Genomic DNA, 57303 nt, shown 5'->3' with positions numbered 1-57303 from the left:
AAGCTACCCGGTAAGCCGGAAACCGAAACCGCCCCGCGTCGCGAAGCCGCTCAGCTGCCCCGGTTCTCGCCCAGTTCGTCGACGATCGGATGCCCGGAGACGTCCTTTTCCTGCTGTGCGAGGCCGGGTTTGTCGTGCTCCTGCCGCCGGGCCGCCTCCTCGGCCGGGCTCTGCCCCTGGTCGAGCGGCACCGACTGCAGCACCTCGGCGAGGTTGGCGTACTCGACGGGCGGCATGGCGCCCAGCGCCTTGATGGTGTCCGGGTCGGCCTCGGCGTTCTCGGCACAGCGCACAAGATCGGCCTTCTCCGCGGGGAAGTCCGCATCGGACAGCACGGCGCGCACGCGCTCGGCGGTGGTCGTTGTCGCCATGTGTGTCACCTCCGGGCGCGAGATACCCCCGTCGCTTTCCACCGAAACGGCTCAGCTGATCGCCGTCTCGTCTTCCGGCGCCGCACCGGCGAGCGCGGCGAGGGCGCCGAGAGCCGAGGCCAGCACCGGCTCGGGTGGGGAGGCGAGCGCGAGCCGCACGGCGCTGGGCGCGTGTCCGGAGCCCACGGTGAACGCGCCCGCCGGGCTCACGGCGATGCCCCTGCGCGCGGCGGCCGCCACGAACGTCTCCGCCCTCCACTGCGCGGGCAGCTCCCACCAGCAGTGGTAGGCGGCGGGATCGGCCCGCACGGCGAATCCCGCCAGGTGCTCGCGCACGAGCTGCTGCCTGCGCGCTGCGTCGGCGCGTTTGGCGTTCTGGACGGCGTCCGCGGTACCGTCGCCGATCCAGCGGGTCGCCGCGTCGATCGCGAATCCCTGCGCTGTCCAGGCTCCCGACCGCAACGCCGAGGCGACGCGGTCAGCGAACCGGGCGGGCGGGACGACGAAGCCGAGGGTCAGCTCGGGCGCCAGGCGTTTGGAGAGGCTGTCGGTCACCACCGTGTGCTCCGGCACTTCGGTGGCGAGTGGCGGCTCGTCGCGCAGGAAAGCGTAGATGGTGTCCTCCACGACGGGCAGATCGAGTTCCCGCACGACCGAACCGAACTCGGCGCGGCGCCTGGCGGACATCGTGACGCCGAGCGGGTTGTGCAGCACCGGCTGGACATAGACGGCGTGCACGTTCACCGACCGCAGCGCGCCCGGCACCATCCCTTCCTCGTCGGTGGGGAGCGGGACGAGCGTGCATCCGAGGCGCGGGGCGATCCCCTTCACCACGGGGTACGTCAGTGCCTCGACACCGAGCCTGCCGCCGACGGGGACCAGCGCGGAGACGGCGGCCGCGATGGCCTGCCTTCCGTTGCCGGAGAACAGGATCCGCTCGGGCTCCGGTGACCAGCCCGCACGCGACAGCAGTCGCACTGCCGCCGTGCGGGCGGTCCGCGTGCCCGACACGCCGACCGGACGCAGTGCCGCGCCGAGCGCGTCGGAACGCAGCAGGCCGGTGAGTGAGGCCGCGAGCTGTTCGGCCTGGCCCGGCAGCACCGGGAAATTCCGCTCGAGGTCCACGCGTGCGGTGGCGGGCTCGACCAGCGCGGGCTCGACGAGCGGCAGGCCGGCCCGCACGAACGTGCCCCTGCCGACCTCGCCCGCCACGAGCCCGCGCCGGGTCAGCTCCGTGTAGACCCGCGCGGCCGTGGAGGCGGCGATGCCCCGGGTGCGGGCGAAGCGGCGCTGGGGCGGCAGCCGTTGGCCCGGCTGGAGCCTGCCCGCCGCGATGTCGGCGGCGACGGCGTCGGCGATGGCGCGGTAGTCGTCCATGGCGGCATTATTGCACCGAGGTCAATGTTTTCATTGCACCGAGATATTGCACTGGATAGCGTCAGACGCGTGAGCACACTTGCCGTCAACGACATCACGGTCGGCTACGACGACACGGGCAGCGGGGCGCCGCTCGTCCTCGTGCACGGCCATCCGTTCGATCGCTCGATGTGGCGCCCGCAGGCCGAGCGCTTCGCGCGCGAGGGCTGGCGCGTGATCACCCCGGACCTGCGCGGATACGGGGAGAGCACCGTCGTCCCCGGCAGCACCCGGTTGGAGACGTTCGCGCGGGACATCGGGGCGCTGCTCGACGCGCTCGGCGTCGAGCGGTTCGTCCTCGGTGGACTGTCGATGGGCGGGCAGATCGTCTTGGAGTGCCTGCGCCACTTCCCCCACCGCGTCCTCGGCCTGCTACTGGCCGACACCACACCGCACGCCGAGCCACCCAGGAGCAAGGCGGCCCGGCGGGAGCTGGCGGAACGACTGCTGCGCGAGGGACTCGCCCCTTACGCGCACGAGGTGTTGCCGAAGATGCTGGCGCCGCACAACATCCGCGCGCTGCCCGCCACGGCGAAGCACGTGCTGCGGATGATGAAGGGCACCTCCGCCGAGGGCGCGGCGGCGGCGCTGCGCGGGCGAGCGGAGCGCCCCGACTACGTGCCGGTTCTGACCGACATCGCGGTGCCCACCCTCGTCGTGGTCGGCGACGAGGACGAGTACACGCCGGTGGAGGTCGCGAAGTTCCTGTACGAGCGCATTCCCGGGGCCGAGCTGACCGTGATCGAGGGTGCGGCGCACCTGCCGAACCTGGAACGCGAGGTGGCGTTCAACGACGCGGTGCTGGACTTCCTCACCAGGTCGGCCCCACTGCAGTGAAGGCCACCTTGCCTGCGTTGGACCAACGCAGCGGCGCGCAGCGTCTCCGTTTGGGTGGCGGCGGGAGACGGGTGGGCGCAGTGAAGGTGGCCTTCACTGCGGACGGGGGCAGGGTGGTGATCGCGGTGCGTTAGGTCTGTGTGACAAAAGGCAGTGATTTTGCCACAGCGTATCGATTCCGTGGAACAATCCCCCCGATGTCGCCCCATCGGGTGCCGTTCTAGGGTAAAAAAGCTCCGCTGGACCACTGCGAGTCACAACTTGCCGGTCCACAGCTGCCTTCCCCGCCCGAAAGGCTTGCCCGGTGTACGACGACGCGTCGGTGACTCGGCTGTCCGACGAAGACCGCTGGAACGACCGGGTTCCACCGGGCCCGCGGTCCCGGCTGCGGGTCCTCGCCGTGATGGGCGCCGTCGTGATTGGCTGCGGGGTCGCGGCGTTCTTCGTGACCACCGAGGGCGGCGACGACGAGCCCACCCCCGATCCGGACGACGCCGTGGTGATCGCCCTGCCAACGCGCACCTCGGGGATCGCCGGCCCGGACACCGCGCCCACGCGGGAGATCACCCGCTCTCCCACCACCGTGGACCCGGGCGAGCCGGAGACGTCGGAGGCGACCACGACCACCGACGAGACCACCACGACGACCGAGGCGACCACCACGACCACGGAGCCCGAGCCGGAGCCGACCGGGGAGGAGCCCCCGGATCCGTCCGCACCGGAGGAGCCCCCGCCGTCGCCGACGTCGTCGTCCTCCTCGCAGGCGCCCACCACGACCACGACGCCGCCCGAGGACGACGACTGCTGGTTCTGGATCTTCTGCTGACAGTTCAGTGGCCGCGGAACGCCTCCGCCAGCCACCAGGATCCGCCGTCGTCGGCGATCTTCGCGTCGATCAGCAGCGGGCGGTCCCTCGGACCGGCGAGCCAGCCGGAAACCACACCGAGCTCCGCTTCACCCCGCACCGTGACGGCGTCGCAGCCGAAGCCGAGGGCGATGGCCGCGACGTCGGTGTCGGGGAACCGCACGGCGTCCAGATCCACGCAGGGGCCGGCGAAGTGGTGCACCTCAACGCCGTAGCCGGCGTCGTTGTAGACCACGATCACCATCGGCAGGCCCAGCCTCGCCACGGTCTCCAACTCCGCCACGCTCATCAGCGCACCGCCGTCGCCGAGTGCGGCCACCGGTAGCCGGCCGGGCCTGGCGAGCGCGGCGCCGATCCCACTCGCCAGGCCGAGCCCGATCGACTGCAACGCCTGCGTGAAGCAGAATCCGTACTCGTCGGGTACCGAGAGGTACGCGCTCGGGTAGCCCATGAAGTTGTCCGAGCCCACCGCGACCACGCGCTCGGCGGGCAGCAGGTCGTCGAGGCCGGCGCTGAGCGCGCGCGGGTCGATGCGCCCGCCGGGCGAGGAGTCCACACCGGTGCGGTAGCACCTCAGCCAAGTACAGGGCGGCGCCGGGCGAAGGAATAGGGGCCCGATCTCGCCGTGACGAACAGTGCGCCGCGCACGATGGCCTCCTTGTAGCGGGCGGCGATCCTCCCGGCGAGAATCGTCCGATGTGGATTGTCGTCGGCGTCGACGTACTGGATCAGACCGTCGCGGCGGCCGAGGCTCACGCACTGGTTGACGTAACGGAACCGCAGCGGCCTCGCCTCCCCGCCGGTGAGCCGTGCCGCGATCGCGTCGGCCGCGCAGTACGCCGCCGGGATCCCGGTCGCGCACGCCATGCGCAGCTCGCGCCCGTTGCTCCGCGCGGCCGCCGCGCTGTCGCCCACGGCGTAGACGTCGGGATGCGACAGCGAGCGCAGCGTGGGGTCGACCCTGATCCGCCCGTGCGCGTCCACCGCGAGCCCCGACCGTGCGGCGAGCGCGGGCACTCCGAAGCCTGTGGACCAGACCGTCAGGCCCGCACCGACGGCGCGGCGGTCCCGCAGTACCACGGCGTCCTCGCGGACCTCCTCCACCTCGGCGTCGGTCAGCACCTCGATCCCGAGCCGGTCGAACACGCGCCGCACGTGGGCCTTGCCGCGCGCGGACAGGAAGTCGCCCGGCTCGCCCGCGGTGAGCATCCGCACGCGCAGGCCGGGATGGCTCTCGGCGAGCTCGGCCGCGGCCTCGATGCCGGTCAGCCCACCGCCGACCACGGCGAGCATTCCGTTCTCCGCCGCCAGGTCCGCGATCCGCTTGCGCGCCTCCTCGGCGCTCTCGGCACCGGCGACCGTGACCGCGCCGGCCGCGGACTCCGGAACCACGGCCCCGCTGCCGAGCGCGTAGACGAGGGTGTCGTAGCCGAGCACGGTGTCACCGACGCGCACCTCGCGCCGGTCGGCGTCGAACGCCGTGACTCGCCCGATGGTGAGCCCGACGCCGGGCCGGACGCGGTCGGCGAGCAGGTGCTCCGGGAGCCGCTGCCCGGCCGCGACCTGGTGCAGGCGCACGCGTTCCACGAACCTCGGCCGCTCGTTGACCAGCATGATGTCGGCTCCGTTCAGCCTGCGGGCGATCCGGTTCGCCGCGATCAGCCCCGAGTAGCCGCCGCCGAGTACCACGATGCGGTGTGTCACGGGATTCTCCTTTCAGGATGGTGAGATCACCTCCTGAACCACGTGACCCCGCGGTTGCTGACAACCCGGTGGCGTGCCGTCGGTCACACCAGCTGCGCGGTGAGGAACCCGAGCTTGTCAGGGTTGGCGACGATTCGGATCGTCGCGATCCCGCCCTCAGCGATGTCGAGGGCCACCGCGAGCAGCACCACGCCGTCGACGGTCGCGACGACGCCGGGCTGGCCGTTCAGCTCGGTGAGCACGAAGCCGACGCCCGCCGCCTCGCGGCTCAGCCGGCCCAGGTACTGCGCGACGCGCTCGGCGCCTCGGATCGGCTTGCGGGCCGCGTGGATCTTGCCGCCGCCGTCGGCCCACGACACGACGTCGTCGGCGAGCAGGCTCCTCAGCCTTTCGAGATCGCCCCCGCGGGCCGCGTCGAGGAACAGCTGGGTGATGCGCACGCGCTCCTCCGTCGAGGGGTGGAAGCGTGGGCGTTCGCTCGCGACGTGCTGCCGGGCGCGGTGGTACAGCTGCTGGCAGTTCGACTCGGTCAGGTCGAGAACCTCCGCGATCTCCGCGTGGCCGTAGCCGAACGCCTCGCGCAGCACGAACACCGCGCGCTCGGGCGGGGTCAGGCGTTCCAGCAGGAGCAGCAGGGCGAGCGACACCGACTCACGCAGCTCGGCGGTGTCGAGCGGGCCGAGCGCGGAACCGGTGGTGTCGACGGGCTCGGGCAGCCACGGCCCGACGTAGGTCTCCCTGCGGGCGCGCGCCGAGGTGAGGCGGGTGAGGCAGAGGTTGGTGAGCACCTTGGTCAGCCAGGCGCCGGGCGTCCGGACGGCTCCGTGGTCGGCGGCAATCCAGCGCAGGTAGGTGTCCTGCACGGCGTCCTCGGCCTCGCTCGCGGAGCCGAGCAGGCGGTAGGCGATCGCGAACAGCCGCGGCCGCTGCCGCTCGAACTCCCGAACCTCCTCGGCCGCGATCGACATGCCGAGAGCGTAACCGCCCCCAAGGCCACCTTTGTTGCGTTGAGCGCAACAAAGGTGGCCTTGGGGGGCGTGAACAGGTGTGAACCCCTCCGCATCGGGTAATCGGCGACCGTGCAGACGACGACACGCGACGTGGCAGTGCTCCCGCGCCCACGGGGTCCGTTCTCCGAGGTGATCGCCAGGGCGCTGCACGACGACCCGCACCAGCCGCAGGGACTGCCCCATCACGCGGGCAAGGCCGAGCCATACGGCGAGGACCTCCAGCTGGCGCTGCAGGTCTGCTACGAGCTGCACTACCGGGGCTTCGAGGGCGTGGACCCCGAGTGGGAATGGCAGCCCGACCTGATCCAGACCCGCAACGCGCTCGAACGGCAGTTCCTCGCCGGGCTGCGGCGGGACGTCGCGGGCGGTGACGACGTGCGGGGCGCGCTCGACGAGCTGCTCGTGGAGCCCGTCGACGGCACCGGGGTCTCGCACTGGCTGCGTGACAACGGCACGTGGGAGCACCTGCGTGAGTACTTCGTCCTGCGTTCGATCTACCACCTCAAGGAGGCCGACCCGCACGCCTTCGCCATCCCGAGGCTGCGCGGGCAGGCCAAGGCGGCACTCGTGGCGGTGGAGTCTCTCGGTGCGGATCAGCCCAGGGGCTGCCGCAGCGCGGAGCGACCCGCCTCCCACGCGCCGAGCACGTGCTGGGTGAGGCGGTCCTCAAGCAGTCCGGTCGCCTGGATGCCGAAGACGACGTCAGGCGCCAGCTCGGGCTCGCGTTCGAGCAGGTCGCCGATCACCTCGCGGCGCATCACCTGCTCGTGCACGGCGTCGGCCTCGACGTGCTCGTCGAAGAACCGCACGCACGCGTCCAGACCTGTCACAACTCGCCGGGCTGTGTTGTCGAAAGGGTGTAGCCACCCACGACAACGGCAAGGAGTACACGATGGACGCCCGCGTGAACCTCTTCGGAAACCCGGTCACCGCCAAGTTCCTGAAGCACCTCGTCTCGGCGGGCAAGGTGGTCGCCGACTCGACGCTGCCCGCCGCGACGCAGGAGCTGGTGAAGATCCGGGCCAGCCAGATCAACGGCTGCGCCTTCTGCATCGACATGCACACCAAGGATGCCGCGGAGGCCGGGGAGAGCGCGACGCGCCTGCACCTCGTCGCGGGCTGGCGGGAGGCCACCGTGTTCACCGAGGCCGAGCGCGCCGCGCTGGAGCTGGCGGAGGAGGGCACCCGCATCGCGGACGCGGCGGGCGGGGTGAGCGACGAGGTCTGGGCCAATGCCGCCAAGCACTACGACGAGGAGCAGCTCGGCGCGCTGGTGTCGATCATCGCCCTCATCAACACCTACAACCGCGTGAACGTCCTCGTCCAGCAGCCCGCGGGCGACTACCAGCCCGGCCAGTTCGGCTGACGACGGTTGCAGTGAAGGCCACCTTGCCTGCGTTGAACGCAGGCAAGGTGGCCTTCACTGCGGTTGGTCAACTCCGGGTGCGCCTGCGGTGGCTGGCATCGCAGAAGGGGTAGGCCTTGCTGCGACGGCAGGCGCACACGGCGACCTGGAACCGGTCGGAGGTGACGGTCTCGCCGTCGTCGAGCGTCAGCTCCACCGGGCCCTCCACGAGGATCGGTCCGCCCGGCACCACCGTCACCCTGCGCGGCTCACGCCGCGGTTCGCTCTGCCCGATCGGCACGGATCACCACCAGCTCCTCATCGCGCCGGCCCGGTTCGATCAGGCCGCGCTCCTCCAGAAAACGGGCCCGGCCACGCAGGACCGGGCCGAACGGAATCCGCCGTCGCGCGACGATGGAGGTCTTGAGCCCCGCCGTCCGCAGGGCGCCCACCGTCTCGTCCACCCCGCTCAACTCCGACTGCACCAGCAGCAGGAATCCCTGCCAGTTCAGCAGATCGGGCGCGAGCGTACACAGTGGATCGAGAACGGCCCGGCCGTCGGCTCCGGCGTCCCATTTCGCGACGGACGTGCGCTCGCACGGCACGTACGGCGGGTTGGCGAGCACGACGTCGAAGCGCCCGAGCCCGGCCAGCGCCGTCACGTCACCACGGCGCACGCTGAGCGGGACCCGACGCAGGCGCGCGTTGCACCACGCCGCCGCGAGCGCCCGCCGCGACACGTCCACCGCGGCCACCTCGCCGGCGCCCGCGCGGGCGGCCGCGAGCGCGAGCGCACCCGTGCCCGTGCACGCGTCGAGCACGCGCGCGCCGACGGGCATCGAAGCGGTGCGCAGGGCGCCGGCGAGCAGGTTCGTGTCCTCCTGCGGGCGGTACACCCCGGGAGGCCGCAACAGCCACATGACGGCTACTCGTCGCCGGGCCAGGCGCCGGTGGCCTTCTCGTACCCGGCGGCTCCCGCCCGGTCGACGGCGGCCTTCACCGCTCCGAAGATCGCACCCTGCACGGCGGCGGCGGTGACCACCTGCCACAGCGCGTACTTGCGATCCCTGGCGTCCGGCGCGTCGGGCTCACCGCTCACGCGTTGCCACACCTGCTTGAAAACCGTGCTCGCGAGCAACGCCCCGCCGGTGCTCACCACCAGGCTCAGCGGCTTGTAGAGCGCCTTCATCAATGCCTGACCTTCCACGTGATCACACCTCCGACCGCGACCGCCGCGACGGCACCGGAGACGATGAAGGGCACCGGGTTGCCCCGCACGGTCTCGGTCGCCTTGGCCGTGCCGTGCTTGAGCTGTCCCTTCACCTGCGTGGCGCGCTGCTGGGCCTGGCCCTTGAACCGGGCCGCGCGCTGCTGCGCCTGCTCCTTCGCCCGCGCGGGAACGTTCAGCTTGTGCGCGAGCGCGTGCGCCGTGTCACCCAGCTCCTGCCGGGTGAGTTCGATGTCGAGCCGGGCCTCCTCCGGATTCCGGGGGAACTCCTCGCTCTCCTCAGTACGTTCCTTCGGGCTCTCCTTCGGAGTGCTCATCGGCGCATCTTCTCCCTCACCGTCTCGACGTCCTGCCGGACGCTCTCGCTCGCCTCACTCGGCACCGGCGGCGTCGCGCGCTGGACCTGGTTCTTGCCGAAGAGCCCCAGCAGGCCGGCGAGCAGCAGCAGCGCACCACCGACGATCAGCGCCGACGCCCAGCCCGGCAGTACCAGCGCTAGCGCCAGCACGGCGGCCGCGACCAGCGCCCCCGCGCCGAACCAGGCGACCACGGCGGCACCGCCCGCGAGACCGGCACCCATCCCGAACCGCTTGCCCTTGTCCTGCATCTCCGCGACGGCGAGCTTCATCTCGTCCCTGACGAGCCTGCTGGTCTGCTCGGAAAGATCGCTGACCAGCTGTGCCACGGAACGGTCCTCCACCACGACGTCGCGGTGTTCGTCGTAGACCATGATTCCTCCATCTCGGCGCTGGTCACCGGTTTGCCCTCAGCGCTCGTCCCACAAACATCGAGGCCGGTCCGAAAAGCCGTACCGCCGCAGGTATGCCCGTGATCTCGCCGGGTATTCGGGAGGATCATGCACAGAGAGGAACTCGCCGAATGGGCCGGACCGGGGGCGGCCGGCCCGGTGGAGCTGCGGGTGCCCGCACACGCACGGCACCTCGCGACGCTTCGGATGGTGGCCCGCGACTTCGGCGGTCGCGAGGGGTTCACCGACAACGAGCTGACCGACCTGACGGTGGCCGTGGACGCGGCGTGCACCTGCCTCATCCGCTGGTCGGCGCCCGGCGCGATGCTGACGTGCCGACTCGTGTTCGCCTTCGGCAGACTCACCGTGAGCGTTTCCACAACGACGCTGGAGGGCCGCGTGCCGAGCCCTCACGCGCTCGGCTGGCGCGTTCTCGACACGATGACCGACACGTTGTCGGCCTGGCGGTACGAGCACGATCCCCAGCGCAGCGTCGACCGGGTGGTGCACATCCGGTTCGCGAAGCGGTTTGCCGCACGTGCGGGCGGGTAGCCGGTGAACAGGCCTGGCATATCCGTGACGGAGGTGTCCTCAGTGACCCGATCCGCACCATTGCCCGAGCAGACCGACCGGCCGAGGACCGCCGTCGTGACGGGCTCGGACTCCGGCATCGGCAGGGCGATCGCGGTGGCGCTCGCGGGCGGCGGCCTCGACGTCGGTGTCACATACCACGCCGACGAGCAGGGGGCCGCGAACACCGCCGACGAGGTCAAGGCGCAGGGCGTCACGGCCGCCGTGCGGCGGCTGGACCTGCGTGACCTGCCGACCGAGGCCGCAGTGATCGATGACCTCGCCGAGGAACTCGGCGGGCTCGACGTACTGGTCAACTGCGCCGGCACCGGCGAGGCGACACCGGTGATGGACCTGGACTTCGACGCGTGGCGCGAGGTCGTCTCCGTGGATCTCGACGGCGCGTTCGCCTGCGCGCAGCGTGCGGCGCGGCACATGATCGACGCGGGCCGTGGCGGCCGGATCATCAACATCACCAGCGTGCACGAGCATTACCCGAAGGTCGGCGCCGCGCCGTACTGCGCCGCCAAAGCCGGTCTCGGCGCGCTCACCAAGGTGCTCGCGCTGGAGCTCGCCGAGCACGGCATCACCGTGAACTCCGTGGCACCCGGCGAGATCTCGACGCCGATGACCGGACAGGACAACGCCGATCCCGCGAAGCAGCACCGGCCGGGCGTCCCGCTTGGCAGGCCGGGCCACGCCAAGGAAGTGGCGTCCGTGGTGGCCTTCCTGGCCACGCCGGCCGCCGGTTACGTCACCGGCGCCTCATGGCTCGTGGACGGCGGCATGGCGCAGATGGGACCGCAGGCGAGCGCCGCGCTGACCGACGACGGCTGGAGGCGGGTATGAGCACGGCGTCCTCCGCGACCGGGCGGGGCCTGACGGCGCGGCTGTCGTGGCCGCAGATCGTGGTGGGGATCGTCGGCCTCTGGTATCTGGTCGTGGGCGTCACCGGATTCGCGCTGCACGACGGCATGGGGCCGGAATCGTCGCGCACCGTCTGGCTGTTCGGCGTCAGCACGCTGCTCAACATCGTGCACACCGTGGTGGGGGTGCTCGCGTTGATCGCCACCCGCAAGTCCGTGACCGCTCGCCTGTTCGGATGGGCGAGCTTCTTCGCCTTCGCGGGGCTCACGGCGTACAGCATTCTCGCGACCGTCCTCGACGAGTGGGGCGACCTCGTCAACGTCACGGCGGCCAACGCGTGGCTGTACGGCGCGACCTGCCTCATCGGCCTCGTGCTCGCGCTGGGCGGTGTGCGCACGCGGCGTCCATAGTGTTTAGCCGTCCGCGCGTGCGGGCAACTACCCGTTATGCAGTTGCTCGTCTGGCATGTACACGGCTCCTGGTGCACGTCGTTCGTCCAGGGCGGGCACACCTACCTACTGCCCTATGTGGACACTGAAGACCCTTGGGGACGGGGCCGTTGCGGCCGGGACTGGCCGGACAACGCAATCGACGTTCCCGTGGATTCCTTGCGGGACACGGAGATCGACGTCGTGGTGCTGCAGCGACCCGAAGAGCTCGCGCTGACCGAACGCTGGCTCGGCAGGCGGCCCGGGATCGACGTGCCCGCCGTGTACGTCGAGCACAACGCTCCGCGTGAGCGCGCCGCCACCACCCGGCACCCGCTCGCCGACCGCGGCGACATCGTGCTCGCCCACGTCACGCACTTCAACGAGTTGATGTGGGACAACGGGATCGCGCCGACGGTGGTGATCCCGCACGGCATCGTGGACCCCGGTTACCAGTACACCGGCGAGCTGCCGCACAGTGCCGTGCTCATCAACGAACCCGTTCGGCGGAACCGGATCGTCGGCACCGACCTGCTGCCCGTGTTCGCGGAGGCCGCGCCCGTCGACCTGTACGGCATGGGCCTCGACGGCCTCGAAATCCCCGGCGTCACCCCGGTCGGCGACCTCGGGCAGACCGCGCTGCACCGGGAGATGGCCCTGCGCAGGGTGTACGTGCACACCGCGAGGTGGACCTCGCTCGGGCTGTCGCTGCTTGAGGCCATGCAACTGGGCATGCCGGTGGCGGCGGTGGCGAGCACCGAGGTGGCCACGGCGGTGCCCCCGGAGGCCGGTTTCGTGTCCACCGACGTGACGATGCTGGTGGAAGGCGTCCGGACGCTGCTGGAGCAGCCGGAACTGGCCGTGCGGATGGGCAAGTCGGCGCGGGAGTACGCCCTGACCCACTACGGCCTCGACGCGTTCCTGCGCAACTGGGACAACCTGCTCCACCGCGTGCTGCCCTGACTCGACCTGGAGGAAACGTGAAGATCTCGATGGTTTCCGAGCACGCCAACCCGCTCGCGGCCTTGGGCGAGGTCGATGCCGGAGGGCAGAACGTTCATGTCGCCGAGCTCTCGGCGGGCCTCACCCGCGCCGGGCACGACGTGACCGTCTACACGCGACGCGACGACCGGGAGCAGCCCGACGAGGTCGTCGCCCCGGCCGGTTACCGCGTCGTGCACGTGCCGGCGGGGCCGCCCCGGCACGTGCCCAAGGACGAGCTGCTGCCGCACATGGGCGATTTCGCGCGGTTCCTGGAGCAGGAGTGGAGCGTGCGGCGGCCGGATGTGGCGCACGCGCACTTCTGGATGTCCGGGCTGGCCTCGGTCATCGCGGCGCGCGCGGTGGACGTTCCCGTGGTGCAGACGTTCCATGCGCTTGGCGTGGTGAAGCGCCGTCACCAGGGGGCGAAGGACACGAGCCCGGCCGACCGCATCCGGCTGGAGCGGCTGGTCGGGCGCAGCGCGGCACGGGTGGCCGCGACGTGCTCGGACGAGGTGTTCGAGCTGGTGCGGCTGGGGCTGCCGAGGGACCGGATGTCGGTGGTGCCCTGCGGCGTCGACCTCGACCGGTTCACCCCGGACGGTGAGACCGCCTCCCGCGGCGTGCGGCAGCGGATCGTGTCAGTCGGCAGGCTGGTGCCGCGCAAGGGTTTCGACATCGCGATCGCGGCCCTGCCTTCGTTGCCGAATACCGAGCTGGTGATCGCGGGCGGCCCTCAGGAGGGGCGGCTCGCCGACGACGAGGAGGCGCGGCGGCTGGTGGCCCGCGCCGAGAGGTTGGGCGTCGCCGACCGCGTGCGCCTGCTCGGTCAGGTCGGCCGCGCCGAGATGCCCGCGCTGCTGCGTTCCGCCGACGTCGTGGTGTGCACGCCGTGGTACGAGCCCTTCGGGATCGTGCCTCTGGAGGCCATGGCGTGCGGTGTCCCGGTAGTCGCCTCCGCGGTGGGCGGGCTGACCGACACGGTGGTGGACGGCGTCACCGGTACCCACGTGCCGCCGCGCCGACCCGACGCGCTGGCCGCCGCGCTGCGCAGGCTGCTCGCTGACCGCACGCTCCGTGAGGCCTTCGGCATCGCCGGCGCCGACCGCGCCCGTTGCCGCTACTCGTGGGACCGCGTCGCCGCCGACACGTACCGGGTGTACGAACGCGCCGTCCCGGCCCTGGTGACCGCGGAGGAAACGGGCTGACGCCGCTGCCGCGAGTCCCCCGCTCCGGGCCGCGAGTCCCCCGTTCCCGCCCGCGAGTCCCCCGCTCCGGACCTCGAGTTCCCCGCTCCCGCACGCGAGTCCCCCGCTCCGGCCCGCGAGTTCTGCATTCCGGGACGCGGGCGAGTCGTGCGCTCCGGTGTACCGGCTCGAACGGAGACCGGTAGTTGGCCGCCCCGACGCGCAACTCGGCGTCCCGAACGGGCAACTCGCCAGCCCGAACGGGCAACTCGCCAGCCCGAGCGGGCCACTCGGCGTCCAGAGCGGGCAACTCGGCGTCCGGAGCGGGGGACTCGCGGGTCTGAGCGGGGGACTCGCGCGGGTTACACCTTCGCGGGGGTGCTGACGTCGAAGGTGAGCCTGCCGTCCTCCACGCCCACGCGCACCCGGGAACCGGACGTGACCTCGCCGCCGAGGAGCATGCGGGAGAGCACGTTGTCCACCTCCCGCTGGATGGTGCGCCGCAGCGGACGGGCGCCGTACTCGGGCTGGTAACCCGCCTCGGAGAGCCAGCGGACCGCCTCGGGCGCGACGTCCACCTCGACGTCCTGCGCCTGCGCCTTGCGCCGCGTCTCCTCCAGCAGCAGGGACGTCACGCGCTCGAGCTGCTCCTCCGTGAGCTTGCGGAACACGATGATCTCGTCGATCCGGTTCAGGAACTCGGGGCGGAACGACTCGCGCAGCCTCCGCATGAGCCGCTCGCGCAGCGGCTGCTCGGTGTCGGTCTCCCGCGCCGGGGAGAAGCCCAGCGCGCCCTGGGTGCCGCTCAGCACCAGCTCGGAGCCGATGTTGCTGGTCATGATCAGCACCGTGTTGGTGAAGTTGACCGTGCGGCCCCTGCCGTCGGTGAGCCTGCCGTCGTCGAGCACCTGCAGCAGGACGTTGAACACCTCGGGGTGCGCCTTCTCGATCTCGTCGAGCAGCACCACGGAGTACGGCCTGCGCCGCACGGCCTCGGTCAGCTGCCCGGCCTCCTCGTAGCCGACGTACCCTGGCGGCGCGCCGATCAGCCGCGACACCGTGTGCCGCTCGCCGTACTCGGACATGTCGAGCCGCACCATGTGGTCCTCTCCGCCGAACAGCGCCTCCGCCAGTGCTCGCGCGAGCTCGGTCTTGCCGACGCCGGTGGGCCCGAGGAACAGGAAGCTGCCAGACGGCCGGTCGGGTTCGGAGAGCCCGGCCCGTGTCCGGCGCACCGCCTCAGCGACCGCCTGCACGGCCTCGTCCTGGCCGACGACCCGCCCGTGCAGGTGGTCCTCCAGGTGCAGCAGCCGCTCCCGCTCCTCCTGCGTCAGCTGCGCCACGGGGATGCCGGTGCTGCGGGCGACGACCTCGGCGATGTCGACGGTCCCCACCTCGGGCACGCCAGCGGGCGTGTCGTCACTGCGGGTGTCGGCGATCCGGGTGCGCAGCTCGTTGATCTCGTCACGCAGCGCTGACGCCCGCTCGTAGTGCTCCTCGCTCACCGCCTGGTCGCGGTCGCGGCACAGCTGCTCCAGCCTGGCCTCCATGTCGCGCAGGCCCTCCGGCCGCTTGGCCGTGCGCATCCGCACGCGCGCGCCCGCCTGGTCGACGAGGTCGATCGCCTTGTCGGGCAGGTGCCGGTCGGTGATGTAGCGGTCGGAGAGCGTCGCGGCGGCCGAGAGCGCCTCGTCGGTGAACCGCACCTGGTGGTGCGCCTCGTACTGGTCCCGCAGGCCGTGCAGGATCGCGAGCGTGTCCTCCACGTTGGGTTCGGGCACCAGGATCGGCTGGAACCGCCGTTCGAACGCGGGGTCGGTCTCGATGTTGGTGCGGTACTCGTCGAGCGTGGTGGCGCCGACGATGTGCAGCTCGCCCCTCGCGAGCGCGGGTTTCAGCATGTTGCCCGCGCCCATCGAGCCCTCCGAGGAGCCCGCACCGACCACGGTGTGCAGCTCGTCGATGAAGACGATCAGCTCGTCACGGTGCTCGCGGATCTCCTCCAGCAGCTTGGTCATGCGCTCCTCGAAGTCACCGCGGTACCGTGTGCCCGCCACCATCGCGGTGACGTCGAGCTGCACGAGCCGTCTGCCCTCTAGTGACACCGGCACCTGCCCGTCGGCGATGCGCTGGGCGAGGCCCTCGACGATCGCGGTCTTGCCGACCCCGGCCTCGCCGATCAGCACCGGGTTGTTCTTGGTGCGCCGCGAGAGCACCTCGACGGTCTGCTCGATCTCGTCGTCGCGGCCGACCACCGGGTCGATCTCGCCCTCGCGGGCCATGGCGGTGAGGTCGCGGCCGAAGCTGTCGAGCGTCTCCGTCCCGCTGGGGGCCTGCCGCTGCTGGCGGGCCTGTCCCGGCGTCGCGCCGACGGCGGGCCCGGCGATGGCCCTGCGCACGGTCTCCGGGGTCACCCCGGCGCCGCCGAGCAGCCTGCCCGCCGGCGAATCCTGATGCGCCACCAGCGCGAGCAGCACGTGTTCGGGGCCGATGTAGGACGAGCGCAGCTGCCGCGAGATCTGGTGGGCGTCGAGCAGGATGCGCTTGGCGCCGGGCGTGAGGGTCGGTGTCGGGGTGGGCGCGCTCCGCGGGTGCGGAGCGTCGCGCTCGATGCGCTGGGCGATCGCGTCGGGGTCGCCGCCCGCCCGCTGGATCAGCTCCCTGCTGCCGGATACCTGCGTGGCGCCCCACAGCAGGTGCACCGAGTCGAGCTCGTTGCCGCCCCACTCGCCGACCCGCCGGACAGCCGCCGACACCAGCGCCAGCGCCTGCTCGCTCATCAGCCGGGTGATGCCGACGGCGTACGGTTGCCGCCCCGGCATGGCATTGCCGAAGAACTGGGCGAGCAGCTGGTCGAACGGGCTGGGGCCGGGATCACCGAAGAAGCCGGTCATGGGCAGCCTCCCTCTGCGGCAGATCGGGAAAGTCCGTTCCCCGGGCCTACCCGGTGCGGCGCCGCGTCAACCCACGTAGCGCCGGGCCACCGACCGGCGCTGCGAATCCTCGAGCGAGCGCAGCCCGGTCTCCACCCGCTGCGGAACGACCCACCTCTCCCGCAGCACCCACGGCAGTCCCCGCAGCGCCTCCAAGGCGGCCGAGGCCGTCGCCAGGTCGGCCGGCGCGGATCGCAGCACGGCGGCCGTGCGCCGGGCGGCGCTGCGCACGGGCCTGCGCAGCCACAGGGTCCACAGGGTGTTACGGATGCCGAGCTGGCGGCGACGCCGGGGATCGCGCTGTTTCGAGGGCGCGTGGTGGATCACCACGTCCTCGGCCCAGCACATCCACCAGCCGTGTGCGGCGAGGTCGATCGCGAGCAGCTCCTCCTCGCCGCCCAGCCACATGCGCGGCGAGAACCCGCCGACCTCGCGGAACGCCTCGACGCGGAATGTCGTCAGCCCCGCCATCACGCCCATGAGCGCGGGCCCCGGCAGCCAGTCGGGTCCGGGCACCGGCGACTCCCGCAGCTCGGGGGTGATCGGGTCCTCCCTCAGCTCCGGCTCCACGAGGCAGCGCCCCGTCACCGAGCCGAGCCCGGGGTACTCGTCGAGCAGTTCGGCGGCCCTGCGCAGCGAACCGGGCTGCCAGCGGGTGTCGTCGTCGCAGAACGAGACGTACGGCGTGCGCACGTGCCACACGGCCAGGTTGCGCGCGAGCGCGCCGAGGTTGCGGTCGCAGCACAGCAGTTCAACGCCGGGAAAGTGCCGGGACACCGCCTCGGCGGTGCCGTCGGACGAGGCATTGTCGGCGACGATGATCGGCGCCCCGTCGGGCAGGTTCGTCATGTGCTCCAGCGTGCGCAGCGCCTCCGCCCGCCGGTTGTGGGTGATCATCACCACGGTCGTGCGGCTCATGCCAGCTCCCTGATCTGCCGTTCGACGGAAGGCGGCAGGCGCTGCCTTCCGGCCAGCGCGCGCGGCAGCCTGCGCAGGGCACCGGCCGCGGCACCGGGATGCCGCAGCAACGGGGTGGCCGCTCGCACGCACTCCGCCGCCGGGCGCCGGAGCAAGGCGATGAGCGCGTTGTTGCGGGTCTCCATGCGGTGCCGCCACGCCGACGGCGGCCTGCTGCTGGACGGGTGGTGGTGCGCCACGACGTCCTCGACGTAGCAGAGCGCCCAGCCGCGGGCCGCGAGGTCGTAGGCGAGGAGTCTTTCTTCAGCGCCGAAGTGCAGCAGGCGGCTGAACCCGCCGACTCCGAGGAAGGCCTCCCTGCGCACGATCGCCGAGCACGCGAGGAAGCCGAGCACCTTCGGCCCCGGCAGCCCGGGTTCGGAGCCGAGCGGGCTGCCGGCCATCACGGCGCACACGGGATCGGGCTCCTCGCGCTCGCCCACGAGGGTGCGGGCGGCGAGCAGGCCGAGCCGGGGACAGTCCGCGAAGACCGCCTCCGCGCGGGACAGCGCGCCGGGCGCCCACCACGAGTCGTCGTCGCTGAACGCGACGTACGGGGTGCCGGCGGCCTGAACGCCGAGGTTGCGGGCGGCGGCCGCGGCGTTCACCGGCGAGGTGAGCAGGCGCACGCCGGGGTGCTCGCTGCGGACCCTCGCGGCGGTGTCGTCGGTGGAGGCGTTGTCGACCACGATCACCGGCGGCGCGGGGCGCAACGCGGCCAGGTTCCCGAGCGTGCGCGCGAGCTCGGCGGAGCGGTTGCGGGTGGCGATGACGACCGTGGTGTTCACGCGCCCACCTCGGCCAGCAGCGCGGTCACGAGCGGTGAGGAGTCGTCGCGGGTCACGGCGTGCTGCCGGGCGGACGGCGAGAGGCACCAGCGCAACCACCGGTCGAGCCGCTCGTCCGTGACGTCCTCGGCGGTGAGCACCGCGGGCCAGCCGAGCGCCCTCGCCTGCGCGGAGACCTTGCCCCCGCCCGCGACCGGGTCCACGGCCAGCGCGGGAACCCCGGCGCGCAGGGCGAGTACGAGCCCGTGCAGGCGGGTGGTGAGCACGACATCGAGCCTGCCGAGGAGCGCGACGAACTGGTCACCGGTGGCGCAGTGCCGCCAGTCGGCGGAGTCCAGCCGCGAGTCGAGTGCGACGCGCGCGCAGTCGAGCCCGGCCGCCCACGCGAGCAGCGCCTTGTGCACCTGCTCGTGCCTGCGCCGCTCGCCGTACTCCTGTTGCCCCGGTGCCAGCACGATCCCGGCCACGGGTACTGCCGCGGTGGGCTCCGACGCGGCCAGGTCGGGCCGCGGTGGTCCGGCACCGTCGCGCGCGAGCACCCGGTGGAAGCCGGTCACGGCGGGGTCGGCGGGGTCGACCACGGACACGCCGACGGCGATCCGCCGGCATGACGCGTAACGCTCGTGCAGCCCGCGTACCTGCTCGCCGTGCGCGGGGCCGCAGGCGAAGACCAGATGGGTGTAGCGACCGGGGTCGGCGTCGTCGAGATGCAGAGCGCCGGGACGAAAACGGGGGCTCCACGCCGATTCGGTGTCGACACCCGCATCGGCGAGCGCGGAGCCGATCCGGCGCATGCTGAGCACGTCGCCCGCTGTCGCCTCGCCGTGCAGGAAGCTCGGCCAGCCGGTGACCAGAACACGCATGGGCCGCTGGTACCCGCTGCCTCACCGTTTCACACCGACTCTGCCGGGTAACCGACCGGCATGGTCGCTGAGTCGGAACACGTGCTGGTCACCGGCGGCGCGGGCTTCGTCGGCTCGCATCTGTGCGAACGGTTGCTACGCGAGGGTCATCGAGTGACCTGTATGGACAGTTTCGCGACGAGCAACCCCGACGGTGTCGCCGAACTCAGGCGGCACAACGGGTTCACGGTGCTCGAACACGACGTGACCCGCCCGTTCCCGGACCTCGGGGACACGCGGCTGGTGCTGCACCTCGCCTCGGCGGCCTCGCCACGGGACTACCTGCGGCTGCCCATCGAGACTTTGGAGGCGGGTGCACTGGGCACGCGCAACGCGCTGGCGTTCGCACAGCGGCACGGAGCCAGGTTCCTGCTCACGTCCACCAGTGAGGTGTACGGCGACCCGCTGGAGCACCCGCAGCGCGAGGACTACTGGGGCAACGTGAACCCCGTCGGCCCGCGCAGCGTGTACGACGAGGCGAAGCGCTACGCCGAGGCGCTGACGATGGCCCATCGGCGGCAGCACGGAACGGATGTCGCGATCGCCCGGATCTTCAACACCTACGGGCCGCGCATGCGCGCCGACGACGGCCGCATGATCCCGAACTTCATCACGCAGGCGCTCGCGGGTGAACCACTCACGATCGCCGGATCGGGTAACCAGACGCGCTCGGTGTGCTACGTGGACGACACGGTCTCCGGCCTGCTCGCGCTCGCCCGCAGCACGTTGACCGGACCGGTGAACATCGGCAATCCACACGAGCTGCCGGTGTGGCAGGTGGCCGACGAGATCCGCGCGCTCACCGGCACGGCGTCGACCGTGCGGCAGGTGCCCGGCGCGGTTGACGACCCGCGGCGCCGTTGCCCCGACATCTCCATGGCACAGAAGGAACTCGGCTGGCGGCCGGAGGTGACCCTTCGTGAAGGTCTCCGGCGGACAATCGCCTGGTTCGCCGCGGAAAGCGGCGCGGCAGCGTAACCACGCTGTGTAGCGACGTCCTGGTCTTTTCCACCGATTCCGTTTGAGAGCCGCTTCGGCGGGTAGCGACTTAGTGCCGGCTTCGACACGGCCGGCGGCCACCACTGGCGGGAGGTAGAGAGGTGCGCATTCTCGGGATCAACGCCGTTTTCCACGACCCCGCCGCGGCGCTGGTCGTGGACGGCGAGATCGTCGCCGCGGCGGAGGAGGAACGCTTCAGCCGTCGCAAGCACGGGAAGTCCGCCGTGCCGTTCTCGGCATGGGAATTGCCGGAGCAGGCCGCGAAATGGTGTCTGGACAAGGCAGGTCTCGCCCCAGCCGACCTGGACGCGATCGGCTACTCGTACGATCCCGCGCTCGCCGACGACGACGCCGACGGCACCGACGAGGGCGGCTGGGAACGGCTGCGCACGCTGTACGCCCGCCGCGCGCCCGCGTTCCTGAAGACCGCCCTGCCCGGTGTGGACCCCGGCATCGTTCGGTTCGTCCGGCACCACGTCGCGCACGCCGCGTCGGCCGCGCTCGCCGCGCCGTTCGGCGACTGCGCCGTGCTGACCTCCGACGGGCGCGGCGAGGCGGAGTCCTACCTGGCCGGCGAGTACCGCGACGGCAAGCTCGAAGAGCTTGCTTCCCAACGCCTTCCGCACTCGCTGGGGCTCGCCTACGAGTCCCTCACCGAGCACCTCGGCTTCCACCGCTCCAGCGACGAGTACAAGGTGATGGCACTCGCCTCCTACGGCAAGCCACGCTTCCTTTCCACTGTGGCCGAGCACATCCGTGCGACCGGCGACGGTGGGTTCCGCACCGATCCACTCGACTGGACCGAGTTCGCGCCAGCCCGCACGAGCGCCGACGAGCTGCTTCCCGAGCACGCCGACCTCGCCGCGAGCGTGCAGCGCGCGGTCGAGGACGTGTTGCTGGAGCTGGCCGCCTGGCTGCACGAGCGCACCGGCCACACCGATCTCGCGCTCGCCGGGGGCACCGCACTCAACTGTGTTGCCAACACCCGGCTGCACGCCGAGAGCCCGTTCGAACGCGTCTGGGTGCAGCCCGCCGCCGGTGACGCCGGGACCGCGCTGGGCGCCGCCCTGCAGCTGGCCGCCGACTTCGGCGAGCGCGCCGCGCCGATGCGCGGAGCCGACCTCGGCCGGGGCTGGACCGACGCGGAGCTGGAGAACTGGTTGCGGCGGGCCAGGATCCGCTACGAACGGCCCGCCGACATCGCCGAGACGGTCGCCGACGCGCTCGCCGACGACAAGGTGGTGGCGTGGTTCCAGGGCCGCGCGGAGTTCGGACCACGCGCGCTCGGACACCGCTCGCTGCTGGCCCACCCCGGCCGCAAGGAGAACCTGGAGCGCCTCAACGACGTGAAGGGCCGCGAGCAGTTCCGGCCGGTCGCGCCGATGGTGCTGGCCGACCGCGCGCGCGAGCTGTTCAGTCGCGGCCCGATTCCGAGCCCCTACATGCTGTTCGTCCACGACGTCGCAGAGGAGTGGCGGGACCGGGTTCCCGCGGTGACTCATGTGGACGGTACGGCCCGCATCCAGACCGTCGATGCCGATGACGAGCCGGCGCTTGCGCGGATGCTGCGCGGGTTCGAGTCGCGCACCGGCCTGCCGACGGTGGTCAACACCAGTCTCAACACCGCTGGCAGGCCGATGGTGGACGACCCGCGCGACGCGCTCGAGTGCTTCGGGTCCGCCCCGGTCGATCTGCTCGCCATCGGACCTTTCGCCGTGTGGAGGAACGCCTGATGGTGCACCCACTGCAGTCCCTGCGCTACACGATCGTCATCCCGACGACGGGACGTGCCCAGCTCTCGATGCTGCTGCGGGCGCTCGACGGCTCACACGGCCCGCACCCCTCCGAGGTGATCGTGGTGGACGACCGGCCAGGGGGCGATCCGTTGACGCTGCCGGGAATCCGGTTTCCGCTGCGGCAGGTCCGATCCGGCGGGCGCGGCCCCGCCGCCGCCCGCAACACCGGCTGGCGGCTCGCCCGCACCGAGTGGATCGCTTTCCTCGACGACGACGTGCTGACCGATGTGGACTGGACACAACGGCTGTCGGAGGACCTGGACGGGCTCGGCCCCGGGATCGCCGCGTCGGTCGCGAAGATCGTCGTGCCGCTGCCGGAGGACCGGCGCCCCACCGACGACGAGCGGGACACGCTCGCGCTCACCCGCGCCAGGTGGATCACCGCTGACATGGCATACCGGCGCAGCGCGCTGGTGGAGGTGGGCGGGTTCGACGAGCGCTTCCCGCGTGCGTTCCGGGAGGACGCCGATCTCGCGCTGCGCGTGTGCCAGGCGGGCTACCGCATCGCCGAGGGCCGCCGGGTCACCACGCACCCGGCGCGCGGCGGCGACTTCTTCGCCAGCGTGCGCAGGCAGCGGGGCAACGCGGACAACGCGCTCATGCGCGCCAAGCACGGCAGGCACTGGCGGCAGCTGACCGGGGAGGGCCCCGGCAGGCTCGGCAGGCACGCGCTCACCACGGTCGCGGGCGCCGCCGCGCTGGGCCTGCTCGCCGCGGGCCGCCGCCGGGCCGCCACGCTCGCGGGCGGCGCCTGGGCCGGGCTCACCGCGCAGTTCGCCGCGACCCGGATCGCACCGGGTCCGCGCACCCCCGCCGAGGTCACGCGCATGGCTGTCACGAGCGCGTTCATCCCGCCCGCCGCGTGTGCCCACCGCCTGCGCGGCGAGCTGCGGGCACGGGAGCCGGTCGCGGTGCTGTTCGATCGCGACGACACGCTCATCGAGGACGTGCCCTACCTCGCCGACCCCGAGCAGGTTCGCCCGATGCCCGGAGCGCGCGCCGCACTCGGCGCGCTGCGGGACGCGGGCGTGCTGCTCGGCGTGGTGAGCAACCAGTCGGGCATCGGCAGGGGCTACTTCACCGACGACGAGGTTCGCAGGGTCAACGCCCGCGTCGACGAACTCCTCGGCCCTTTCCAGACGTGGCAGTGGTGCCCGCACGGCCCCGACGACGCGTGCGCGTGCCGCAAGCCGCAGCCCGGCCTCGTGCTCCGCGCGGCCGAGGCGCTCGGTGTGGACGTGAGCCGGTGCGTGGTTGTCGGCGACATCGGGGCCGACGTCGAGGCCGCGACCGCGGCGGGGGCGAAGGGGATCCTCGTGCCGACCCCGCGCACACTGCCCGGCGAGGTCGAGCACGCGCGGCGCGAGGCCGCGGTGGCGCCGGACCTGACGTCCGCCGTGCGACTCGCCATGGAGGTCCTATGAGGACACTCGTGGCGCGGCTCGACAACGTGGGCGACGTGCTGCTCGCCGGTCCGTGCGTGCGGGCCGTCGCGGCGGGCTCCGACGAGGTCGTGCTGCTCGCCGGTCCGCGCGGGCGGGCCGGTGCCGAGCTGCTGCCCGGCGTGGCCGAGGTGATCGAGTGGTGCGCGCCCTGGATCGACCCAGAACCGCCCGAGCTCACGCAGGAGTCGATCGAGGCGCTGACCAAGCAGCTGCGGGACCTGCGGCTCGACGCGGCACTGGTCCTCACGTCGTTCCACCAGTCCCCGCTGCCGCTCGCGCTCGTGCTGCGGATGGCCGGGGTGCCGTGGATCGGAGCCATCAGCGAGGACTACCCGGGCTCTCTGCTCGACCTTCGCCACCGCGTCGAGGGCGACCCGCCCGAAGCCGAGCGCGCGTTGTCGCTGGCGACCGCGGCGGGGTTCACCCTGCCCGAGGGCGACGACGGGCGGCTCGCCCTGCGCGGCCCGCTGCCGGAGACCACCGGGCTCACCGGCGAACCGGGCTACGTGGTGGTGCACCCGGCGGCCTCGGTGCCGGCGCGGCAGCCGACGGCCGAGCGATCGCGGGCGATCGTGCGCGCGCTCGCCGAGGCGGGCCATCGCGTGATCGTCACCGGCGCTCCCGGCGAGCGGCGGCTCACCGCCGAGGTCGCGGGTGAGGTCGCGCTCGACCTCGGTGGGGTGACCGGATTGCCCGAGCTGGCCGCCGTGCTCGCCGGGGCGCGCGTGGTGGTCGCCCCCAACACCGGACCCGCCCACCTGGCTGCCGCCGTCGGCACGCCGGTGGTCTCGTTGTTCGCCCCCGTCGTGCCCTCGGCGCGGTGGGCCCCGTACGGGGTGCCCGCCGTCGTGCTGGGCGACCAGGACGCGCCGTGCCGGAACACGCGGGCGCGGCAGTGCCCCGTCGAGGGGCACCCGTGCCTCGCGATCGACCCGGCCGACGTCGTGAGGTCCGTCCACGAACTCTCAGGAGGTGTCTTGTGATCGAAGAGCACTTCGCCGCGCTCAGCGGCGCGCTCAGCCGCGTGCAGTCCGCGGCGCCCACGATCGACCGCTGGGGAACCCACCTGGCCGCGGTGCTCACCGGAGGCGGGCGACTGCTCGCGTGCGGCAACGGCGGCAGCGCCGCCGAGGCCCAGCACCTCACGGGCGAGCTCGTCGGAAAGTTCCTGCACGACCGGCAACCGCTGTCGGCGATCGCGCTGCACGCCGAGACCTCGGCGGCCACGGCGATCGTCAACGACTACGGCGAGCACGAGCTGTACGCCCGGCAGGTGCGCGCGCACGGCCGTCCCGGCGACGTGCTCGTGGCGCTGTCCACGAGCGGGCGCAGCCAGAACGTGGTGGCGGCGGTGAAGACCGCCCACGAGCTCGGCCTCACCACGTGGGCGCTGACCGGGCCGGAGCCCAACCCGCTCGCCGCGCTGGCCGACGACGTCATCGCGGTGGACGCGCCGAGCACCGCCACGGTCCAGGAGGTGCACCTCGCCATCGTCCACGCGCTGTGCGCCACGCTCGACGAGACGCTGGGTGTGCCCGCGTGAAGCCGCTCGTGGTGATCGGGGACGCGCTGCTCGACGTCGACATCGAGGGCAGGGCCGAGCGCCTGTGTCCCGAGGCTCCGGTGCCGGTGGTGGACGTGAGCGGCGAGTGGCTGCGGCCCGGCGGGGCCGGGCTCGCGGCGGCGCTGCTCGCCACACGCACCGCGCCCGAGGTCGTGCTCGTCACCGCGCTCGGCGACGACGACGCGGGCCGCGGGCTCGCCGCGCTGCTCGGGCGCGACGTGCAGGTGGTGCGGCTGCCACTCGACGGGACGACCGTGCGAAAGACGCGCGTGCGCGCACAGGGGCAGTCGCTCGTGCGCGTGGACACCGGGGGCGGGCACGCCGCCGACGCGCCGCTGCCCGCGCGGGCCGTCCGCGCGCTGCGCTCGGCGGGCGCGGTGCTCGTCTCCGACTACGGCCGCGGGGTCGCTGCCCATCCCGAGGTGCGCGCACTGCTGAGCGAGCTGGACGTACCCGTGGTGTGGGACCCGCATCCGCGCGGGCCCGCGCCGGTGCCGGGCGCGACGCTCGTGACGCCCAACGACAAGGAGGCACTGGGCTTCACGCGCTGCGGCGACCCGGCCGAGGCGGCGACTGCGCTGCGCCGCGAGTGGTCCTGCGAGGCCGCGGCGGTGACGGTCGGCGCGCGCGGCGCGCTGCTGTCAGGGCCCCGCGACGACGGCGTCGTGCGCGTGCCCGTGCCCGCCAAGGCGGCGGTCACCGGACAGTCGCGGCCCGACACGTGCGGCGCGGGCGACCGGTTCGCCAGCGCCGCCGCGGCCTCCCTGCTGGAAGGCTCTGACGTGCCCGCCGCCGTCTCCGCCGCCGTCGACGCCGCGTCGCGGTTCGTCGCGGCGGGCGGCGCCGCCGCGCTGTCGGTCGACGGCGTGCCCTCGGCCGGACCGGCCGCGTCGGCCTTCGACCTCGCCGAGCGGGTGCGCAGGCGGGGCGGCAGGCTCGTCGCCACCGGCGGCTGCTTCGACCTGCTGCACCCCGGCCACGTGAGCCTGCTGCGGCAGGCCAGGGCGCTGGGTGACGCACTCGTGGTGTGCGTCAACTCCGACGACTCCGTGCGGCGTCTCAAAGGCCCTGGCAGGCCGATCGTGTCCGCGAGCGACCGCGTGCGGCTGCTGGAGGAGCTGGAGTCCGTCGACGCCGTGGTGGTGTTCGACGAACCGTCCCCGGCGCCGCTGCTCGACCGGTTGCGCCCCGACGTGTGGGTCAAGGGCGGCGACTACGCGGGCGCCGAGCTGCCCGAGGCGAGTGTCGTCCGGGCGCACGGCGGCGAGATCGTGCTCGTCCCCACCGTCGATGGCTATTCCACCACCCGACTCGTACAGGAGGCGATGACTCGATGAAGGTACTGGTCACCGGCGGCTCCTCCGGGCTCGGCGCCGCGACCGTGGCGGCGCTGAGCGAGCAGGGTGACACGCCGCTCGTGCTCGACCGCGTGCCGCCACAGTCCGATGTGGAGTACGAACTCGCCGATCTCGCCGACTCCCCGGCCGCCGAGAACGCCGTGCGGGAGCTGGCCGACCGGGCGGGCGGGCTCGACGCCGTGTTCACCGCCGCCGGCATCGACCACCCCGGCAAGCTCACCGACGTGCCCGCCAAGGAGTGGGAGCGCGTCGTGCAGGTGAACCTGCTCGGCACGGCCGCGGTCGCCAGGGCCGCACTGCCCTACCTCGAACGGTCGCGGGGCACGCTCGTCACCGTCTCCTCGACGCTGGGCCTGCGCTCGGTGAGCGACGCGACCGCGTACTGCGCCGCGAAGGCCGGAGTCGTCGGCTTCACCAGGGCGCTGGCCGCCGAGACGGCGGGCCGTGTCGGCGTGACGCTCCTCGTGCCCGGCGGAATGCACACGAAGTTCTTCGACAACCGCGACGAGCAGTACAAGCCGCCGCCCGGCGCCAAGCTGAACCGGCCGGAGGACGTCGCCCGGACGGTGCTCTACGCCCTGCGCCAGCCTCCGGGTTGCCAGGTGCGCGAGCTCGTGGTGTGCCACGAGGAAGAGGGCTCATGGCCGTGACACTCGTGCTGCGGGCGCTCGGCCTCGGTGACCTGCTCACCGCCGTGCCCGCACTGCGCGCGCTGCGCGCGGCCCGGCCCGGCGACCGGATCGTGCTGGCCGCTCCCGCCGCGCTCACGCCGCTCGCCGAGCTGACCGGAGCGGTGGACGAGGTGCTGCCGACCTCGGGGCTCGGTGAGCTGCACCTGCCCGGCGAGCCGCCCGCTCTCGCCGTGAATCTCCACGGCAGCGGCCCGGAGAGCATCACCGACCTGCTGGCGACGGAACCCGCCGAGCTGATCACCCACCGGCATCCGGACCTGCCCGAGGTGCGGGGGCCCGCGTGGCGCGAGGACGTGCACGAGGTGCGGCGCTGGTGCGACCTGCTGGGCTCGGCGGGCATCCCGGCCGACCCCGACGACGTCGGCCTGCCCGCGCCGAAGGTGCCGAACCCGGCGCCCGGCGCGGTGGTGCTGCACCCCGGCGCCGCGTTCCCGTCGCGCCGGTGGCCCGCCCACCGCTTCGCGGCGGTGGCCCGCGCGCTCGCCGGACACCGCGTGGTGGTGACGGGCGGCGCGGGCGAGGAAGGGCTCGCACGGGAGGTCGCCGAGGCTGCCGGGCTCGGGGAGGACACCGTGCTCGCGGGTCGCACCGACCTCGCCGCGCTGGCGGCGGTGATCGCCGACGCCGCGCTCGTGGTGTGCGGTGACACCGGCGTGGGCCACCTCGCGACGGCGTTCGGGACGCCCTCGGTGCTGCTGTTCGGCCCCACTCCACCGAGCCGCTGGGGCCCGCCCGTGAACCGTTCGCGGCACAAGGTGCTGTGGGCAGGCCGAAGGGGCGACCCGTTCGCGGACCGGCCGGACCCGGGACTGCTGCGGCTCACCGAGGCCGAGGTACTCGTGGCGGCACGGACATTGCTTCCGGAGGCGACCAATGCGTGAGCGGCTGCGTGCGGGTGTGGTCGGCGCGGGCTACGTCGGCCTGACGAGCGCGGCGTGCCTCGCCGAACTGGGGCACACCGTCACGTGCGTCGACGTGGACGCGGAGAAGGTCGAGCGGCTGCGCGAGGCGCAGATCCCCATCCACGAACCGGGGCTGCCCGAGCTGGTGCAAGGCAATCTCGCGGCGGGCAGACTCGCGTTCACCACCGAGCACGCGGCGCTGCACGACGCCGACGTGGTGCTGCTGTGCCTGCCGACCCCGACCGGCCAGGGCGGCACGGCCGACCTGAGCGCGTTCGACGCGGCCGTGACGACGCTGCGCGACACCGTCTCACCCGGATGCGTCGTGGTGATCAAGTCGACCGTGCCCGTCGGCACCACCGAGCGGGCCGCCACCGCGCTCGGCCACCCCGTGGTGAGCAACCCCGAGTTCCTGCGCGAGGGGCACGCGGTGCACGACTTCCTGCACCCCGACCGCATCGTGATCGGCGCCCGCGACGAGCGGGCCCGAGCGGTGGCGACCGCCCTGTACGCGGGGCTCGACGCGCCCGTCCTCCACACCGATCCGGCGAGCGCGGAGCTGGCGAAGTACGCGAGCAACGCGTTCCTCGCGCTCAAGGTGTCGTACGTGAACGAGCTGGCCGAGCTGTGCGAGCGGCTCGGCGCCGACGTCACCGACGTGACCGGGACGATGGGCCTCGACGAGCGGATCGGCTCCGCCTTCCTGTCGCCGGGGCCGGGCTGGGGCGGCTCGTGCCTGCCAAAGGACACGCGGGCGCTGCTGCACGCCGCCGCCGAGGCCGGGGTCGACTTCACGGTGCTCGCCGACGCCGTCACCGCCAACGCGCGCCAGCTCGACCGCGTGGTGGCCAAGGTCCGGCAGGCGGTGACCGGCGCGGAGGACGGCTCGCTCTCCGGCGTGCGGCTCGGCCTGCTGGGGCTGACGTTCAAGGCGGGCACCGACGACCTGCGCGAGTCGCCGGCTCTCGCGATCGCCGCGCGGCTGGCGGCCGAGGGCGCACAGCTGACCGGGTACGACCCCGGCGTGCGCAGGGCCGCCGATCTCGGCGAGGTACAGCTGGTGGACGAGCCGTCGCTCGTCGCGAAGGACGCGGCCGGGCTCGTGCTGCTCACGGAGTGGCCGGAGTTCCGGGACCTCGACTGGCCCCAGCTCGCCCAACTGGCCGAAAAGGCCACCGTGGTGGACTGCCGGAACCTCCTCGATCCGGGCGAACTCGCCGAAGCGGGTTTCACCTATTCGGGTCTCGGCAGGTGCTGATCGAAAACGGTGTGCGACCCCGTCGCTACCAGGAGTTCCCACCGATGCAAGGGGCTCGGGGCCCCCGTGGCGCCGGTTCCAGGCAACGCGGCGCGGCCAGAAGTGGTTGCACCCGTCGTGGGCAGGGCTAGGCTCTGACCGTCAGGCGGTCACCCCACTGGAGGTCGAGTGCCCGAGTTGCCCGCGCCCAGTCCGCTGCTCCACGTCGCGGACGAGCACCACGGGACCACCCTCGTGGTGCGGGTGAAGGGTGAGGTCGATCTGTGCACCGGCCCCGAGCTCGAGCAGCACCTCCAGCACGCCTTCGCCGACGTGCGGCCGCCCGAGCCCCTGGTGGTGGACCTGTCGGGCGTCGCGTTCATCGGCTCCTGTGGGCTCACCCTGCTGCTGCGGCTGCACGACACCGCCGAGAGCAAGGGCAGCAGCCTCCACATCGTCGCAGGGCAGCGAGCCGTCACCCGCCCGATCGAGGTGGTGGGGCTCAACGACACGCTGCGGCTGTACTCCACGGTGGAAGACGCCCTCGCACACTCGCGCTGAACCCGCCGGTTCGCGCGGCACCATAGTGGGTACCTCGACGTCGTGACTTCGTACAACCGCCGTTTCGCAGCGCAGCTCCGCAGGGAGTGCCGCAGCTCGGGCGATCCGTGGCGCGCGGCCGAGACCCACCTGCCGAATCCAGAGGGGCTCCTCGCCTCCGGCTTCACCTTCAGCGGCCCCCTGCACGCTGTGCTGCCGTTGTTCGGCGTGTACCGGGGAAACTCGCGGGTACGCGTGGACCGCGACTGCCTCCAGGTCAGCTACGGCCACTGGCGCTTCGAGACGCCACTGGCCAACATCGCCGACGTGACCACCGTCGACGGCAAGGTGCGCATCACCTTCCACGAGCCGGTCCACGGGCACGAGCCGATCGGCGTACGGCACCGCGACTTCACGGTCACCGTCGACGACCCCGAGTACTTCGCCGAGGCCCTGCGCGCCCGTATCCCGCGGCGCACGCAGTCGTCCTGACCGGGCCCTGCCCCGGCCCGGTCAGGACGACACCCGGTGGCGTCCGTTCCGTTCAAGACCATGCGGCCGTTCCGGGCCAGGATGGACGGCATGGCACCCGAGCTGTCCTTCGATCTCGCCGCCGCGGCGACCTTCCAGCGCACGCACGCCAGGCTGCTCGACCAGCGCCGGTTCGAACTGCTCATCGGTGAGGGCGACGCGGAGGCGACCCTCGCGGCGCTCGCGGCCTACCGCAACGCCGACGGCGGGTACGGCCACGGCCTCGAACCGGACCTGCGTTCCCCGGAGAGCCAGACCGGCCCGGCGCTGCACGCCTTCGAGGTGTTCGCCGAGGTCGCTCCCGTCACCAGCCCGCACGCGGCGGCCCTGTGCGACTGGCTCGACTCCGTGACGCTGCCCGACGGCGGGGTTCCGTTCGCGCTGCCCGTGACGTCGCCGTCCGGCTGCGCGCCCTTCTGAGTGACGGCCGACCCGGCGGAGTCGTCGCTGCAGATCACCGCGATCACCACCGCCAACGCGCTGCGGGTCGCCGCGCACGACCCGGCCGTCGCGGAGCACCCGTGGCTCGCGCGGGCGACGGACTACTGCCTCTCCGCCATCCGCGGGCTCGACGGCAGGCCGCACGCGCTCGTGCTCGCGTTCGCGGTGGGGTTCCTCGACGCCGCGTCCGACACCCGCCCGGAGTCGGCTGAGCTGCTGGACCACCTCGCCCGGTACGTCCCCGCCGACGGCCTCGTGCCGGTGGAGGGCGGCGCCGAGGACGAGGCGATGCGGCCGCTGGACTTCGCCCCGCTGCCGGGCCGGCCGGCGCGGAGGCTGTTCGCGCCCGAGGTGATCGACGCCGAGCTGCGCAGGCTCGCCGACGGCCAGCAGGACGACGGCGGCTGGCGGGTCGACTTCGACAGCTACTCCCCGCAGGCGACCCTGGAGTGGCGCGGCTACCAGACCGTCAACGCGGTCCGCATCCTCCAGGCCGCCGCCCACGCGCAGTGACATCCGCAGTGAAGGCCACCTTCACTGCAGTCAGCCAACAGCCCCCAAGGCCACCTTTGTTGCGTTGAACGCAACAAAGGTGGCCTTGGGGAAAGGTCAGAAGCGGAGGTTGCGCAGGTAGTCGTAGCCCACTTCGGCGGTGTGGAGCGGGTCGGTGGGCTGGTCGTGCTCGACGACGTAGTGCAGGACCGCGCCGCCCGCCCACGTCTCCCGGAAGATCCGCGCGAAGTCGATGTTGCCCGTGCCGAGATCGGCGAAGCCGCCGTCGTCGGCGCGGTCCTTCACGTGGAACTGCCGCACCCGGCCGAACTGCCGGTAGAACTCCCGCACCGGGTCGACGCCCGCGACGACGAGCCAGTACAGGTCGTACTCGAAGTGGATGTTGCGGCGGGTGGTGGTGCGCGCGATGACGTCGAACGGCCGGACGCCGTCGATCGCCTGGAACTCGTGCGCGTGGTTGTGGTAGCCGTAGGCGATCCCCGCCTTGCGGAACGCCTTGCCCGCCGTCTCCAGTTCCTGAGCGAAGGAGGCCCACTCGGCGATCGTGCCGAAGTTGGCGTACGCGCAGTCGGCCATGTGGTAGCCGAGGATCCTCGCGTCGTCGATGAGCTGGTCGACGTCCGCGCCCCGGAAGTCGACGTGCGAGGAGACCGCCTTCAGCCGGTACCGGTCGAGGATGGCGCGGAATTCCTTCGCGGTGCGGCCGTAGGTGCCCGCCAGCTCGACGTTGCGGTAGCCGATGTCGGACAGCTCCTCGAGCGTGCCCTCGAGGTCGGCCTCCAGCGCGTTGCGCAACGTGTACAGCTGGACGGCGATCCGCTCCTTCGGCAGCCGCCTGCCCCCGTGGCCGCCGCCGTGGCCCCAGCCCGCCTGCGCGGTACCCGCGGTGGCCGCCGCGAGACCGGCGACGGCCGCGGCACCCGCCGTGGTGCGCAGCATGGCCCTGCGAGACAGGCGAGACTTCGGTGAATCGCTCATTCTCGGTTCCCTTTCGGTCAAAGGTGGGGAGAGCTCAGGAACGATCAGTGGAGAACGCGGCGTCGAACGCCGCCGCGGGCTTGTCGAAGTTCAGATTGCGGATGTAGTTCACGGCCTCGGCGGCGCCCCGCAGCCGGTCCATTCCGGCGTCCTCCCACTCCACCGAGATCGGACCGGTGTAGCCGATGGAGTTGAGCGCGCGGAACGCGCTCTCCCAGTCGACGTCGCCGTGCCCCGTGGACACGAAGTCCCAGCCCCGCCGCGGATCGGCCCACGCCAGGTGGGAGCCGAGCCGCCCGTTGCGCCCGTCGAAACGCTTCTTCGTGTCCTTGCAGTCGACGTGGTAGATGCGATCGGCGAAGTCCAGGATGAAGCCCACCGGGTCGAGGTCCTGCCACACGAAGTGCGACGGGTCCCAGTTCAGCCCGAACGCGGGCCGGTGGTCCACGGCCTCCAGCGCGCGCTTGGTGGTCCAGTAGTCGTAGGCGATCTCGCTCGGGTGCACCTCGTGGGCGAAGCGCACACCGACCTCGTCGAAGACGTCGAGGATCGGGTTCCACCGAGTCGCGAAGTCGGTGTAGCCGTCGTCGATCACCTCCTGCGAGACGGGCGGGAACATCGCGACGTACTTCCAGATCTTCGAGCCGGTGAAGCCGATCACCGTGTCCACGCCGAGCTTGGCCGCGGCGCGAGCGGTGTCGGCCAGCTCGGCGGCTGCCCGCTGCCGCACGCCCTCGGGCTCGCCGTCGCCCCAGATGCGGGCGGGCAGGATGTTGCGGTGCCGGTCGTCGATCGGGTCGTCGCACACGGCCTGTCCGACGAGGTGGTTGGAGATCGCCCACACCTTCAGGCCGTAGGACTCGAGCAGCTTGTGCCTGCCGGCCACGTAGTCTTCTTCGGACAGCGCGCGGTCCACCTCGAAGTGGTCGCCGGAGCAGGCGATCTCCAGCCCGTCGTAGCCCCAGCTCGACGCGAGCCTGCACACCTCCTCGAAGGGCAGGTCGGCCCACTGGCCGGTGAACAGCGTAACCGGTCGGCTCATCGGTAAGCTCCCTCTCGGATTCCTTGCAGTTGCAGCAGCAGGTCGCGGACCTCGGTGGCCTGTAGACGGCCGGACGACTCCACAGTGGACGGAATGCTCGGCTCGGAACACACCAGCACGGGGCCGTCGGCGGGCGAATCGGGCAGCCTGCCGTGCGAGCCTCGCACGAACCGCGGATCTGTCGGCACCACGTTCATCGCGTAGCGCAGGCCCACCTTCTTGCGCACGAGGTTCAGGCCCGCCTTCGCCTTCACCAGCGGATCGTCGGGGTCGAAGAACAGCTCGGCCGGGTCGTAGCCGGGCTTGCGGTGGATCTCAACGCCCTTCGCGAAGTCCGGCTTCCTGTCGTCGTCGAGCCAGTAGTAGTAGGTGAACCACGCGTCGGGCTCTGCCACCACAACCAGCTCACCCGCGCGTTCGTGGTCGAGACCGTAGCGGGCCTGCGCCTCGCGGTCGAGCACCTCCTCCACACCGGGCAGCGCGGCCAGGATCTCCCGCACGCGCGGCAGGTCCTGCTCGTCGCCGACGTAGACGTGTGCGACCTGGTGGTCGGCCACGGCGAACGCGCGCGACGTCCACGGGTCCAGGTACTCCATCCCGTCCTGCGTGTAGACCTCCAGCAGCCCTTCCCGGCGCAGCGCCCGGTTGACGTCCACCGGGGTGTCGGCGGGCGTGATGCCGTACTCGGACAGCGCCACCACGGCTGCCCCGGCCGCCTGCGCGTCGGTCAGCAGCGGCGCCAGCTCGGCGTCCACGGCCCTCGCGGCGGCGACGGCTTGCGGCGAGCCGGGCCCGAACCGCTGCAGGTCGTAGTCCAGATGCGGGACGTACACGAGCAGAAGGTCCGGCCCGTCGGTGCGCAGGAGCCGCCGCGACGCCGCGACGATCCACTTCGTCGACGCGATCGACGCCGTCGGGCCCCAGTACTGGAACAGCGGGAACGGACCCAGCTCGCGGGTGAGCGCGTCGTGCAGCTCCGGGGGCCGCGCGTAGCAGTCGGGCGACTTGCGGCCGTCGGCGTGGTAGATCGGGCGCGGGGTGATGGTGAAGTCGGTGGTGGCTCCCATCGCGTACCACCAGCACACGTTGGCGGCGACGTAGCCGGGCGAGGCCGCCCGCGCGGTCTCCCACAGCTTCTCGCCCTGGACGAGCCTGTTGTGCTGGCGCCACAGGTAGACCTCGCCGAGGTCGCGGAAGTACCAGCCGTTGCCGACGATGCCGTGCTCGGCGGGCATGCGCCCGGTGAGGAACGTCGACTGCGCGCTGCACGTCACCGCGGGCAGCACCGTGCCCAGCTCGGCCTGCCAGCCCCGCGTCGACAGCGCGGTGAGATTCGGCATGTGGCGCAACAGCTTCGGCGTCAGTCCGACGACGTCGATCACCACGAGCTTCTTCATGTGTGCACCTCCATGCGTGCCCAGCGCAGCTCGTCGGCGATGCCGGCGGCGAGCTCCTGACGGCCGCTCTCGGGAAGGACGGTCCAGGTGTAGGTCTCCACCTCGACGTGCGGCAGCGGACCCTGGGCGGCCAGCGCGCCGAGCGCCCCGGTGAGCACGCCGGTGGTGGACTCCAGCGGCGCGGCCGGCGTGGCGTGCAGCGGCACGTGGAAGTGCACGCGCCACGGCCCGCGCGCGGGCAGGGTCTCCAGCGCGGCGGGCAGGTCGTCGGCGGCCAGCACCTCGCCCGTCGGCAGCAGCTCGCGCACCTGGTGCAGGTAGCGGGGTTCGGCGAACGCCTTCAGCGCGGCGACGGCCTCGGGGGTGCCGGGCCGCTCGACGTGCAGCGCTGCCGACGCCTGCACCTTGACCACCGACAGACCCGCGGCTTGGATGTCCTCGACCGTCTTCGCGGGGTCGGCGAAGGACACCGCGAGATGGCAGGTGTCCAGGCACAGCCCGATGTACTCGGGATCGACGCGCCCGGCGAGCCACGCGACGGCGTCGCTCACGGTGTCGAGGACGCACCCCGGCTCAGGCTCGATCGCGAGCCTGATCGGCTGCTCGTTCCGGGCCAGCGCGGAGCGCAGGACCCGGGTCACCTCCTCGAACGCGATGCCCGCGCGCACGTCGTGCGAGGAGCTCCACGGCTCCCGCCACGCGAGCGGCAGCGTCGAGATACTGCCGTAGGCCGCGTCCTCGGGCAGCAGGTCGCCGAGCACGGTGACGCAGTCGAGGGTGTAGCGCAGGCGGCGCGGGTCGGTCCACGCAGGCAGGTAGACGGAGTGCTTCACCACGTCGGCGTGGAAACCGCCGTAGGGGAAGGCGTTCAGCGTCTGCACGGCCAGGCCGCGTGCGGAGAGCTCCGCGGCGAGCCTGCGCCTCGCCGAAGGGTCGGCTGCGAGGCCCGCGGCCACCCCCGCCGCGAGCCACAGCCCGACGCCGAGCCGGTCCTGGCCCAGCTTCTCGCGCACCGGGACCGCGTAGGTGTCGAGCTGCTCGAGGATCCCGTCGAGGTCCTCGGCGGGATGCACGTTGGTGCAGTAGGACAACATCACTGTCTCGCCCCGCGCAGCACCGAGTTGCCCTCGAACGTCTCGCCGGTCGGCGCGTCGGTCTCCAGCGGGTCGAGCATGAGCTTGCCGCTCTGACCGTAGAACTCCACGGGGTTCTGCCACAGCACCTTGTCCACATCGGACTCGGTGAAGCCTGCCGCGAGCATGGCCTCGCCCGTGCGCAGGGTCTTGAGCGGATCGGAGCGCCCCCAGTCCGCGGCGGAGTTCACGAGCACCCGGTCCGTGCCGTGCTCCTTGAGGATCGTCACCATGCGGTGCTCGTCCATCTTGGTGTCCGGGTAGATCGAGAAGCCCATCCAGCAGCCCGCGTCGGCGACGAGGCCGACTGTCAGCTCGTTGAGGTGATCCACGACCACGAGCTCGGGCGCGATTCCGGACTCGCGCACCACGTCGAGCGTGCGCTTGGTCCCGGCGAGCTTGTCACGGTGCGGCGTGTGCACCAGCACCGGCAGCTCGTGCTCGATCGCGAGCGTCAGCTGGTGGGCGAACGCCTTCTCCTCGGCCTCGGTCATCGAGTCGTAGCCGACCTCGCCCACCGCGACCACGCCGTCCTTGGCGAGGTAGCGCGGCAGCACGTCCAGCACGTCCACGCAGCGGGGATCGTTGGCCTCCTTGGGGTTCAGCGCGATCGTGCAGTGGTGGCGGATGCCGAACTGCGAGGCACGGAACCGCTCCCAGCCGATGAGACCGTCGAAGTAGTCGGTGAACGAGCCGACGTTGGTACGCGGCTGGCCGAGCCAGAACGCCGGCTCGACGAGCGCCCGCACCCCGGCCTCGTACATCTGCTCGTAGTCGGTGGTGGTGCGCGAGGTCATGTGGATGTGCGGGTCGAAGATCCTCATTGTCCTGCCTCCTGGAGCACGAGATCGGCATCCGGCGGAACGTCGCGGCCCGCGGCCCTCCGTTCGGCCACGTAGTCGGTGACCATGCGGACCAGCTCGGCGTCCGCCCGCTGCGCCAGCCCGCTCACCGCCGCCACCGGCACGCCGGTGAACAGGCACTTGAGCACGCCATGCCGCCACGTGTGCGCGTCGAGGTGCCGCTGCGCGAACGGTCCGAGCGCCGCGGCGACGAGCCCGATGTCGTTGGCGCGCAGGGCGTCCTCGACCAGCCGCAGGCCCGTGTCGACCACCTCGGCGTCGTCCGGCAGCAGGCGCAACCCGCGCAGCACTCCCCTGCGCTCGGCGCCGTCGCCGTAGCGGTACAGCTCGGCGACCTCCTTGGCCAGCTCCCCTCCCGAGAGCGCATCGGCGAGCGCGGCCAGCAGGCGGGCCCTGGCGTGGTCGTCGGTGGTGCCGTGCACGAGACCGCGGGCATCCAGCGGCGACCGGCCCACCTTGCGGCCCACGGCGGGGAACAGCGTGCGGATCTTCACCGGGTCGGCACGCACAGACCGTTCCGCGCCCGCGAGCCAGTCGGCCGCCCTCAGCGCGGTGATGCTGCGCCGGGCCACGTCCGGTGCGGCATGGCTGTGCCGGGGCAGCTCGACCGCCGCCAGCCCCTCGTAGCCGATCTCGGTGAGCGCGGCCAGCGTGCCGGTGAGATCGAGCTCGCCCTCGCCGAACTCGAGGTGCTCGTGCACGCCTGGCCGCATGTCGTCGAGCTGCACGTTGAACAGCAGGTCCCCGGCCTCGCGCACGCAGTCGGCCGCGTTCTTCGGTTCCACGGCCACGCAGTGCCCGACATCGAGAGTGATACCGAGCAGCTCTGGCGAGCCCAGCTCCGTGCGGAGCCGGAGCGCCTGCGCCAGGTGCTGCACGAAGTGCCCAGGCTCCGGTTCGAGCGCGAGCTTCACGCCGGAGGTCTCCAGCACGGCGGCGACGCCGTCGCGCATCCGCCGCCACGCCGTCTCGTCGTCCACATCGGAGGGCTTGACGCCGGACCAGAACGACACGCATTCGGCGCCGAGGTCCTCGGCGATGCGCGTGGCGCGCCGGAGGAAGTCGATGCGCGGCGCGGGGTCGGCCGACACCAGCGTGGGCTGGTGCTTGTGCCACGGGTCGAGCAGGTACCGCGCGCCGGTCTCCACCACCACGCCGAGCCCCAGCTCGCCGAGCCGGTCGCGCACGCGCCGCGTCTGCTCGGCGACATCCCTGGCGAAGGGGTCGAGGTGGTCGTGGTCCAGCGTCAGCGCGATGCCGCTGTAGCCGAGGTCGGCGATCACCGCGAGCGCGTCGGTGAGGCGGTGGCTGGCGAAACCGTTGGTGCCGTAGCCGAATCGCAGGGTGCTCACGTGGGGCTCACCTTCCTCGCGAGGCGGCGGGCGAGCGGCAACGCCGTCGCCAGCGCGGCGGCGACCCTGGCCGCGCCGTACCGGGCGGTGAGTCCCGCCTGCAGGGGGACCATGCCGTGGATGCCGGCCATCGTGGCCGCGCGCACCCGTGGCGCGGACGGCCGCTCCGCGGCGCCGTACTGTGCCCTGCCGACCGTCGCCGCGTACCCGCCCGCGAAGCCGAGCGCGGCCAGCCGGTCGCGCCTGCTCCCCCGTCGCCCTGCCACGGCGAGCGCGGTGGCGACGGCCGTGCCCGCCAGCGCGGTTCGGGCCGTGCGGGCGGACCCTCCGTGGACCTCCCCCGCCGAGAGCGCGGTGACGCCGTGGGTGTGGACCCCGAGCGCGATGGCGGCCGGCGCGGCGTCCCGCCACCGGCCGCCCGCGCCCAGCAGCACGTCCAGCGCCCGGCACGCCGCCATGCCGCAGGGTCCCGCAGCCGTTCCTTTCAGCTTGGTGTCGTACGCCCAGATCGCGCCCGCGAGCGGGAGGGCGACCCGGAGAGAGCGCTGACCGCCGCCGAACCAGGCGATCCCCAGCCCGGCAGCGGTCAGCACACCCCCAGTGGCCAGGGCCGCGCCCGCACTCAGCCGACCGGAGGGAATCGGCCGCTCGGGGCGCTCGACGGCGTCGAGGTCCCGGTCGGCCCAGTCGTTGAGTGCCATCCCCGCCCAGTAGAGGGCCACCGACGCGAGCGGCAGGGTCCAGCGCCTGCCCCGCAACGGCGACCCCGAAGCCGCCGCACCCGCGACCGTGTCCCCCAGCACTGTCAAGGCCGCCGGCGCCCGCACGAGCTCGGCGACGGCCCCCAAGGCCACCTTAGGCGCGCTCAACGCAACAAAGGTGGCCTTGGGGGAAGGTGGAACCGTCGCGAACGGGGCCGTCACCGCGGTCATCGCGCCTCCGCCCACGCCGTCAGCGCGGCGAACTGCTCGGCGAGGCGGTGCTCCTCGGTGCCCATCGGGTCCTTGAAGAAGAAGCCGAGGGCGCCGATCGGGCCCGACTCACCGCGCCGGTGCGCGAGCGCCGCGAACCGCGCCAGGTCCAGCACCAGCGGCGCCGCCAGCGCCGAGTCGTAGCCGCTCCACGTGAACTGCAGGCTCATCCGCGCGCCGAGGAACCCCTCGAACGACACGTGGTCCCACGCGATCTTCTGCTCACCGAGATCGGGCACGTTGTCGATGTGCAGCGGCGAGGTGACGTCGCCGCCCAGCAGCGTCGCCAGCCCCCGGCCCTTCGACGCGAGCTTGCTGCCCGCGTGCTCGGCGTCGGCGAGCGTGAGCCCGTCGCCGCCGCCGAGCAGGTTCGTGCCCGACCACGACCGCACGTGCAACGCCCTCGCCGCGAACATCGGCGCGAGCGTGCTCCGCACGAGCGTCTCGCCGGTCTTGCCGTCGGAACCCGCGTACGGCAGCCCCTTCACCGCCGCCAGCTCCTCCAGCGCGGCCAGGCGGATACCCGTCGACGGCGTGAAGTCGACGAACGGGCAGCCCGCCCGCAGGGCCGCGTACGCAGCCACCGAGCTCGGCGGCAGCACGGTACGCCCTGGCACGGCCATCGCGGCCTCGAGCGCGGCCAGCGTGCCGTGCTCCGGCAGGGCAGGGAACACCGGCTCCGTCGACGACACGTTGACCACCACGACGCGCGCGAGCCCGTTCCGCGCGGCGAACTCGCCGATGTCGTCGGCGAGCCGCCGCGCGGCGTCGGCCTGGGAACCCGGGTTGGTGGCCGGGTGATAGCCCGGCCGCAGCTCGGAGTCCACTTCGGACAGCGCAGGGCGGACCGCCTCGAAGACCCGGTGCGGGATCACCCCGGCATCGGTCAGCAGCTCCGCACGCTTGTCCAGAGCGAGGTCCGCGATGTCGTGCCCGCCGACGTGGAGCTCTTCCCAGCCGGGCAGGCCCAGGTCGGAGAACCGGGGCAGCGCGCTGACGCAGCCCGTCGGTTCCACCACCCTGGCCCGCAGTGCGAGCAGTCCCGCGATCGCCGTGGTGGCGACCGAACCGCGTGCACCGATCAACCACAACCCTGTGGGTTCCATGGAGCTAGGCCCTTCTAACTCGCGGCGGCGAGTGGTGCGCCACCCTCGATGTGCCCGATGACTGCCTCCGCGTCACGCACGAGCGTGTCGCGAACTCCATTGTCCGGCACCGATTCCGCTCGGTCGACGAACTTTCGTAGCTCCTTGACCGCCTTTCCGTCGTTGCCGTTCGCCTCCGCCTTGCGGGCCTTGGACAATTGGGACGACAGGGCCACGTAGTCCGCCAGCGACAACCGGTTGGCCGCCCGGAACCGCTCGACGAGCTGGCCGATGTCCCGCAGCGAGGTCGTCGACGCGAACGTCACCGACCGCTCAGCCGTGTTGCCGGCCGTGTCGGTCGCCGTCACCGTCAGCGAGTGCACGCCGAGCGGCAGCTCGTGCAGCGGCACCGTGGCGCCCGAGGTCACCGGCCGCCCGTTGAGCGTGGCCGACTGGCTCGCCACGCCCGACGTCTCGTCGCCCGCCAGCCACGACACCACCAGATCGGTGGCGTCACCGTAGACCCGTCCGTCGGCGACCCCGGCCACCATCACCGTGGGCTTGGTCGCGTCGATGCTGATCGACGCGGCCTTGTCCGACTCGACGTTGCCCGCCGCGTCCACCGCCCGGTACAGCAGCGTGTGCTCGCCGTCGCCGGAGACCACCACGGGCTCCGAGTACGTCGTCCACTCGCCGCCGTCGAGGCTCCACTCGATGCGCTCGACCCCGGATCCGGTGTCGGTCGCCGACAGCGTCACGGCGACCTCACCCCGGTGCCAGCCCGCCGAACCCGGTTCGGCGAACGCCGCCTCGGTCACCGGCGCCGTGACGTCCAGCTCCTTGATCTGGATGTCACGGTAGAACACGTCGTCGCCGTTGCCGTGGTTCTGGATCCCGATGTAGCCCTGGGCCAGGTCCCTGGCGGGGTCGGTGCTCACGAAGTCGTTGATGAGGACATCGTTGAGGTAGACCTTGATGGTCTGGCCCTGCACCACGATCTCGTAGGAGTTCCACTCCCCCGGCGGGTTGAGCGCCTCATCGCGCGCGGCGAGGTCGGCGGACTGGAACGTGTAGATCGCGCCCGTCGTGCGGTCGTCGGCATCGGTGGCGTCGATCTGGATCTCGTAGCCCTGGTTCACGGCGATCCACGGGTCGTTGCCGGGATCGGGGAACCCGACGAAGACACCGGAGTTGTCGTCGCCCGCCATCTTCCAGTCCATTTTCAGGCTGTAGGCGGCGTACTCCTTCTCGTGCCACCACAGGCCCATGCCGCCCACCGACTTGATCGTGCAGTCGGACTGCAGCTCGAACGAACCGGGTCCGGCCTGGTTCCACGCCTCCATGCTCGCCGCGGTGCCGTCGAAGAGCATCGAGTAGCCCTCCTCCGGCTGCGCGGGCTCACACGCGGGCGGCGTGCCGGGCTCGGCCACGCCCGCTCCGGTGAACCGGACGTTGTCCACATCGAACAGACCGCCGACGCCCGTTCCCCTGAAAGCCAGGTAGAGCGGCTTGGTACCGCCCGGGTCGGTCACGGGGACCGGTGCTATGTCGGCGTAGTTGTCGAAGCCGCCGGTGTTGCTCACCGGAACGGTCTGCAGCAGCTCACCGTCCGGCGCGCCGGAGCGCACCTCGATCGTGCCGCCCGCGCCACCCGAGGACACGCGGTAGCCGATCGCCTCGATGCCCTTCAGGTTCGCCGGGTCGAAGGAGATCCAGTCACCGTCCTCGATGTAGCCGACCCGCTTGCCACCGCTGGCCCCGGCGGCGTCGACCACCTGGATGCCGTTGTGCTCGGTGAAGAACTCGGCCTGCTTCAGCTTGGGCTGCAGCACGACCTCGTCCGAGCCGGGCAGCGCGGGCACCTCGCCCGCACCGTTGTCGGTGTAGCTCGCGTTGATGACGCCGAACACGTTCGCGTCGAGCCCGTGGCCCTCGTCGGCGGGGGTCTCGAGCACGCCCTCACAACCAGTGGCCCGCGAAAGCGGGTGGCCGTGGTTGTCGTGGCCGAGGATGTATTCCACGGTCACGCGCGAGCAGTCGATCGGCCCGTCCTCGGGATCGGTGACGGTGACCTTGAACGGCACCGTGTCGCCGAAGCCGAAGAACCCGCCGTTCACCGGGGTCTCGAGCGTCACGGTCGGCGCCGTGTTGCCCACGGTCACCACCACGCTCGCGGCGCCCGTCAGCCCGGTCTCGTCGGTCACCGCCAGCTGCGCGGTGTACTGGCCGGGCTCGGTGTAGGTGTGTGTCACCGCGCCGGCCTCGGTGGAGTCGGTGGTGCCGTCACCGTCGAAGTCCCACGCATAGGCGAGCTCGCCCCCGTCGGGGTCGCTGGTGCCGGCCGGCTCGAAGGTCACCTCGAGCGGAGCCGGTCCCGACGTCCGGTCGGACGTCAGGCTCACCTGCGGGGTCCGGTTGCCCTTGGTGTAGTCGATCCGGTACACCGCCGAGTCGGCCGCGCCACCGAAGTAGCCGCTGCCGTAGTCGAGCACGTACAGCGAGCCGTCGGGGCCGAACTCGATGTTCATCGGCCTGGTCAGCTGCATCGATTCGAAGAACGGCTCGATCGCGCCGCGCTCGCCGTTCTCCCCGACCTCGATCGTCTTGATCCAGCCGCGGTCCCACTCGTAGGCGAAGTTCTTGCCGTCGTAGAACTCCGGGAACTTCGTCACGACGTCGAGCTCGGGATCGTAGTCGTACGTCGGGCCGCCCATCGGCGACTCGCCGCCCGTGCCGAACTCCGGCACCGAACCGCCGTCGTATGGGATCCACGCGGGCTGCGCCGGGGGCAGGTCGACGAGCCCGGTGTTGTGCGGGCTCTCGTTCTTCGGCGCCGCGCAGTCGAACGGCTCGCCGGAGGCGCCTGTGGCGAAGTCGTAGTCGACGAACGGCTGGTTGTCACCGACACAGTACGGCCATCCGTAGTTGCCGGGCTCCTTGATCAGGTTGAACTCGACCGTGCCGCCGGGGCCGCGCTCGGGGTTGGCCGAACCGGCGTCCGGGCCGTAGTCGCCGAGGTAGATCCAGCCGGTCTCCTTGTCGACAGCGAACCGGAACGGGTTGCGGAAGCCCATCGCGTAGATCTCGGGCTTCGTGCCCTCCGTACCCGGCGCGAACAGGTTGCCCTCCGGAACGGTGTAGCCGCCGTCCTCGCCGACCTTGATGCGCAGGATCTTGCCCCGCAGGTCGTTGGTGTTGGCGGAGGTGCGCTGCGCGTCGAAGACGGGGTTGCGGTCGGCCCGCTCGTCGATCGGCGTGTAGCCGTCCGAGGCGAACGGGTTGGAGTCGTCCCCTGTGGACAGCAGCAGGTTGCCGTCGGCGTCGAAGTCGATCTCGCCACCGGCGTGGCAGCAGATGCCGCGGTCGGCGGGCACCCGCAGGATCTGCTGCTCGCTGGCCAGGTCGAGGGTGCCCGTTTCGGTCAGCTTGTAGCGCGACAGCTGGTTGTGGCCCTTGAACGGCTCGAAGTCCGCCGCGGTCCCGTTCTCCGGCGCGTCGCCGGGCGGAGTGTCCAGCGGGGGCGCGTAGTAGAGGTAGACCCAGCTGTTGTTCTCGAAGTCCGGGTCCACCGCGATGCCCTGCAGCCCGTCCTCGTCGTGGTTGTAGACGGGGATCGTCGCGGCCACCGTGGTGGTCGCGTCGGGCGTGGTCAGGAAGACCCGGCCGTCGCGTGAGGTGTGCAGCACCCGGCGGTCCGGCAGCACGGCGAGCGCGATCGGCTCGCCGGTCACCGCCGCGCCCTGCGCGAGCGTGATCTGGTCGAAGTCCTCGTCGACCGGGGTCTCGCCGCCGGGTTCGGTCGCGCAGTTCCCCTCGGCCTGGCCCGTGGCGTAACGGATGCCGCCAAGCAGGTGCTGCCGGAACTCGGGCTCTGCGTAGGACTCGACGGTGTGGCCGCCGCCGGTGTACCAGGCCCGGCCGCCGCTGTTCTCGTGGCACCACGCGATCGGGTGGTCGTCGCCCATCGCGCCGGAGCCCGGGTCGTAGCTGGACTCGTCCAGCGTGGCCAGCACGTGGACGTCCTGCCTCGGGTTCTCGCGGTAGTTGTACCACTCGTCGGTGCGCGTCCACCGGTCCGGCAGGTCCACAGTGGAGGGATGCTCGTGGTCCTCGACGTCGATCGAGGCTTCCTGGATCTGCGGATGGGAATCGAAGTAGGCCCCGACGAGGTCGCCGTACCAGGGCCAGTCGTACTCGGTGTCGGACGCGGCGTGCACGCCCGCGTACCCGCCGCCGCCCTCCACGTAGCGCTCGAAGGCGCCCTGCTGTTCGTCGTTCAGCACGTCGCCCGTGGTCGACAGCCACACCACCGCGTCGAAGCGGGCGAGGTTGTCGTCGGTGAACGCCGCGGAGTCTTCGGTTGCCTCGACCGTGAAGCCGTTGGCAGCCCCCAGTTCTTGTATCGCGGCGATTCCCGTGGGGATCGAGTCGTGCCGGAAGCCTGCGGTCTTGGAGAAGACCAGGACGCTGGCGGTTTGCTGGGTCTCGGGTTGCGCGGTCTCGGCGGTCGCGCTGAACGCGAACCCGCCGAGACCGGTGCAGAAGGCCAATGCGGCGGCGCCGAAGCGCCACCAACTGCGAGGAGATCGTCTACGTTGCGTGGTACTACTGCTTCGTCGCACTTGTACCTTTCCTCTTGTTCGACCGGCGGGGACCGTGCCGTTGGTCGTCTATTCCTCCACTTGTTTCCAGCGCGAAGAGTCGGCCGCGCTGCTCTCCACCGCGTCCAGCACGCGTTGCACGCGCAGGCCGTCGGCGAAACCGGGTTCGGGGGACTGTCCGTCGCCGATCGCCCGCAGGAGGTCGGCGATCTCGTGGGTGAACGTGTGCTCGTAACCGAGGCCGTGGCCGGGCGGCCACCACGCGCTCACGTAAGGGTGTTCCGGCTCGGTGGCGATGATGCGGCGGAAGCCCGCGGTCTCCCCCGGCTCGTCGCCGTCGTAGAACCACAGCTCGTTCATGGCCTCGAAGTCGAAGGCCAGGCTGCCACGCGAGCCGTTGACCTCGATGCGCATGGCGTTCTTGCGGCCGAGCGCGTACCGGGTCGCCTCGAACGTCGCCACGGCGCCCGACGAGAGCCTGCCGTGGAACACCGCGCAGTCGTCGACCGTCACGGCCTCCTCGGCGCCGCCCGCGCCGGGCCTGCTGCGCACGAAGGTCTCCGTGAGGCCCGCGACACCGGTGATCACCTCACCGGTGACGAACTGCGTCGCGTCCACGATGTGCGCCCCGATGTCGCCGAGCGATCCGGAACCGGCCTGCTCCTTGCGCAGCCGCCACGTCATGGGCGAGGTGGCGTCGGAGAGCCAGTCCTGCAGGTACACCGCACGCACGTGCCGCAGCTCGCCCAGCCTGCCCTCGGCGACGAGCCTGCGCGCGAGCGACAGCGCGGGCACCCGGCGGTAGTTGAACGCGACCATCGACCGCACGCCGCGTGCGTCGGCGCGGGCCGCCGCCTCGGCCATGCGCTCGGCCTCGGCGACCGTGTTGGCGAGCGGCTTCTCGCACAGGACGTGCTTTCCCGCCTCCAGCGCGGCGATCGCGATCTCGGCGTGCGTGTCACCGGGCGTGCAGATGTCGACGAGGTCGACGTCCTCCCGCTCGATGATCGCCCGCCAGTCGGTCTCCACCGACTCCCAGCCGAAGCGGCCGGCGGCTTCCTTGGCCCGCTGCTCGTCGCGCCCGCCGAGCACCACGAGACGCGGGCTCAGCGGGACGTCGAAGAAGCGGTGGACGTTGCGCCACGCGTGCGAGTGGACGGCACCCATGAAGGCGTGCCCCACCATGGCGATGCCGAGCGACTGTGCACCATCCGTCACGAGTCGAACCCGACGTCCATGTAGTTGTCCACGTTCTCCCTCGTGACGACGGCCGAGTACGTCGTGATCTCCGAGGGGATCTCGTGCTCGGCGAGGTCGCCGAGGCCCTTGTTCTGCCCGAGCAGCCGGGCCATCGCGATCGCCGACGACGCCATCGACGGGCTGTAGAGCACCGTCGCCTTGACCGGGCCGGAGTCGGCCTTGATCAGGTTCATCATGTTCGTGGAACCCGCGCCGCCGACCATGAAGAAGTCGTTGCGGCCCGCGTTCTCGATCGCGGCCACCACGCCGACACCCTGGTCGTCGTCGTGGTTCCACAGCGCGTGCAGGGTCTGCGCGCCCTGCAGCAGGTTCGCCGTCTGCCGCTCGCCGGACTCCGGCGTGAACTCGGCCGAGACACGCGGGCCCACGCTGAGCCCGTGGCGCTGCAGGGCGTCGCGGAAGCCCTGGCTGCGTTCCTGGGTCAGTGGCAGGGAGTCGATGCCGGCGACCTCGCCGATCACGGGGTTGTTGACGTTCTCTCGCTGGAGCCGCTCGGCGATGTAGTTGCCGGCGTTGACGCCCATGCGGTAGTTGTCGCCGCCGATCCACGCGCGGTACGCGAGCGGGGTGTCGAAGACCCGGTCGACGTTGACGACGGGAATCCCGGCGTCCATGGCCTGACGGCCGACCTGCGTCAGCGCCTTGCCGTCGAAGGGCAGGATCACGAGCACGTCGACCCCGGCGTTGATGAGCGACTCGACCTGCGCGATCTGCTGGTTGACGTCGTTGGTGCCCTCGGTGGCGTTGAGGGTGACGTCGGAGAACTGCTCGGCGGCGGATCTCGCGTTGATCGTCATCGCCGCCATCCAGCCGTGGTCGGCGGCGGGCGCGGAGAATCCGATGGTCACCGGCTGCCCCGGCTGGGCGTTGTCACCCTGCGCGAGGTTCTGCTGCTGCGGGTTGTTCTGCTGCTCGGGCTCGTTCGACGTGCAGCCGGCCAGCACCGCGCCAGCGCCGAGTCCGGCCGCGCCGAAGAGGAATCCGCGTCGGGCTAAGTTGGTCTGGATCATGACTGGCTCCCGTTGGTGTTGGTCGGTTGCGGGTCGGGGTCCGTTCGAGCGGGGGGCTTTCGCTTGCGCCGCCTCGCCGTCGTGTGCTGCAGGAGCACGGCGCCGACGATGATCGCGCCCTTGGCGATGTTCTGGATGTCGGTGTCGAGGTTGTTCTGCGTGAAGATGCTGTTGAGCACGGTGAAGATCAGGACGCCGATCAGGGTGCCGATGAGGCTGCCCCGGCCGCCGGAAAGCAACGTGCCGCCGATGACCACCGCCGCGATCGCGTCGAGCTCGTAGAACAGGCCGTTAGTGGAGGCACCGGAGGTGGTCCGCGCGACCACCATGATCGCCGCGATGCCGCAGCACAGGCCACTGATTCCGTAGACGAGCGCGGTGTGCAGCTTCACGTTGATGCCGGAGAGGCGGGCCGCCTCGGCGTTGCCGCCGATGGCGTAGGTACGCCTGCCGAACGTGGTGCGGTTGAGCACGATCCAGCCGACCGCGAACACCAGCGCGAGCATGATCACGAGCACCGGAATGCCGAGGAACGACGCGCGGAAGAAGTCGGTGAACCCGGTCTCCGTCACGACCTGCGTCTGCCTGCCCGACAGCCGTTCGGCGAGACCGCGGGCCGAGGCCATCATCGCGAGCGTGGTGATGAAGGGGACGACCTTGCCGTAGGAGACCAGCGCCCCGTTGATCAGTCCGCAGCCGAGGCCGACCAGCAACGCGCACAGGACCATCACGACCGGTCCGTACGATTGCGTCGCGAGCGTCGTCATCCACACGCTGGAGAGCGCGACGATCGAGCCGACCGAGAGGTCGATACCTCCCGCGATGATCACGAACGTCATGCCGACGCTCACCACGCCGATCGCGGCGGCGAGCCGCAGCATCGTGGAGAGGTTGTCCTGCGTCAGGAACGTCTCCGGCCTGGTGATGAGCCCGATGACGCACAGCAGGACCAGCACACCGGCCAGGCCCACCAACCGCACGTCGAACCGCACCGAGCGGCGCAGTGCGCTCACGCCCGCGGAGCGCACCGGCGGTCTGTCGAGTGCCTTCGTCACGCTGCGCTTCCTTCCATGACCATGTCCAGCACGTCGCCTTCCGTCAGTTCGTTCGCGGGCCGGTCGGCCAGCACGTCGCCCTCCCGCAGCACGAGCACCCGGTCGGCGAGCCCGAGCACCTCGGGGATCTCGCTGGACACCAGCACGATGGCGACCCCGGTGGCCGCGAGCTCGTGGATGAGCCGGTACAGCTCGGCGCGGGCGCCGACGTCGACACCCCGCGTCGGCTCGTCGAGCAGCAGCACCCGGCAGCCGTGCACGAGCCAGCGGGCCACCACGGCCTTCTGCTGGTTGCCGCCGGAAAGCGTGCGCACGAGCCGCCACGGGTCGGCCGGCCGCAGGTCGAGCCGATCCAAAGTGGACGCCGAGTCCCTGGTCTCCCTGCCCCGCTGCGAGAAGCCGAGCCTGCTGTACTCGTCGAGACTCGCGAGTGTGACGTTGTGGGTCACCGACATGTCGAGCAGCAACGCCTGGCTCTTGCGCTCCTCGGGCGCGAGGCCCACCCCGGCCTTGACGGCCGACGCGACGCTGCCGGGTCGCAGCGTCCTGCCGTCGACCGACACGGTGCCCGCGTCGGCCTTGCGCGCCCCGAAGATCGTCTCCAGCACCTCGCTGCGGCCCGCGCCGACGAGCCCCGCCAGCCCGACGATCTCGCCCGCGCGCACGGAGAACGTGACGTCGCGGAACTCGCCGTCGCGGCTCAGCCCGCGCACGTCGAGCAGCACGTCGCCCAACTCGACCGTCGCCTCGCCCACCTCGCGGAACGCCGTCTGGACCTTGCGGCCCGCCATGAGGTCGACGAGGTCGGAGGTCGGCGACTCGCGCGCGTCGAGGTTGGCCGCGACCGTGCGCCCGTCCTTGATGACGGTGACGCGGTGGCCGATGCGGCGGATCTCCTCGAGCCGGTGGGAGATGTAGACCACCGCGACGCCCGAGGCGGTCAGCTCGGCGATGATGCGGAAGAGGTTGTCCACCTCGTCGCTGGCGAGCGCGGCCGTCGGCTCGTCGGCGACGATGAGCCGCGCGTCGTGCGCGAGTGCCCTCGCCATCGAGACCAGCTGCTGGCCCGCCGCGGAGAGCCTGCCGACCTCCTCGTCCGGCGAGATCTCGGCGTGGCCGAGCCGCTCCAGCAGCGCGGCCGTCTCGGCGCGGGCGGCGGCGGGCCTGGTGAAGCCGAACCGCGCCCGCTCGTGGCCGAGGAAGACGTTCTCCGCCACCGAGAGGCCCGGGATGAGGTCGAGCTCCTGGTACATCGTCGCGATGCCGCGCTTGAGGGCGGCCACCGGCGAGGGCAGGGTGATGGCCTCCCCGCGCCACACGATCTCGCCCGCGTCGGGCTGGTGCGCCCCGGCCAGCGTCTTGATGAGCGTCGACTTCCCCGCGCCGTTCTGGCCGAGCAGGCAGTGCACCTCGCCTGCGCGAACCTCGAGGTCGACGCCGTCGAGCGCACGGACCCCGGGGAAGAGCTTGACGATGCCGCGCATCGCCAGCAGTGGCTCGACGCCCTCGTCAGCGCTCGCCGCATGCAGACTTAAATCCACATCAGCCCCACTTCCTCCTGTGACATGCAAAAGTAGAGTGACCCACAACACCCGTCAAGGTGAAGTTGCGCGCTTGTGAACAACTACTTGGCGTAGTCGTCGGAGAAAAGCGGCTCTACCAGGTGAAAGACATGTGGCGGAGCCGCGGCCACAGCTCCGTCCACGGAGCCACGCGACCCTCGCAGAGCCAGATCGGCTCGCCCTGCGTGACGTTGTTGATCCGGTGGCCGTTGTCGACCTCGCCGAGCTTGCGCACGCCGGCGAAGTAGCCGAGCAGACGTTCACGCGTCGAGCCGACGAACACGACGTCCACGGCCTGCTCGGGCGGCGAACCGAAGTACCAGTAGCCCCTGCTTCCGCTGTACGGCTCCGGCAGCCCGGGAGCGAACTTCTCGATCGCGGCGGCCTGCCAGTAGGTCTCGGTGACCACCGTCGTGCGGGCCCGGTCGCCCGGCGGCAGCGACGTGTAGGCGGCGGCGACACTGCGCGCGACGCCCTCCCAGCCGAACTCCTCGAGCGCCATGTTCATCGGGCTGTACGGCTTGCCCGCGTAGTCCGAGACGGGCTTGACGGGCAGCCAGCTGACCGCGACCACGGCCGAAAGCGCGTAGGCGAGCAGCACGACCGGCCGCCAGCGCGGGACGAGCACACGGTCCAGCTCCACGGCGGCGACGGCGAAACACAGCGCGAACAGTCCGCCGACGTAGTAGGGCCGCCCCGCGGTGAACCAGAAGACGGTCGTGACCCCGAGCACCACGGGGCCGAGGAACCGGTACGGGCGCAACCGCGGCGAGCGCAGCAGCCACCACACACCGAGCACGAGCGCCAGCGCGCCGACGCCGATCCCGGCCTGCTCCAGCGCCATGGGCAGGAAGGTGGCTCGCCCGCCCGCGAACGCGACCTCACTCGCGACGATCGCGTTCATCTCCAGCTGCGGCCAGCCGTGCGCCGCCTGCCACGCGAGCGTCGGCACGCACGTGAGCACGGCGATCGCGCCACCGGCCAGCAGCAGCGGCCTGCGCGGCAGGTCCCTCGGCCCGAGCACGAGCGCGGACACCGCGAGCAGTGCCCAGAACACGGGGATGAGGAACTTCACCTGGAGGTCCACGGCGGTCACCAGCGCGGCGGCGAACAGCAGCCGGTCGTCGCGCACCCGCACCCACCGGACCACGAGCCAGCAGATCACCGTCCACAGGAACGCGTCGACCATGTGCGTGGCGAGGATGTGGCCCGCGCCGGCGAGCAGGAACGGCGAGCACGCGTAGGCACCGGCCGCCATGGCCTGCGCTCGCGCGCTGCCGCCGAGCTCGCGCGCGATGAGCGCGGCGATCGCCACGCCCGCACCGGTGAACAGGATCGCGGGCAGCCGGAAACCGGTCACCGAGCCGGGAAAGAGCGTGTCGGTGAGCAGCGCGAGCAGCGGCAGCATCGGCGGCTGGTCGGCGTAGCCCCAGTCGAGGTGCCGCCCGGCGGCGATGAAGTACAGCTCGTCGCCGTGGTAGCCGTAGCGGCCGCTGACGGCGAGCAGCACGGCCATCGCAGCGCCCGCGACGGCGAGCACCGGCAGGCGCGCGAAGGCGGGAACGGCGGCCTGCGCTCCCGCGCGCGGCGCGTGAGCCGTGCCCTGTCCCACCATGCCGCCGCACCCTAGGTGGCGGCCTCCCCCCGCTCGGCGAGGGGCTCGCCACCGGCGGCGTGGGCCACTCTCAGGGTGTGCAGGACGGCGGAGGCGGCTCCGTGGTGTCGGTGGGCTCCGTCGGCTCGGTGCTCGTGGGCGTCTCGGTGGGCTCCGTGCCGGCGGGCTGCTCGGCCGGCTCCGTCGTCTCGGTGGGCTCCGTGGGCTCCGTCGTGGTGGGCTCGGTCGGCTCTGTGGGCTCTGCGGGCTCGCACGTCGGCGGTGGCGTGGTGGGATCCGGCTCGTCCGTGGAGGGTGGCGGCGTGGTCGGCGTGGTGCGGTCCGGCTCGCTGGTGCCGGGCGGCGGTGTGGTGGTGCCGGGACCGCCCGTGGCCGGAGGGGCGCCCGTGGCAGGAGGCGCGTCCGTGGCCGGAGGGGCGCCCGTGGCGGGAGGCTTGCTGGGAGCGGGGCCGGGCCGCACGCTCGGCGCCGATGGCGGCGGCGCGCTCTGGCCCCTCGGCGAGCGGTGGAATCCGGGCACCGGCCCGCCGTCGGCGAGGACGATCGGGCCGGGCGCGCTCGCCGTCGGCGTCACGCCTCCCGCGTAGAGGCTCGCCCACAGCAGGACCGTGCGCACGTAGGAGTCCGATTGGTTGTAGCGGAAGACGGCCCGCGCGCGGTCCTGCGGGTTGCCGAGGTCGCCGCCGCCCGCGCACAGGTACTTGCCTGCCGCGACCGTGGCGTCGAAGACGTTGTGCGGGTCGGCGACCCCGTCGCCATTGCCGTCCGCGGCGTAGGCGCGCCACGTGCCGGGGATGAACTGCATGGGCCCGACCGCCCGGTCCCACACGCGGTCGCCGTCGAGCGCGCCGCCGTCGGTGTCGGCGATCGCGGCGAACGCGCCCGCACCGTTGAGCTGGGGGCCGAGGATCGGCGAGAGCGTGCGGCCGTCGCCGTCGACGTGCCCGCCGCTCGCGTGCCCTGACTCGATTCGGCCGATGGCGGCCAGCAGGCTCCAGTCGAGGTTGCAGCCGGGGCTGAGCGAGGCGAGTGAGCGCTCGGCGTCGTGGTAGGCCTTCAGCACGGCGCCGGGGATGCCGAGCGAGCCGGTCGCCGACGAGCCCGAGACGCCGGTGCCGTCCGCGAGCTCGGGAATCGGCACGCCCAGCGGCGCCCCGCCCCTCGCCAGCGCCAGCGGATCACCCGCGTCGGCAAGGACCCGGGGGCTGAGCTGTTGCTGTGCGGGCAGCTCGCCGGTGGCGCCGAAGGGTTGCTGGAGTCCGGTTCCGGCCAGTGGCAGCGATCCGGCGCCACCACCCACGAACGGCACGAAGGCCAATGACACGGCGGCCAGCGAGGCCACCCGGGCTCTTCTCGCGTTCGCACGCCTGCGACGAGCGAGGGCCCTGCGGTGGGATCGGTGCATGCTGTTCTCCCCTTGAACGTCGTCGCCCGCCGGAACCGTCACCAGCGCCGGTAAAGGATTGTCGCCCCAGCAGCCGCCACGATGAATCCGCCGAATGCCAGAGCCAGCCTGCACCATGCACCCCGGCTTTGGCTACGCCCGCGCGCGAGTCGCCCGCTCCCGCCCGCGAATCGCCCGCTCCCGCCCGCGAGTCGCCCGCTTCCGCCCGCGAGTCGCCCGCTCAGGACAACGAATTGCGCGTTCCGGACGCCGTCACTGCACGGGATGCCCTTCCTCGGCGAACTCGCGACGGCAGAAGTCGGCGAGCGCACGGACCTTCGCCGTCGGAACGCTGCCGTGCGGTAGCCGAGCACCACGGCGTTGTCGGGCACGGGCCTGCCATCAGCACCGAGTAGCCGAGCCCCCTCCCGACCATCGACCGGATGGTCTCCACGTTCGCGATGCGCCAGGCCACGTTCGGCGTGAAGCCGGTCTTGCGCAGGATTTCCTCCACCAGGTCCCGCGCGGGCCGCACCGCGAGCAGCACCGCGGGCTCGTCGCCGAGCTCGCGGAACGCCACCTCGTCGCGATCCGCGAGCTGGTGCTCGGCGGGCAGCACGAGCTGGACCGGCACGATCTCCTCGTGGTCGAGCCGGGTGCGGATGTGCTGGGCGCACATCAGGCAGACGTCGAGGTCCCCGTCCTGAAGGCGCTGCTGCAACCCATCGGACGAGGTTTCCAGCACCTCGACCCGCACACCGGGGAGCCGGTGCGCGAAATGGGCGATGATGCGCGGCAGGAGCCAGGGCGAGAGGGTGGTGAAGCAGCCGATCCGCAGGGTGCCGGAGAGCTCACCGCGCAGGACCTGGCTGATGCTGTGCAGCTCGTCGGACTCCCTGAGCACGGCCCTCGCCTGCTCCGCCGCCAGCAGGCCCGCGCGCGTGAGCTCGCGTTCCGCGCGAGTCCCCCGCTCCCGCCCGCGAGTCCCCCGCTCAGGACGCCGAGTTGCGCACTCAGGCCAGCGAGTTGCGCACTCAGGCCGCCGAGTTGCGCGTTCCCGACGGTGAGCCGGCCGCTCGCCGTCACCAGAGAGGGTTTCTTACTCGCCATCCGGTCCGGCCGGACCGCGGAACGCACAACTCGGCGTCCGGAAGGCGAGACTCGCGGGCCCGAACGGGCAACTCGCGGGCCCGAGCGGGCAACTCGCGGGCCTGAGCGGGGGACTCGCGGGCCCGAGCGGGCAACTCGCGGGCCTGAGCGGGGGACTCGCGGGCCTGAGCGGGGGACTCGCGAAACGGTCACATGTTGATCTTTTCTCCGCCGGTCTGGACCCGACCTGGACGCTGATCCGGCGCATGGCGGCTGACCAGCGCGGACGTCTGCCACCAGTTCTCGACTTCTCTCACGCCTACCCGGCCTCCCACGGCCTGGAGACGGCCTGAGATCGACGCGCCCACTCCCTCCCTCCACCCCGATACGAAGCCCAGGACGCGGCCGGTGGCGTCGGGTCAAGGCCCGCTTTCCCGCCTTGACGCGGCGCTACCGGCCGTTGTCACGATCAGGCTTCGGGTGGAGCCGAACCGGCAACCGGCGGTAACGACTCGTGCGATCGCAGCGACGGACGGGCAACAAACCTGCCAGGGAGGGTCAGGACGTGGGCTCTATCTATAAGCGCGCCGCTGGCGGCTGCCGCAGCCCGGCCGCGCGTTCGGTGGCCGCGCCGACCGGCCGCCGGGCGGAGCGGAGCGGAAGCCCGGGCGTGCCGGGGATGGATGCGGCCGCCGCGCGCGGCCGGACTCGCGAGGCGACCGGCGCGCCGCCGACGGCGGCGCGCCCTTGATCCCATAGAGCCAAGTTCGGCAGAATGCACGATTCCGCTCGACGACTGATAACGGCAGAATGACCCCACGGAGCAATCCAAACATGAAGGATTTCGGCCTGAACGACGAAGCCGGTTTGGCCTTATGGCAAGAAGAGACATACGGTGACTGGTATCGAGATCCGTGGGATTGGCCCGAGTACTGGTGGCTGAGAAAGAATATTGGCGAGATCGACTTTGAAGAGTACTATGACCCGTCAACTCGACGACTTCGCCTTGCACCTGTTTTCCACTTGATGGACGTGCCAAAGACGCACTTAGGCGTCCGGCCTGCCGTAATTCAGGACCCGATTTCGAGGTTTCTTTACCTCACAGCCACAGCGTCAGCAATGCCGCGCATACATTCAGATCTACCCGACTTTGTTTTCGGCTGGCGCCACCGTCAAGAAGAGTCCTCCACGGACGCATTAACTGATGAATCAGATGAGGCACAAGAGGAATGGGACCGCTACATATCGCACGTTCGACGTGGCGATTCCAGCCCGTCAGGCCTCCAGGCAGATTTGACATCGTTCTTTGCATCAATCGAAACAGATAACCTGATCGTGAGACTAAGGGAAAGGCTGGGGGCCAGCGCGGCTTATTCGATAATTTCTCACGTAATCGAAGAACACAATAAGAGCTCACGTCGCTCGGGTCTGTCGCAACGGAGTTTCGCGTCTGCCGCTCTTGCAAATTTTTTCTTGCAACGACTCGACCAAACTCTCGCATCTCACCTCAGATTGGGACGCGTGGATCGAGTTGCAAGGTGGATGGATGACATTGTTGCCTTTGGGCACGAGGAAGAACTCTATAGCCTGTACGTCGAGATCCAGGAAGTCGTACGCACCCTCAGCCTTGAATTGAACTCGTCGAAAGGAAGACTCGGAACGGCCCAGGAGGCCATCAACGCAATCGTACTCGAGCAAATTGACGACATCAAAGTTCGCTCAAAGGTGGTTCAGAACGAGTACACGGGCAGAGAATCCAAAGTGCTCGATGTCGAGGACATGGAATTGCTGAACTCACTCGAAGAGTTCGCTTTAACGCAGGGTCCGAACGGAACCCGACCATGGATTCGCGCCGCGCTTTCATCGCTGACAGTGAATGAATCCTTCGCACGACAAGAAGCGTGGCGCGATAATGCAAAGAACATTCCCCACGTTGCGGATAGCCTCGGTAGGTACTTGCGTGGCGCCGCGAAAGCGGAGGAGAAAAAGGGGTCGAAACCCATCCTTCGCCCCTTAGGAGAGAACCCGTTAACCTGGGAAGGCCTTTGTGAATGGCTGGTCGCTCACCTAAAGTCCCCTTGGTGTCGAATTGACTGGGTGAAGGCCCAGCTGTCGCTAGCCGTGCCGTCTCGTAAGACCTGCCCAGAACTGGCCGAATTATACAGGGATTGGTTTGCGAACAGTAATAGTGCACAGCTTCTAGCTGTGTCGGGTCAGCGCTTAGCAAGAATTGATCCGACATTCTGCTGGGAGACAGTCCGGTCGCGATTCGATGACGTTCGCGACCCTCTGATCGAGCGAGTATTTTCATTGGTCACACTGGACACTGGCTTAGACATGCCACTAGCCAAGCAAATCGCGCGGAAGAGCGAGGTTAACAAGTTACTTGTACGAGCACTCGACGACATGGACTGGAAGAGTCCGAAGATATCGCGCGACTTCGATGACAGATCCAGTCGCTCGTAGGTCACGAGAAGAAAGGCACATTTCCCTGCTTAAGCGCGTGATCGATCCGCAGCCCGATGGACGGGTGGAGTCTTAGGCCGTCAAGCTTTTCTGGCGTGACCCAATGAACCTCTTTGCTTTCGCTGCTCGTCCGTAACTGACCGCCGAACGGCTTCGCACGGAAGCAGATCGAGAACTCCTGACGGACCTCGCCGTCGTCGTAGGCGATGACGTGGTTCGGGTTGGAGTAAATGCCGATCAGGCCCGTGACCTCGCACTCGATACCGGTCTCCTCGCGGACCTCGCGCACGGCAGCCTGGGTCAGCGTCTCGCCTAGGTCGTGTCTCCTTATTGCCGAAGCCATAGGGTGATCGCGCGGAGGACGATGCCTCCTCGGTAGACGGCGGCGAGCTTGTCGTAGCGAGTGGCGATGCCGCGCCATTGCTTGTGGTCGTTGAAGGACCGTTCGATCACGTTGCGCCGCTTGTAGGTCAGGGCGTCGAACTCGGGTGGGCGGCCTCCGGCGGCGCCACGCCGTCTGCGGTGAGCAATCTGGTCTGCGGGCTGTGGGATCACGGTCTTGATGCCCCGGGCTCGCAGTCTGGCTCGAATCGCTCGGGATGAGTAGGCCTTGTCGCCGATCAAGGCCTCGGGGCGAGTGCGCGGCCGACCTGGACCGAGCCGTTTGACGGCCAGGTGGGACAGCAGCGGCGCGAGCATGGGGGAGTCACCGGCCTGGCCGGGTGTGAGTGCGATGACCAGCGGGCGGCCGCGGCCGTCGACGAGCTGGTGGATCTTGGTCGACATCCCGCCCCGCGAGCGTCCCAGCGCATGATCAAGCGGCTCGGCGCGTAGATCCTTGTAGTTCGGCTCAGCCCCCTGTGGGCCGCCGACCTGCGGGATGTTCGACCCGTCGCAGGGTGACCGCGTGCTGGTGGGCGCGGTTGATGGTGGAGTCGACCGACACCGTCCAGTCCACCCCGCCGGCGGCGTCAGCCTCAGCGACCAGCCGAGCGTGGATCTTATCCCAGGTCCCATCGGTCGAGAACCGCTTGTGCCGCTTCCACAGCGTCTGCCACGGTCCGAACGACTCAGGCAGGTCCCGCCACGCGATCCCGGTCCGGAATCGGTAGACGATCCCCTCGACCACCTGCCGGTGATCCCTAAACGGCCTGCCTCGCTGGCCATCCGAGGACGGCATCAGCGGCTCAATCCGAGCCCATTGAGCGTCAGTAAGCACCGCAAACCGTGACATGCGATCAACAATCCCAGCTCACACCGCAGATCTTTAGGAGACACGCCCTAG

General features: G+C 71.3%; 50 protein-coding genes and 5 pseudogenes. 22 read left to right on the top strand and 33 right to left on the bottom strand.

Annotated features, from left to right (window positions below; translation table 11 throughout):
* Positions 1–50: 50 nt before the first annotated feature.
* Entirely contained in the window at positions 51–371 is a 321-nt protein-coding gene (locus DI005_RS30345; protein WP_112275206.1) for a DUF2795 domain-containing protein, read from the bottom strand.
* 51 nt (positions 372–422) lie between these two features.
* Positions 423–1748 carry a PLP-dependent aminotransferase family protein gene (locus DI005_RS30340; RefSeq protein ID WP_112275204.1) on the bottom strand — a complete coding sequence of 442 codons (1326 nt, stop codon included), beginning with the start codon at positions 1746–1748 and terminating at the stop codon, positions 423–425.
* Between the two features lie 69 nt (positions 1749–1817).
* On the opposite strand from DI005_RS30340, the gene DI005_RS30335 reads away from it, so the two are divergent.
* Positions 1818–2624 carry an alpha/beta fold hydrolase gene (locus DI005_RS30335; protein ID WP_199543346.1) on the top strand — a complete coding sequence of 269 codons (807 nt, stop codon included), beginning with the start codon at positions 1818–1820 and terminating at the stop codon, positions 2622–2624.
* Between the two features lie 304 nt (positions 2625–2928).
* On the top strand, positions 2929–3450 hold the full coding sequence (locus tag DI005_RS30330; protein WP_113644427.1) for a hypothetical protein: 522 nt from the start codon (positions 2929–2931) through the stop codon (positions 3448–3450).
* Between the two features lie 4 nt (positions 3451–3454).
* Here the strand turns inward: DI005_RS30330 and DI005_RS30325 are convergent.
* The 3 genes and pseudogenes from DI005_RS30325 to DI005_RS30315 form a co-directional block, all read right to left on the bottom strand.
* Positions 3455–4042: pseudogene (locus DI005_RS30325) on the bottom strand (thiamine pyrophosphate-dependent enzyme); the annotation flags it as partial.
* A 20-nt stretch (positions 4043–4062) separates the two neighbouring features.
* Positions 4063–5193: an NAD(P)/FAD-dependent oxidoreductase gene (locus DI005_RS30320; RefSeq protein WP_199543344.1), complete on the bottom strand. Its 1131-nt coding sequence runs from the start codon at positions 5191–5193 to the stop codon at positions 4063–4065.
* Between the two features lie 83 nt (positions 5194–5276).
* Positions 5277–6161 carry an RNA polymerase sigma-70 factor gene (locus DI005_RS30315; RefSeq protein ID WP_199543342.1) on the bottom strand — a complete coding sequence of 295 codons (885 nt, stop codon included), beginning with the start codon at positions 6159–6161 and terminating at the stop codon, positions 5277–5279.
* A 174-nt stretch (positions 6162–6335) separates the two neighbouring features.
* Between DI005_RS30315 and DI005_RS39260 the strand changes: the two are divergent.
* Positions 6336–6782 (top strand): annotated as a pseudogene (locus DI005_RS39260) (iron-containing redox enzyme family protein); the annotation flags it as partial.
* A gap of 14 nt (positions 6783–6796) precedes the next feature.
* Here the strand turns inward: DI005_RS39260 and DI005_RS30305 are convergent.
* Positions 6797–7048: pseudogene (locus DI005_RS30305) on the bottom strand (iron-containing redox enzyme family protein); the annotation flags it as partial.
* Positions 7049–7095: 47 nt separating this feature from the next.
* Here DI005_RS30305 and DI005_RS30300 point away from each other — a divergent pair.
* The gene (locus DI005_RS30300; protein WP_112275197.1) at positions 7096–7569 is read left to right on the top strand and encodes a carboxymuconolactone decarboxylase family protein; all 474 of its coding nucleotides are present in this window, start codon (positions 7096–7098) and stop codon (positions 7567–7569) included.
* A gap of 67 nt (positions 7570–7636) precedes the next feature.
* Here the strand turns inward: DI005_RS30300 and DI005_RS30295 are convergent, their stop codons facing one another.
* Genes DI005_RS30295 through DI005_RS30275 form a run of 5 tightly spaced genes read right to left on the bottom strand, consistent with a single transcriptional unit; the run spans position 7637 to position 9506 of the window.
* Positions 7637–7843 carry a CDGSH iron-sulfur domain-containing protein gene (locus DI005_RS30295; protein WP_112275333.1) on the bottom strand — a complete coding sequence of 69 codons (207 nt, stop codon included), beginning with the start codon at positions 7841–7843 and terminating at the stop codon, positions 7637–7639.
* Positions 7818–8468 carry a HemK2/MTQ2 family protein methyltransferase gene (locus DI005_RS30290; protein WP_112275195.1) on the bottom strand — a complete coding sequence of 217 codons (651 nt, stop codon included), beginning with the start codon at positions 8466–8468 and terminating at the stop codon, positions 7818–7820. Before DI005_RS30290 ends, DI005_RS30295 begins: the two co-directional genes overlap by 26 nt.
* A 5-nt stretch (positions 8469–8473) precedes the next feature.
* Entirely contained in the window at positions 8474–8737 is a 264-nt protein-coding gene (locus DI005_RS30285; protein WP_112275193.1) for a DUF4235 domain-containing protein, read from the bottom strand.
* A complete protein-coding gene (locus DI005_RS30280; RefSeq protein WP_112275191.1) occupies positions 8737–9093 on the bottom strand; it encodes a DUF3618 domain-containing protein in 357 nt (118 codons plus the stop codon). The genes DI005_RS30285 and DI005_RS30280 overlap by 1 nt, the downstream gene beginning before the upstream one ends.
* Positions 9090–9506, bottom strand: a complete 417-nt coding sequence (locus DI005_RS30275) for a phage holin family protein (protein WP_113644425.1) — start codon at positions 9504–9506, stop codon at positions 9090–9092. The genes DI005_RS30280 and DI005_RS30275 overlap by 4 nt, the downstream gene beginning before the upstream one ends.
* Before the next feature lie 126 nt (positions 9507–9632).
* Between DI005_RS30275 and DI005_RS30270 the strand changes: the two genes are divergently transcribed.
* The 5 genes from DI005_RS30270 to DI005_RS30250 are packed head-to-tail and all read left to right on the top strand — an operon-like array spanning position 9633 to position 13578.
* Positions 9633–10076, top strand: coding sequence for an ATP-binding protein (locus DI005_RS30270; RefSeq protein WP_112275187.1), 444 nt, complete (start codon positions 9633–9635; stop codon positions 10074–10076).
* Between the two features lie 42 nt (positions 10077–10118).
* Positions 10119–10943 carry an SDR family oxidoreductase gene (locus tag DI005_RS30265; protein ID WP_113644424.1) on the top strand — a complete coding sequence of 275 codons (825 nt, stop codon included), beginning with the start codon at positions 10119–10121 and terminating at the stop codon, positions 10941–10943.
* The gene (locus DI005_RS30260; protein ID WP_113644423.1) at positions 10940–11371 is read left to right on the top strand and encodes a DUF4383 domain-containing protein; all 432 of its coding nucleotides are present in this window, start codon (positions 10940–10942) and stop codon (positions 11369–11371) included. The genes DI005_RS30265 and DI005_RS30260 overlap by 4 nt, the downstream gene beginning before the upstream one ends.
* Before the next feature lie 36 nt (positions 11372–11407).
* The gene (locus tag DI005_RS30255; protein WP_112275181.1) at positions 11408–12352 is read left to right on the top strand and encodes a glycosyltransferase; all 945 of its coding nucleotides are present in this window, start codon (positions 11408–11410) and stop codon (positions 12350–12352) included.
* Positions 12353–12369: 17 nt separating this feature from the next.
* On the top strand, positions 12370–13578 hold the full coding sequence (locus DI005_RS30250; protein WP_112275179.1) for a glycosyltransferase: 1209 nt from the start codon (positions 12370–12372) through the stop codon (positions 13576–13578).
* Positions 13579–13919: 341 nt separating this feature from the next.
* Here the strand turns inward: DI005_RS30250 and DI005_RS30240 are convergent, their stop codons facing one another.
* The 4 genes from DI005_RS30240 to DI005_RS30225 all read right to left on the bottom strand — a co-directional run bounded on the left by DI005_RS30240 (position 13920) and on the right by DI005_RS30225 (position 19098).
* The gene (locus DI005_RS30240) at positions 13920–16451 is read right to left on the bottom strand and encodes an ATP-dependent Clp protease ATP-binding subunit (RefSeq protein ID WP_113644422.1); all 2532 of its coding nucleotides are present in this window, start codon (positions 16449–16451) and stop codon (positions 13920–13922) included.
* Positions 16452–16517: 66 nt separating this feature from the next.
* Positions 16518–17408, bottom strand: coding sequence for a glycosyltransferase family 2 protein (locus DI005_RS30235; protein ID WP_113644421.1), 891 nt, complete (start codon positions 17406–17408; stop codon positions 16518–16520).
* Positions 17405–18235, bottom strand: a complete 831-nt coding sequence (locus DI005_RS30230; RefSeq protein WP_113644420.1) for a glycosyltransferase family 2 protein — start codon at positions 18233–18235, stop codon at positions 17405–17407. Before DI005_RS30230 ends, DI005_RS30235 begins: the two co-directional genes overlap by 4 nt.
* Entirely contained in the window at positions 18232–19098 is an 867-nt protein-coding gene (locus DI005_RS30225) for a polysaccharide pyruvyl transferase family protein (RefSeq protein WP_113644419.1), read from the bottom strand. Before DI005_RS30225 ends, DI005_RS30230 begins: the two co-directional genes overlap by 4 nt.
* Positions 19099–19158: 60 nt before the next feature.
* On the opposite strand from DI005_RS30225, the gene DI005_RS30220 reads away from it, so the two are divergent.
* The 12 genes and pseudogenes from DI005_RS30220 to DI005_RS30165 all read left to right on the top strand — a co-directional run bounded on the left by DI005_RS30220 (position 19159) and on the right by DI005_RS30165 (position 31155).
* Positions 19159–20115 carry a UDP-glucuronic acid decarboxylase family protein gene (locus DI005_RS30220; protein ID WP_113644418.1) on the top strand — a complete coding sequence of 319 codons (957 nt, stop codon included), beginning with the start codon at positions 19159–19161 and terminating at the stop codon, positions 20113–20115.
* Between the two features lie 122 nt (positions 20116–20237).
* A complete protein-coding gene (locus tag DI005_RS30215; protein ID WP_112275167.1) occupies positions 20238–21869 on the top strand; it encodes a carbamoyltransferase C-terminal domain-containing protein in 1632 nt (543 codons plus the stop codon).
* Positions 21869–23356 carry an HAD-IIIA family hydrolase gene (locus DI005_RS30210; RefSeq protein WP_112275165.1) on the top strand — a complete coding sequence of 496 codons (1488 nt, stop codon included), beginning with the start codon at positions 21869–21871 and terminating at the stop codon, positions 23354–23356. Before DI005_RS30215 ends, DI005_RS30210 begins: the two co-directional genes overlap by 1 nt.
* Positions 23353–24360, top strand: a complete 1008-nt coding sequence (locus DI005_RS30205) for a glycosyltransferase family 9 protein (protein ID WP_113644417.1) — start codon at positions 23353–23355, stop codon at positions 24358–24360. Before DI005_RS30210 ends, DI005_RS30205 begins: the two co-directional genes overlap by 4 nt.
* On the top strand, positions 24357–24920 hold the full coding sequence (locus DI005_RS30200; protein WP_112275161.1) for an SIS domain-containing protein: 564 nt from the start codon (positions 24357–24359) through the stop codon (positions 24918–24920). The genes DI005_RS30205 and DI005_RS30200 overlap by 4 nt, the downstream gene beginning before the upstream one ends.
* Positions 24917–26278 (top strand): D-glycero-beta-D-manno-heptose 1-phosphate adenylyltransferase, encoded by a 1362-nt coding sequence (gene rfaE2 / locus DI005_RS30195; RefSeq protein ID WP_113644416.1) that lies wholly within the window; start codon positions 24917–24919, stop codon positions 26276–26278. The genes DI005_RS30200 and rfaE2 overlap by 4 nt, the downstream gene beginning before the upstream one ends.
* A complete protein-coding gene (locus DI005_RS30190; protein WP_113644415.1) occupies positions 26275–26949 on the top strand; it encodes an SDR family oxidoreductase in 675 nt (224 codons plus the stop codon). The genes rfaE2 and DI005_RS30190 overlap by 4 nt, the downstream gene beginning before the upstream one ends.
* Complete coding sequence (locus tag DI005_RS30185) at positions 26940–27872, top strand: glycosyltransferase family 9 protein (RefSeq protein ID WP_113644414.1); 933 nt, start codon at positions 26940–26942, stop codon at positions 27870–27872. The genes DI005_RS30190 and DI005_RS30185 overlap by 10 nt, the downstream gene beginning before the upstream one ends.
* Positions 27865–29151, top strand: a complete 1287-nt coding sequence (locus DI005_RS30180; RefSeq protein ID WP_113644413.1) for a UDP-glucose/GDP-mannose dehydrogenase family protein — start codon at positions 27865–27867, stop codon at positions 29149–29151. Before DI005_RS30185 ends, DI005_RS30180 begins: the two co-directional genes overlap by 8 nt.
* Positions 29152–29319: 168 nt before the next feature.
* Positions 29320–29691 carry an STAS domain-containing protein gene (locus tag DI005_RS30175; protein ID WP_112275153.1) on the top strand — a complete coding sequence of 124 codons (372 nt, stop codon included), beginning with the start codon at positions 29320–29322 and terminating at the stop codon, positions 29689–29691.
* Between the two features lie 42 nt (positions 29692–29733).
* Positions 29734–30162 (top strand): hypothetical protein, encoded by a 429-nt coding sequence (locus tag DI005_RS30170; RefSeq protein WP_112275152.1) that lies wholly within the window; start codon positions 29734–29736, stop codon positions 30160–30162.
* Between the two features lie 90 nt (positions 30163–30252).
* Positions 30253–31155 (top strand): annotated as a pseudogene (locus DI005_RS30165) (hypothetical protein).
* A gap of 96 nt (positions 31156–31251) precedes the next feature.
* Here the strand turns inward: DI005_RS30165 and DI005_RS30160 are convergent.
* The 16 genes from DI005_RS30160 to DI005_RS30080 form a co-directional block, all read right to left on the bottom strand.
* Complete coding sequence (locus DI005_RS30160) at positions 31252–32133, bottom strand: sugar phosphate isomerase/epimerase (protein WP_113644412.1); 882 nt, start codon at positions 32131–32133, stop codon at positions 31252–31254.
* Positions 32134–32167: 34 nt separating this feature from the next.
* The gene (locus tag DI005_RS30155; protein ID WP_113644411.1) at positions 32168–33175 is read right to left on the bottom strand and encodes a sugar phosphate isomerase/epimerase; all 1008 of its coding nucleotides are present in this window, start codon (positions 33173–33175) and stop codon (positions 32168–32170) included.
* The gene (locus DI005_RS30150; RefSeq protein ID WP_113644410.1) at positions 33172–34572 is read right to left on the bottom strand and encodes an alkaline phosphatase family protein; all 1401 of its coding nucleotides are present in this window, start codon (positions 34570–34572) and stop codon (positions 33172–33174) included. The genes DI005_RS30155 and DI005_RS30150 overlap by 4 nt, the downstream gene beginning before the upstream one ends.
* On the bottom strand, positions 34569–35666 hold the full coding sequence (gene eboE, locus DI005_RS30145; RefSeq protein WP_113644409.1) for a metabolite traffic protein EboE: 1098 nt from the start codon (positions 35664–35666) through the stop codon (positions 34569–34571). Before eboE ends, DI005_RS30150 begins: the two co-directional genes overlap by 4 nt.
* The gene (locus DI005_RS30140; protein ID WP_112275147.1) at positions 35666–36529 is read right to left on the bottom strand and encodes a TatD family hydrolase; all 864 of its coding nucleotides are present in this window, start codon (positions 36527–36529) and stop codon (positions 35666–35668) included. Before DI005_RS30140 ends, eboE begins: the two co-directional genes overlap by 1 nt.
* Complete coding sequence (locus DI005_RS30135) at positions 36526–37920, bottom strand: EboA domain-containing protein (RefSeq protein WP_113644408.1); 1395 nt, start codon at positions 37918–37920, stop codon at positions 36526–36528. The genes DI005_RS30140 and DI005_RS30135 overlap by 4 nt, the downstream gene beginning before the upstream one ends.
* Complete coding sequence (locus DI005_RS30130; RefSeq protein ID WP_112275329.1) at positions 37917–38768, bottom strand: SCO3242 family prenyltransferase; 852 nt, start codon at positions 38766–38768, stop codon at positions 37917–37919. Before DI005_RS30130 ends, DI005_RS30135 begins: the two co-directional genes overlap by 4 nt.
* Positions 38769–38848: 80 nt before the next feature.
* Positions 38849–39997: an inositol-3-phosphate synthase gene (locus DI005_RS30125; protein ID WP_113644407.1), complete on the bottom strand. Its 1149-nt coding sequence runs from the start codon at positions 39995–39997 to the stop codon at positions 38849–38851.
* A 14-nt stretch (positions 39998–40011) separates the two neighbouring features.
* Entirely contained in the window at positions 40012–44526 is a 4515-nt protein-coding gene (locus DI005_RS30120; protein WP_369973631.1) for a ThuA domain-containing protein, read from the bottom strand.
* A 120-nt stretch (positions 44527–44646) separates the two neighbouring features.
* Entirely contained in the window at positions 44647–45762 is a 1116-nt protein-coding gene (locus DI005_RS30115) for a Gfo/Idh/MocA family protein (protein WP_369973632.1), read from the bottom strand.
* Between the two features lie 29 nt (positions 45763–45791).
* Positions 45792–46847: a substrate-binding domain-containing protein gene (locus tag DI005_RS30110; RefSeq protein WP_112275138.1), complete on the bottom strand. Its 1056-nt coding sequence runs from the start codon at positions 46845–46847 to the stop codon at positions 45792–45794.
* Positions 46844–47902, bottom strand: coding sequence for an ABC transporter permease (locus DI005_RS30105; RefSeq protein ID WP_113644405.1), 1059 nt, complete (start codon positions 47900–47902; stop codon positions 46844–46846). Before DI005_RS30105 ends, DI005_RS30110 begins: the two co-directional genes overlap by 4 nt.
* On the bottom strand, positions 47899–49386 hold the full coding sequence (locus tag DI005_RS30100) for a sugar ABC transporter ATP-binding protein (protein ID WP_113644404.1): 1488 nt from the start codon (positions 49384–49386) through the stop codon (positions 47899–47901). The genes DI005_RS30105 and DI005_RS30100 overlap by 4 nt, the downstream gene beginning before the upstream one ends.
* Positions 49387–49558: 172 nt before the next feature.
* Complete coding sequence (locus DI005_RS30095; protein WP_113644403.1) at positions 49559–51079, bottom strand: glycosyltransferase family 39 protein; 1521 nt, start codon at positions 51077–51079, stop codon at positions 49559–49561.
* Between the two features lie 70 nt (positions 51080–51149).
* Complete coding sequence (locus DI005_RS30090) at positions 51150–52421, bottom strand: lytic transglycosylase domain-containing protein (RefSeq protein WP_158559925.1); 1272 nt, start codon at positions 52419–52421, stop codon at positions 51150–51152.
* A 283-nt stretch (positions 52422–52704) separates the two neighbouring features.
* Positions 52705–53367: a LysR substrate-binding domain-containing protein gene (locus DI005_RS30080; protein ID WP_158559924.1), complete on the bottom strand. Its 663-nt coding sequence runs from the start codon at positions 53365–53367 to the stop codon at positions 52705–52707.
* A 1019-nt stretch (positions 53368–54386) separates the two neighbouring features.
* On the opposite strand from DI005_RS30080, the gene DI005_RS30075 reads away from it, so the two are divergent.
* Positions 54387–56018, top strand: coding sequence for a reverse transcriptase domain-containing protein (locus DI005_RS30075; RefSeq protein WP_158559923.1), 1632 nt, complete (start codon positions 54387–54389; stop codon positions 56016–56018).
* 1 nt (position 56019) lies between these two features.
* Here the strand turns inward: DI005_RS30075 and DI005_RS30070 are convergent.
* Both DI005_RS30070 and DI005_RS30065 read right to left on the bottom strand, forming a co-directional pair.
* Positions 56020–56337 (bottom strand): annotated as a pseudogene (locus tag DI005_RS30070) (NUDIX hydrolase); the annotation flags it as partial.
* Positions 56338–56345: 8 nt separating this feature from the next.
* A protein-coding gene (locus tag DI005_RS30065; RefSeq protein WP_369973583.1) for an IS5 family transposase occupies positions 56346–57252 on the bottom strand; the annotation gives its coding sequence in 2 pieces (ribosomal slippage) (positions 56346–56883 and positions 56882–57252; 909 coding nt in all).
* Positions 57253–57303: the final 51 nt, after the last annotated feature.

The organism is Prauserella sp. PE36, from assembly GCF_003311655.1.
Taxonomy (GTDB): domain Bacteria; phylum Actinomycetota; class Actinomycetes; order Mycobacteriales; family Pseudonocardiaceae; genus Prauserella_A; species Prauserella_A endophytica.
Note: the sequence above shows the minus strand (reverse complement) of the source record. Positions and strands in the feature narration are given on the sequence as shown.

Coding starts and splice junctions, on each gene's coding strand:
- DI005_RS30345 (WP_112275206.1), bottom strand. CDS start 371: ATGGCGACAACGACCACCGCCGAGCGCGTGCGCGCCGTGCTGTCCGAT.
- DI005_RS30340 (WP_112275204.1), bottom strand. CDS start 1,748: ATGGACGACTACCGCGCCATCGCCGACGCCGTCGCCGCCGACATCGCG.
- DI005_RS30315 (WP_199543342.1), bottom strand. CDS start 6,161: ATGTCGATCGCGGCCGAGGAGGTTCGGGAGTTCGAGCGGCAGCGGCCG.
- DI005_RS30300 (WP_112275197.1), top strand. CDS start 7,096: ATGGACGCCCGCGTGAACCTCTTCGGAAACCCGGTCACCGCCAAGTTC.
- DI005_RS30290 (WP_112275195.1), bottom strand. CDS start 8,468: ATGTGGCTGTTGCGGCCTCCCGGGGTGTACCGCCCGCAGGAGGACACG.
- DI005_RS30285 (WP_112275193.1), bottom strand. CDS start 8,737: ATGAAGGCGCTCTACAAGCCGCTGAGCCTGGTGGTGAGCACCGGCGGG.
- DI005_RS30280 (WP_112275191.1), bottom strand. CDS start 9,093: ATGAGCACTCCGAAGGAGAGCCCGAAGGAACGTACTGAGGAGAGCGAG.
- DI005_RS30275 (WP_113644425.1), bottom strand. CDS start 9,506: ATGGTCTACGACGAACACCGCGACGTCGTGGTGGAGGACCGTTCCGTG.
- DI005_RS30270 (WP_112275187.1), top strand. CDS start 9,633: ATGCACAGAGAGGAACTCGCCGAATGGGCCGGACCGGGGGCGGCCGGC.
- DI005_RS30260 (WP_113644423.1), top strand. CDS start 10,940: ATGAGCACGGCGTCCTCCGCGACCGGGCGGGGCCTGACGGCGCGGCTG.
- DI005_RS30255 (WP_112275181.1), top strand. CDS start 11,408: ATGCAGTTGCTCGTCTGGCATGTACACGGCTCCTGGTGCACGTCGTTC.
- DI005_RS30240 (WP_113644422.1), bottom strand. CDS start 16,451: ATGACCGGCTTCTTCGGTGATCCCGGCCCCAGCCCGTTCGACCAGCTG.
- DI005_RS30235 (WP_113644421.1), bottom strand. CDS start 17,408: ATGAGCCGCACGACCGTGGTGATGATCACCCACAACCGGCGGGCGGAG.
- DI005_RS30225 (WP_113644419.1), bottom strand. CDS start 19,098: ATGCGTGTTCTGGTCACCGGCTGGCCGAGCTTCCTGCACGGCGAGGCG.
- DI005_RS30220 (WP_113644418.1), top strand. CDS start 19,159: ATGGTCGCTGAGTCGGAACACGTGCTGGTCACCGGCGGCGCGGGCTTC.
- DI005_RS30210 (WP_112275165.1), top strand. CDS start 21,869: ATGGTGCACCCACTGCAGTCCCTGCGCTACACGATCGTCATCCCGACG.
- DI005_RS30205 (WP_113644417.1), top strand. CDS start 23,353: ATGAGGACACTCGTGGCGCGGCTCGACAACGTGGGCGACGTGCTGCTC.
- DI005_RS30190 (WP_113644415.1), top strand. CDS start 26,275: ATGAAGGTACTGGTCACCGGCGGCTCCTCCGGGCTCGGCGCCGCGACC.
- DI005_RS30185 (WP_113644414.1), top strand. CDS start 26,940: ATGGCCGTGACACTCGTGCTGCGGGCGCTCGGCCTCGGTGACCTGCTC.
- DI005_RS30180 (WP_113644413.1), top strand. CDS start 27,865: ATGCGTGAGCGGCTGCGTGCGGGTGTGGTCGGCGCGGGCTACGTCGGC.
- DI005_RS30160 (WP_113644412.1), bottom strand. CDS start 32,133: ATGAGCGATTCACCGAAGTCTCGCCTGTCTCGCAGGGCCATGCTGCGC.
- DI005_RS30155 (WP_113644411.1), bottom strand. CDS start 33,175: ATGAGCCGACCGGTTACGCTGTTCACCGGCCAGTGGGCCGACCTGCCC.
- DI005_RS30150 (WP_113644410.1), bottom strand. CDS start 34,572: ATGAAGAAGCTCGTGGTGATCGACGTCGTCGGACTGACGCCGAAGCTG.
- eboE (WP_113644409.1), bottom strand. CDS start 35,666: ATGTTGTCCTACTGCACCAACGTGCATCCCGCCGAGGACCTCGACGGG.
- DI005_RS30140 (WP_112275147.1), bottom strand. CDS start 36,529: ATGAGGATCTTCGACCCGCACATCCACATGACCTCGCGCACCACCACC.
- DI005_RS30125 (WP_113644407.1), bottom strand. CDS start 39,997: ATGGAACCCACAGGGTTGTGGTTGATCGGTGCACGCGGTTCGGTCGCC.
- DI005_RS30115 (WP_369973632.1), bottom strand. CDS start 45,762: ATGGTGGGGCACGCCTTCATGGGTGCCGTCCACTCGCACGCGTGGCGC.
- DI005_RS30110 (WP_112275138.1), bottom strand. CDS start 46,847: ATGATCCAGACCAACTTAGCCCGACGCGGATTCCTCTTCGGCGCGGCC.
- DI005_RS30100 (WP_113644404.1), bottom strand. CDS start 49,386: ATGCGCGGCATCGTCAAGCTCTTCCCCGGGGTCCGTGCGCTCGACGGC.
- DI005_RS30095 (WP_113644403.1), bottom strand. CDS start 51,079: ATGGTGGGACAGGGCACGGCTCACGCGCCGCGCGCGGGAGCGCAGGCC.
- DI005_RS30075 (WP_158559923.1), top strand. CDS start 54,387: ATGAAGGATTTCGGCCTGAACGACGAAGCCGGTTTGGCCTTATGGCAA.